The sequence below is a fragment of the Hydrogenophaga taeniospiralis genome, from assembly GCF_020510445.1.
Taxonomy (GTDB): domain Bacteria; phylum Pseudomonadota; class Gammaproteobacteria; order Burkholderiales; family Burkholderiaceae_C; genus Hydrogenophaga.
On record NZ_JAHBAG010000001.1, the window covers coordinates 721,786 to 776,338 of the forward strand.

The following is a 54,553-nucleotide window of genomic DNA, read 5'->3' on the forward strand; positions in this document are numbered from 1 at the left end:
TGGGAAAAGATCGGGTGGCGCGTCGATGTGCGTTTTGTCGAACTGAAAAATGTCATTCGACCCATGAATGAGATGGATCGGCTTCGCCCATATCTACCGGTCAGGTACTCACCGCTGCGCCCCAATGGTCATGGTCAGCAAAATATCTACTTGACTGAAGTTCCTGAGCTCTTGGCATCACGACTTGTTGATCTGATTGGCGGTGAAGCAAGGGGGATCATTCAAGCTTGGAGCGCATCAGAGCAGGGGCTCAATGAGCTGTACAGCGGACAGTTGGCTTGGGAAGAACATCAAGTTAAAAATATCTTGACTGATGTCAAGATCGCCGAAACAGAAAAACACGCCATTGTCATGGCGCGCCGAGGGCAAGGACTGTTCCGATCGAGAGTCGCTCAAATTGAGAGGCGCTGTCGGCTGACGGGCGTTTCAAATCCCGAGTATCTGCGGGCAAGCCATACAAAGCCTTGGCGAGATGCAAGCAACGAGGAGAGGCTTGACGGCGAAAACGGTTTCTTGCTCACGCCAGATGCGGATTTACTCTTTGACCGGGGATTTCTCTCGTTCAAGAGCAACGGGGATGTTATGGTGTCCCCCGTGGCCGATCGCAGTGCGATGGCCAAGATGGGAATCTCGTCGAACATGCTCGAGAACGTTGGGCAATTTTCAACAGGCCAAGGTCAATACCTAGAGTTCCACCGAGACATGGTTTTCCTCAAGGCAAACGTGAAGCGGTAGTTTCGGACTCTTTGTCGCCGTTGCGGCGGAACGCCTTTTCCCGCCCTACAACGTCTCCCGCTGCTCAAACCCAGCGGCTCCCTTGATGGGTTCCGCATGCGTTACCACCACCCCATCCACCCGAGCCCCCACCGGCCCACTCTGCGCCCAATCGACAAGCGCCTGCACAGCGTCAACAGGCCCGCAGGCCACGGCTTCCACGCTGCCGTCGCGCCGGTTGCGCACCCAGCCCGTGAGGCCCAGGCGCTGGGCTTCCTCGGTCATGCTCCAGCGGTAACCCACGCCCTGCACGCGGCCGGTGATGCGCAGGTGGCGGGTGAGGGTGGTGTCGGGTGGGTTGGGGCTCATGTTCGCATCGGGGGGCACGCCGGGCGCGGGCCGGCTGCCCGCTGGTGTGGGTGATTGTCCCCCGGGGCCGGGCCCCCATGCTGCATCAAGACTGGAGCACCCACTGGGCCTGGCCTTGGCCGTCGAGCGTGCCGACGGCGGTGCAGGTCTGCAGTGGTACGCCCAGCGGGACTTTGCCCTGGGCGAGTGGACCCAGCAGTTTGCAGGGGTCGTGCTGAAAGTGCACGGTCTGCGGGGGTGGCTCGTCGGTTCGTGCGCGCTGGAGTTCGAGGTGAGCGCGCTCGAAGCCGACCACCTCGTGCAGGTACTTCGAATGCGTGGGCTGCGCCAGGAGGAAGTCGCAGAACTCGATCGCTTCGGGCAGGAAATAGAAGCTGCGCGGCGGATGCAACGCCCAGAACCGGGCGACGGCGGTGTGGAGCCGGGGGCCCTGCAGCAAGGCGCAGGTCAGCGGCAGCAAGGCCCGCAGCTTGCCAAACCGGAACCCCTTGTGGAGCGTGTGATTGATGTCCAGGCCGGGGCTGGCCGCGATGTGCCACAGGCGCTGGCGCTCGCGCGCGTCAAGGTCCGCATCGACGGGAAAGCCGCTGGCTTGCACACGTTGGCAGAACGCGGGGTCGATGACGAGCTGGGCCATGAGGCTCTGGAAGGTGGCGGCGCTCACTGGACGACCCCCTCCGTGCTGCGCACCGCGGGGCTGAGCGCCTTCGGAACGGCCGGTCGGCGGGCGGCCATGGGCTTGGCCGCGGCGCGAGGGGGACGCGGGCTCTGGCATTGTTGCCACAGCTGTCTGAGGCGGCGCAGATCGGCGCGCACGCGCTGTTCACCCACCACCTCGAACCAGGAGCCGAAGAGCTCGAAGACCACGGCGCCGACGTTCGGGCAGCGGGGAAGCACGTGTTCGAGCAGGGCCCACACCGGGTCGGCCACGGCGCCGCTGTGGGCGTCGAGGTAGAAGCCGTCGAGCACCATGCCGTCGGCCACGTGGATCTCGCCCACCTGGCGCAGGTCGAGTTCGTCGACGAACGCGACGGCGTCGAAGCCGTGGTTGACGGCGTTGGTGTAGACGTTGTGCAGGTCGAGCAGCAGGCCGCAGCCGCACTGGTGGCACAGCGCGTTGAGGAAACGGGCTTCGTCCATCTCGGCATCCGGGATGTCGAAGTAATAGACGTTGTTTTCCAGCAGGAAGGGGGTGGGCACAGCGGCCTTGACCCGTGCGACGCGTGGCTTGAGCCGATCGAGCGTGGCCTGGTCGCGCGGCAGGGGCAGGGTGATCCCGACATTGACGGCATCGCCGCCGTGGTCAGCGATGTGGAAAGCCAGGTGGTCGCTGTGCCAGGGGAAGCGCATGCGCTGGTACCAGCGCTGCAGCTGGGCCAGGTGCTGCGCGTCGAAATGGGTGGCGCTTCCGATGGACATGCCGATGCCATGTGGGATCACGGGCAGGGTGCGGGCCACGCCATCGAGCCAGGCGAGGTGTTCGGTGTCGTCGAGGTAGCGCGGGCACTGGCCCGGGCCGAGGTCGGTCCAGAGGATGTCCGGAACGACCTCGACCATGTCGAAGTCGCCGCCAGGCTGTTCGATCAGGCCTTTGAGCGGGGCCTGGAAGGCCACGCCCACGCCGAGCTTGGGCAAGGCTTGCATGGCAGCTCCCCGGCGCTCAGCGGAAACGGCCGTTGACGATGTCTTCGAAGACAAACCGGTCCAGCCCCGAGAGGCAGGGCCGGCAACCCTTGATGCCCGGGAGTTCGGGGATGGTGAGGGTCTGCTTGAGCACATCGACGATCTTGTCGAAGGGCATGTCGCTGGGCAGCGCGACGCGCAGCTCGCGCACCTGGGGGACTTTCTTGCTGGGACGGACGGCAGTCTGTGTGACCATGGGGTTCTCCTGCGGGTTGAGGTCGGGCCGCTCCGGGCTGGGGCGGCTGGTGCATGCTGGAGCCGCCACCGGGCAACGTCATCCCTTGCCTTGATGAACGCGGGCCGTTTGCGCCCCTCCCATGGGGGACGCCGCACGGCGCTCCCTCCACCGGCAGCCGAGTCCGCTTTCCATGTCGCCGGCGCACCGTCCCGGCGCACGCAGCCCCGCGCTGGTGGCGGCGATGGCGAACAGCTCGTACAGGCCGACGTCGACGATCCGGCGGCGGATGCCTTGCAGGCCCAGGCACGCCGTCATGCCCGCACCCGCGCCGGGTGACCCTCGGCCCGCAGCGCCGTGGCCCTGTTTTCGGGCGCGATCATGCGGGCGCGGCCAACCTGGAGATAGCGGTGTGTCATGCGGTCAGGCCCAGGAAGCTGTCGAGGATGTGGAAGTGGTCGTCGTGGAAGCGGTCTTCCATCGCGGCGAGCTCGCCGATGGGCACCCAGGCGGCGGACAACGCGTCGTCACTGCCGCTCACCTCGGGCAGGCGGCGCGCGCCCAGATCGAAGTGGTGGGCGTGGGTGATGACGCGGCCGCGCTGGCTGCGGTCCGGGTGGTCGAACACCTGCACGCCTTTGAGCGCGTGGGCGATGTCGCCGGGCAGCAGGTGCAAGCCGGTTTCTTCCTGCAGTTCGCGCAGGGCCGACTGGTAGACCGTCTCGCGCTGTTCCAGAAAGCCGCCGGGCAGCGCGTACAGGCCCTTGCCGGGCGCGCGGCCGCGCACGATGAGCAGCACGTGGCCCGCGCATTCGATCAGCGCGTCCACGGTGACGAAAACGGGCGGGTAGGGCGCGCGGGCCCAGAGGGCGCGTTCGCTGCGCAGGCTGGCCCACTCGGCCGCGAGCTCGCGGTAGCAGGGCAGCTGTGCCCAGGCGCGCAGGAAGCCGAGCGTGGACGGCGGCGCCTGGCTGACCAGGGCCGCGAGCGCGGGCTCCAGCGGCTGGCCGGCGGCGCCGAAGAAGGCGTCGCGCAAGGTGCTGGAGTGCATGTCGCCCTGGCTGCCCACGTCGTCGAGCAGCCAGCCGGGGAAATCGCTCAGGTACTCGCTGGTGGCGTCCTTGCGGTGGCCCACGAGCACGGTCTGGCCCGCGGGCAAGTCGCCCAGTTGCGCCCGCACGCCCTGGCGCACCGCGGCGACCCAGCGCCGTCCATCGAAGTAATCGCGCACGGGAACGAAGCCCACGCGCTCGGCCTCGTCGTTCGACAAGGCCAGCCGGATCATCTCGACGCGCTCTTGCCAGGTGAACGGGTTCTTGGGCGTGCGCGCCTGGAACGCGGAGCCGATGACGATGACCACGCGCGGCGCGAGCAACAAGGCGCGGTGGATGACGGCGAGCTGGCCGTGGTGCAGGCCCTGGAAGCGGCCGATGCAGACGGCGCCGGTGAATTTGTGTTCGGTGGCGTTCATGGTGTTCAGAAGTGTTGTGCGGCGATGGGCATCTGACGGCCCGAGCCAAAGGCGCGGGCCCGCACGCGGATGACGGGCGGGGCCTGGCGGCGTTTGTACTCGCTGCGCGCAACCATTCGGCGGATGCGGTCCACCAGCGCGGCGCCGTCGGGCCGGTGCACGAGCCGAGCCACAAAGGCCTCGACCTGTTCGCGTTCCTCGTGGACCAGGCCGTGGCCTTCGATCAGGTGTTTGAGCACTTCGTCGAGCACCTCGTAGGGCGGCAGGCTGTCGGTGTCGCGCTGGTCGGGCGCGAGCTCGGCCGAAGGGGGCTTCTCGATGATGGCGCGCGGGATGATCTCGCGGCCCGCGGCCTCATTCAGGTGGCGCGCGAGCGCGAACACCTCGGTCTTGTAGAGGTCGCCGATGAGGCCGAGGCCGCCGTTGGTGTCGCCATACAGCGTGCAGTAACCGACCGACATCTCCGACTTGTTGCCGGTGGTGAGCAGCAGGTGGCCCCAGGTGTTGGAATATTCCATGAGGATGGTGCCGCGGATGCGGGCCTGCAGGTTCTCCAGCGCCAGGCCTTGCAGCGGCGCGCCGAAGGCGGCTTCAAAACCGGCGCTGTAGCCCTGCACCAGATCGGCGATCGGGTGGCGAAACAGGCGCACGCCGAGGCCGTCGCACAGGGTCTGCGAGTCGTCCACCGAACCGGCCGACGAGAACACCGAGGGCATGGTGATGGCGGTCACGCGCTCGGGGCCAAAGGCTTGCGCCGCCAGCGCAAGAGTGATGGCCGAGTCGATGCCGCCGGAGGAGCCGACCACCGCCTGCGTGAAGCCGCAGCGGCGCGCGTAGTCGCGCAGGCCGAGCACGATCTGCTGGCGGTAGAAGGCCATGGTGGGCAGGCCGTCGGCGGGCACGGCGGGCAGGGGTTCGCCGTCGGCGGCCTTGAAGCCGTGGGCGTCGATGCGCAGCGTGGTCACGTCTTCCTCAAAGCGGCGCGCTTCGAACACCACGCCCGCCTTCGGATCCACGGCGAAGGACGCGCCGTCATACACCAGCTGGTCGTGGCCACCGACCTGGTTCACGTACAGGATGGGCAGGTGGTTGCGGTGGCTGGCCGCGGCGAAGATCTGGTGGCGCTGCTCGCGCTTGCCGATGTGGGAGGGGCTGGCGTTGATGGAGATCACCACGTCGGGCGCGGCATCGCGCAGGCGGTCGAACGGGTTGACGGCGTAGGCGCTGCCGTCGTCGTTCCAGCCGTCTTCGCAGATCAGGAAGCCCACCTGCGCGGTACCGATGCGCAGCACCTTGGCCACGTCGGGGCCGGGCTCGAAGTGGCGGCGCTCGTTGAAGATGTTGTAGGTGGGCAGCAGCTGCTTGGCGTATTCGAGCAGCACCTCGCCGCCGCGCAACACGCGCAAGACGTTGCGCAGCGGCTTGCCCGGGCCGGCGTGCGCCGCGGGCAGACCCACCACCCAGTGCAGCGCGGGCATCTGGCGCGAGGCCTGGAGCAGGGCCGCGAAGCCGGCGGCCACTCGGGCCATGAAGTGAGGTTCGTCGAGCAGGTCGCCGGGGTAGTAGCCAGTGAGCGAGAGCTCGGAGAACACGACCAGGTCGGCCGCATCGTCACGCGCGCGTTGTGCGGCAGCGATCATCTTGCGCACGTTGCCGTCCATGTCGCCGATGGTGACGTTGAGCTGGGCGAGGGTGATTTTGATCATGCGGCCTCCTGGAGGGTGGGCACCTTGAACACCTGGCGCAGGTAGGCGAGAAAGGTCTGGTCGTCGCACAGGGTCTTGCCCGGCGAGTCGGAGAGCTTGGCCACCGGCTGGCCGTTGGCGCTGGTGAGCTTCATCACGATGTTGAGCGGCGTGAGGCCGACGTCGTTGCTCAGGTGGGTGCCGATGCCGAAGCCGAGCTGCGTGCGGTTGCCCAGCGCGTGGTAGAGCGCGAGCGCGCTGTCGATGGTGAGGCCGTCGGAGAACACGAGGCGCTTGGTATGCGGATCGATGCGCAGCTTCTGGTAGTGGTCCAGCGCCTTGTTCGCCCACACCAGCGGGTCGCCCGAGTCGTGGCGCAGGCCGTCGAAGAGCTTGGCGAAATAGAGGTCGAAGTCCGCGAGAAAGGCGTCCATGCCGACCACGTCGGTCAGCGCGATGCCGAGGTCGCCCCGGTATTCCTGGACCCAGTCTTCGAGCGCGGCTTTCTGGAAGTCGCGCAGGCGCACGCCCAGCGCCTGGTAGGTCTGCAGGTACTCGTGGGCCATGGTGCCGATGGGCACCAGGCCCAGATCGCGCGCCAGCAAGACGTTGGACGTGCCCTTGAAGAACTGCGGCACCTGGGCCTGGAACGCGGCCACGACCTCGCGCTGCCAGCGGCGCGAGAAGCGGCGGCGCACGCCGAAATCGAACAGCTCGAAGGGGTGGCGCAACGCGGGCTCGTTCCCCAGGTCTTTGAGCCGCTGGATCTTGGCCTGCAGGCGCAAACGCCCTTCGGCTTCGGCCGCGGCACGGTCGAAGCGGCGGAAGTAGAGCTCGTTGACGATGGCAAGCACGAAGATCTCGAACGCCATGACGTGCACCTGCGGGCCGCGCGCCACGATGCGCAGGGCATCGCCTTCGGCGCGCGCGTCGATGAAGTTGCGCTGGAAACGGAAGATGCGCAGGAAGTCGACGAAGTCGCTCTTGATGTAGCGCAGGCCGCCGATGTAGGCCAGCTCGTCTTCGCGGAAGCCGAGCGCGCACAGGGCGTCGAGCTCGGCGTTCACTTGGGGCAGCAGCTCGGCCAGCGGGTAGGTGGGCGGGTTGCGGCAGACGAAGCTGTATTCGGCCTGCGTCTGCGGGAAGCGGTGCAGCATGGTCTGCCACATCGTGAACTTGTAGAGGTCGGTGTCCAGCAGGCTGGTGATGACGGGTTCCATGAAGGCTCCTGATGCGGTGCCTGTCAGGCGTTGGCCTGAAGCAGGGGAAGGACTTGGGCGCAGGTGGCCAGGCGCGCGCCCTGGCGCTGCATGTCGTCGAGAAAGGCCTGGGCCTGTGTCTCGAAACCGGTCACCGGGCTCATGGCGTCGGTGAGCAGCAGCAGCTTGCCCAGCTGGCGCGAGGGCAGGTGCAACGCGATGTGCTCGGTGGTGGCCTTGACGCAGTGGCTGCTGGCTTCGCCCGCGATGACGATGAGGTCGGCCTCGTCCAGCTGCGCGATGAGGTCGCGGTTGAGCTGCGTGTCGGGGTCGGCAGCGTCGGGCACCTCGGCCTGCAGGGCGCTGTAGTGCTCGGTCCAGGGGTTCGTTCCCTTGGTGACCTTCTGCACCACGCCCAGGCGCTGGTCCTCCCAGCGGTTGTAGGCGGCCTTGACGGCAGGGTGCACGTTGTGGCCCCAGCTGCCGATCTCGCAGTGCACCGGCCACACCATGAGCGTGTAGCGGCCGGCCTGCTCCAGCGCGTCGAGGTAGGCGAGCGTGCGGGGCAGCGCAGCGGGGTTCCGCGGCGCATAGTTGCCAGCGCGCACCTGCGCGGCGGTGATGGCGGTGAAGGGGCTCACAGCCTCGCCCGCGCCGGTCTGCCAGAAAGTGGGGTGGGCGATGTCGTAGCGCTGGTGCGAATCGAACGTGACCACGATGCTGGAGAGGCCGGCGCCACCCGCGTCGATGAGCTCGGCCAGGCGTTGCATGTCGGCGTGGGCGCCGCTGACCGGGAGCGCGGGCGCGGCGGCGACGTTGCGCACTGGGTCAATACCGCGCCAGGCTTCGGGCAGGTCGCAGAAGTCGTTTTGCGGGTCGATGATCAGCAGGGCGATCTGGCGGTTCATGGGGTCCTCCTGGGTCGATGGTAGGGGAAATGGAAGGTTCTGGACTTTGAGTTGTACTGTACAACTTATATGGGTTGTATAGTACAACTCCATCAAACGGTGTCAAGACATGTCCAACCCGCGTGTGGTTTTCAAGGCAACGGACTTCGAGCGGCCTCTGGTCACGGTCGACGTGGTCATCTTCACGGTGATCGCCGATCAACTCAGCGTGTTGCTGGTGCGCCGCCCCGAGGGCGATGGCGAGCCCTTCCCGGCGCGCTGGGCGCTGCCTGGCGGCTTCGTGGATGTGGACCGCGACGCCTCGCTGCTGGCCTGCGCCGAGCGCAAGCTGCGCGACAAGACCGGCGTGGCCACGCCCTACCTGGAGCAGCTGGGCAGTTGGGGCGACGCGCGGCGCGACCCGCGCGGCTGGTCCACCACGCACGCGTATTTCGCGCTGATCGCACAGCCGGACACCGACCACGGTGGGCCCCTCACCACCGAGTGGCTGCCCTGCGACCCCGCCGCGCGCAGACGCCTGGCCTTTGACCACAACACCATCCTGAACACCGCCATCGAGCGCCTGCGCAGCAAGGTGGAATACACCTCGCTGCCCGCCTTCCTGCTGCCCGAGCCGTTCACGCTGCCGCAGCTGCAACGGGTGTACGAGGTGGTGCTGGGCCGGCCGCTGGACAAGAGCGCGTTCCGCAAACGCATGCTGGATGCGGACTACCTGGAAGAAGCCGGCATGGTCACCGGCGACCACGGCCGCCCGGCCATGGGCTACCGCCTGCGCGAGCGCGACCACGCCACGGTGTTCCCGCGCACGTTCAAGTCGGGGGAGTGAGTCAGCCTCAGGCGCTGACCGCCCGCGCCAGCGCCTGGTCGATGTCCCAAAGGATGTCGTCGATGTGCTCCAGCCCCACCGAGATGCGCACCATGTCGGGCGGCACGCCGGCCGCCAGCTGCTGGGCCGCGTCGAGCTGGCGGTGGGTGGTGCTGGCGGGGTGGCTGATGAGGGTGCGGGTGTCGCCGATGTTGACGAGGTGGCTCATGAACTGCGCGCTCTCGATGAACTTCACGCCCTGCTCCAGCCCGCCTTTCACACCAAAAGCGAGCAGGCCGGAGGCGCCGCGCATCTGCCTTTTCATGAGGTCGTGCTGCGGGTGGTCGCTCAGGCCGGGGTAGTTGACCCAGCCCACGCGTGGGTCGTCTTTCAGGTACTGCGCCACGGCGAGCGCGTTGCTGCAATGGCGCTCCATGCGCAGCGGCAGCGTCTCCACGCCCTGCAGGATCTGCCAGGCGCTGGTGGGTGAGAGCGCTGCGCCGAAGACACGCAGGCCTTCCATGCGGCAGCGCATGGTGAAGCCGAAGTCGCCAAAGGTCTCGTAGAACCTCACGCCGTGGTAGCCCGGGCTGGGCTCGGTCATGCCGGGGAACTTGCCGTTGTCCCAGGGGAAGCGGCCGCTTTCGACCACCACGCCGCCGAGCGTGGTGCCGTGGCCAGCGAGGTATTTGGTGGCGCTGTGCACCACGATGTCGGCGCCGTGTTTCAGCGGGTTGCACAGGAAGGGGCTGGGCACGGTGTTGTCCACGATCAGCGGCAGACCGTGGGCGTGGGCGATGTCGGCCACGGCCGCGATGTCAAGCACGACCATGCTCGGGTTGCCCAGCGTTTCGGCGAACACGGCGCGCGTGTTGGGGCGGATGGCGGCGGCGAACGCGTCGGGGCTGGTCGCGTCGACGAAGCTGGTTTCGATGCCGAACTTCTTGAGGTTCACCGCGAGCATGGTCACGCTGCCGCCGTAGAGCGCGCCGGCCGCCACCACGTGGTCGCCGGCCTGCAGGATGGTCATGAGCGCGAGCGCTTCGGCCGCCATGCCGCTGGCGGTGGCCACGGCCGCGCGGCCGCCCTCCAGCGCGGCCACGCGCTCTTCGAACGCCGCCACCGTGGGGTTGGACAGGCGCGAGTAGACGTTGCCGAAGGTCTGCAGGTTGAACAGGCTGGCGGCGTGTTCGGCGCTGTCGAAGACGAAGCTGCTGGTCTGGTAGATCGGCAGGGCGCGCGCGCCGGTGGCGGCGTCGGGGATCTGGCCGGCGTGGATGGCGAGGGTTTCGGGCTGGAAGCGGCGGTCGGCCATGTCGGCAATCCTCAAACGGGGCGCTTGGCCGAAATGACCTGCGTGTTCACGCCGGCCCAGTGGAGCCCACCGAAGAGGCGCGCGTGTTCGATCTTGACGCAGCGGTCCCAGATCGAATCCATGCCCGCCGCGGTGGCGATGCGGTCGGCTTCCTCGCTCTTGAGGCCCAGCTGCTGCCACAGCGTCCTGGCGCCGATGGCGACGGCGCTGCGCGCGATCGCCGGGATCTCTTCTTCCTTACGGAACACGTCCACCATGTCCACCGGAAACGGAATGTCTTCCAGCCGCGCATAGCTCTTCTCGCCCAGGATGGCGGGATAGCGCGGGTTCACCGGCACGATGCGGTAGCCGTGTTCCTGCAGGTACTTGGCGGCGAAGTGGCTGGGCCGGTGCCATTCGGCCGAGAGGCCGACCACGGCAACGGTGTGGTCGCGCGCGAGGATGCGGCGCAGGGTGGGGATGTCGTCTTGCATGGTCACACACAATACCGGCATGGCGACCGAACGCAAGGCCCTGCCTGTCATCAACAAGACCCGCTGCACCGGCTGCGGTTGGTGCGTGGCGGTGTGCCCGCCGCATGTGCTGTCGCTGGAGGTGGAGCACTGGAAGAAGTTTTCTCAGCTGCACGACGGGCCCGGCTGCACCGGCTGCGCGAAGTGCGCGGTGAGGTGCCCGTTTGATGCGATTGAGATGGTTCGAACCAGCGCCCAGGACTAACGGGGCGTCCAGGCGACGCGCCAACAGCTCGCCCCCTGCCGCAGCACCTCGGCCGTCACCGGCAGAAAGCGCTGGATCACCTCCAGGTTGGTGCGCGTGTGCTCCGTCACCTCGCTGCAGGTGTAGGCCGCCGCCTGAGCGCTGCGGTGCACCGCCAGCGCCCAGGGCAAGGCCAGCTGATCGGCGAGGTAAGGCCCCGCCGCCGCCGTGCTGCCCTGGTAGGCCCTGATCTGCCGCAGCAGCTGGCTGGCCACCTGCTCCGAGCTCACCGACTTTTCGCCGAAGCTGGTGAACACCTCGGTCACGTGCTCAAACGCCAGCGTCGCGATCAACGCATTGCCCGGGCCCTCGTTCTGCCGCACGTTGGGCACGCGCAGCTGCTCGTCCGGCCAGCCCAGCGCGTCCTTCAACAAGGACAGTTCGCGCTCGGCCACGCGGCGCGGCACCGCCGCCACCAGCGACTCGGCCAGGGGCTCGCCCACCGCACCGCGCTCCAGCAGGTCGAACGGCCGCAACCCACCGGCCGCAGGCTCAATGGCCGCCAGCATCTCGCCGCCGCCAGCGGGGTAGAAGCCGTGGCGGCGCAGCGTTGCCCCCACCTTCACGCCCAGACGCGCGAGTTGCGGCAGAAACGCCCGCTCAATGAAATGAAAGTTGGGCGCCAGCGGGTTGTGCGTGCCACCCGAGAGCTTGAGCTGGCTCGGCGCGCCGGCCAGCATCAGCGCGGGCAAGACCGTCTGCAACACCAGCAGGCAACTGCCGGCCGAGCCGATGGCAAACGCGTGTTCGCCGGGGCGCAGCGCGCCCGGTTCGAACACCAGCGCCTGCGAACCCAGCTCGGCGCCGCTCACCTGTGCGCCACACACCGCCTGCGCCGCCAGCACGCAGGCCAGGTGCTGGCGCATCAAACCGGGCTTGGGGCGCCTGGCGCGGATGTGCTCGATGCGCACCGGCTGGCCGGTGATCATGGAGAGCGACAGGCTGGTGCGCAGGATTTGGCCACCGCCTTCGCCGGTGGAGCCGTCGATGGTCAACATGCCACGCCCTCCCGCGCCTCGGGGTCGCACCGCAGCACGGTGTCGAACAACAGCCCGTCCAGCGGCGCATGGCCCGGCACGGGCAGCGCCTGCACCGGTTCCACGGCATTGCGCTCCAGCTCGGCCTCGATGAAAGCGTGGATGCCCGGCCAGCGCGGGCTGGTCGCGGACTCGCCGGCACGCATCTTCACCTCCAGCAGCGCGTTGATCTCGGCGATCAGCGCGGCGTCTGCGGTGGCATGCAAGGTGCGCTGCGCCAGTTCGGCAAAGCGCATGGGCGGCACGCCGGGCTGCTCACGAATCCAGCGCGCGGCCAGCAGCGGGCGCAGCACGTAGAGGTATTTCTTGTAGCGCACCTCGTCGGCCTGCAGGTGTTCACGGAAGTTCTTCTTCGCCATCGAGCTGTAGTGGTGCCAGCCCTTGGCGTTGGAGAACACCCGCTCGGCCAGCGCGCGAAAGCGGCTCATCGGCTCACCCTCTTCGCGGTACACGATGGGCGAACGCAGCCACTCCAGCAGCGTGGGGTTGGACTCGCGCATCAGCCCCAGCGCCTTGCGCAGGTCCCAGCCGTTGATGTCCAGGTCGCCACTGATCGGCAGCTCAATCACATCGCGCCCCGGCGCCACCGTGAGGTACCACGGCAGGCGGTTCACGTAGATGAAACGCACGTCGTAGTCGCTGTCGGGCGACGCAAAACCCCAGCCCCGGCTGCCCGACTCGCAGGCGAACAGGATGGTGACGTTGTGCTGCGCTTCGATGGCGCGCAGGTGCGCCATGACCTGCTCGCGCATGTGTGGCTCAACCGGATGGGTTGAACGCAAGAACTCTTCAAAAACCAATTCTTTGTCTTTCATCATTTGACGCCCCGTTCCACATCGATTCCCAAGCTTCTCAAAGCTACTGCCGCCTCGTCCGAAGCCACGCGCTCCCAAGAGCGATAGTGACACCCCTCGGTGTGGCGCAACGCGGCCAACGTCCGCAGTTGCGCGATTTCTTCTGCACCGCCCCAGCGACCCAGAACCTGAATCGCGACCACGCGGTGCCCCCACCACTTGCTCTGCAGCGCATTGGCCACCTGTTCAAGCGCTGCTGCGTCAGGCGGCTTGGCCCCAAGCGCGCGCAGCGCCTCGACCTCTTGCGCGAGACGGTTGGCACCCGGCACCGCCAGCGCCTCTTTGATTCGCGAACGGCGCGCACGACGGCATACCAGGCAGCGTTTGGCTTGGCTGTCTATTGGAGCCTGTACCTCTTCGTACCACCACTTCTGCTGCTTCGCCGTCCATACCTCTTCGGTGGAGCAATCGACGCAAACGAAAGCCTTGTCCACATAGAACGCGGGGAAAACACAGCTGTTGTTCAGGACACTCAAAAGCTGTGTATCGGCCATCACCAGGCCAGGCACATGCCCCTCTCGGCCCAAAGACATTGATTTCAACTGCGTCTGAGCACGCTGCGCGCGTGCCAGTCGAAGTTGCTTGATTTCCACACGTCGCTGTTTGCTGCTCTTCATCTCACATCCCCTCAAGATGGCGTCCCTGCGGCACCACCTACCCTTCCACACACAGCACCTGCTCGAGAACATACACACCCTCACCAAGTCCTCCTGCGCCTCCATCCACCCAGCGCTTGGTTTTCACTCGATGCCAAACGTCTTCAGGTGGAAGTCCATGGTTTGCCGCAATGAAGCATCCAACTGCGTGCGCTGGGCTGACCACAGCGCCGCCAGAAGCGTCGTTTGCGCGGCGTTGGGGCCGTGGCGACACGCACAGCTCTCAACTGGCCATGCCTTCAGTGCGCCGACCAGCGCCGGCCCCATGCCCAGTTGAATGCCCAGGGGCCACACCAGGAGCAAGCACTGCAGGCTGTCCCATGCAGCGTACAAGCGCCGCATGGACAGCAAGGCACGCACCGCTTCAGGGGTTTGTTCATGCTGTACAGACGCCACCAGTTCGTCCACCGTGGGCGCCCAGACACCGCGATGGGCCTTGGCGAATAACAGCCTGCGCACCTTGGGCGATGGGTCGGCATACGCCTGCTTCAACCAGCGGGTTTTCTCGTCATGCGAGCCGTTCGCCAAGCGAACAGACAGCGCGTCGCGTCGCAACCGTGCCGACTCGGTGGTGAGCCAAGGCTCGCTGACGGCAAGAGCGCTGCTGACATCCGCTTCCGCAAGGAACTGCATGGCCGTGCTGCGCTTGCGCGCAGGCAACAGCGCATCACCGGCCACGGCCACCGCATTGGCCACCTCACGCTCTGTACCTCCGTTCGAACGCAACCAGCGCAAGCACCACCAACGCACATGGGGGCTCACATCCAGACAGGCGCGACGAACCACGAGGTCGGTTGCCTCGTCGGGCTGCTCCACCGCCCAGCGCACACCCTCGCAGCGCACAGGTGCACAAGGGGACTGGCAGGCGGCTTCGTACAGACGCCGCCGCGCCGCCGGCGAGGTCAACCCCTCTACCCGCGACAACGCCTGCGTCGCCAGGACCACGTCGTCACCGAACAAGGCCTGTTCGAGCAACCTGACGCGCTCGCTCTCGTCCTGCGCAGCCCGCCATGCCAGGTCAAGCACATACCGCCGCCCGTGAAGCCCTGCGGATCGCGACGCCTCGATCACCTGTGAAAGGTGCTCGCTGCGGCTCAGGAAACCCGCGATCTCGTTGAGCATGGCTGTGTGGTTGGTCCGACGCGTGCGCTCAAGCGCCACCACCGCGTCGATGGAGGCCATCCAGTCCGGCAGGAACTCAGGGCGCATCAGGGAGCGCACCGCCTCTCCGGCGGCAATGCGCACCTGGGGCACCCAGTCGTTGAGCCGCACCAGCAGTACCGGCAAGGTGCCGCGCTGCGGCCGAGACGCCAGGGCCTTGACCGCAGACTCGCGCACAAACCCACTGTCGGAGCACACCCCCAAAGGGTCTTCAAGGTCGTCGTAGACCTCACCGAACAGTTGCTTCAAAAATTCGTCCATGCTCCGCCCCCTGATCTACCTTCCATGCGTCACCCCTTCACACACAACACCTGCTTGAGCGTGTACACCACCTCCACCAGGTCCTTCTGCGCTTCCATCACCGCGTCGATGTTCTTGTAGGCCATCGGGATCTCGTCGATCACGGCTTCGTCCTTGCGGCACTCCACGCCCTCGGTGGCCTTGATCTGGTCTTCCACCGTGAACAGCTTCTTGGCCTTGGTGCGGCTCATCACGCGGCCCGCGCCGTGGCTGCAGCTCTCGAAGCTCTCCGGGTTTCCAAGCCCGCGCACGATGTAGCTGCGCGCACCCATGCTCCCCGGGATGATGCCCAGCTCGCCCTTCTTCGCGCTCACCGCGCCCTTGCGCGTCACGAACACCTCTTCACCGAAGTGCGTTTCCTTCTGCACGTAGTTGTGGTGGCAGTTCACCGCCTCGACGTGCGTCTCGAAAGGCTTGGTGATGACTTGACGCACGGTGGCGACCAGGTTCTTCATCATCACCTCGCGGTTCAGGCGCGCGAACTTCTGCGCCCAGCCCACGCCACGCACGTAGTCGCCGAAGTACTGCGAGCCTTCCTCGAAGTACGCCAGATCCTGGTCCGGCAGGTGGACGTTGTTGCGCTCGGCGTCCTTCTTCGCCAGCTCGATGAAGGTGGTGCCGATGGCATTCCCCACGCCACGCGAACCCGAGTGCAGCATGAACCACACAGCGCCCGACTCGTCGAGGCAGACCTCGATGAAGTGGTTGCCCGTCCCGAGGGTTCCCAGGTGCTTGTGGTTGTTGGTGTTCTTCAGGCGCGGGTACTGCTCGCAGATCGCGTCGAACTCGTCCTTGAGCGTCGCCCAGGCCTGGTCCACCAGCGAAGGCGGATTTTCCCAAGCGCCTTCGTCACGGGTCCACCCCTTGGGGGAACGTCCGTGCGGCACGGCCTTCTCGATCGCGGCGCGCAACGGCCCCAGGTTGTCGGGCAGGTCTTCCGCGCGCAGCGTGGTCTTGCAGGCCATCATTCCACAGCCGATGTCCACACCGACCGCAGCCGGGATGATGGCCTTGAAGGTCGGCACCACCGAGCCCACGGTCGCGCCGATGCCCAGGTGCACGTCGGGCATCGCCGCGATGTGCTTGAACACGATGGGCAGGCGCGCGGTATTGGCCAGTTGCTTTTTCGCTTCGTCTTCGACCGGAACGCCGCGGGTCCACATCTTGATGGGCACGCCGCCTTCGGGTTGTTCGGTGTTGTAGTTCACTTCGTTTCTCTCTCTGTCTATTTGTCTGTTTGATGGATCGTTGCAGCTTGTGCGTTCATGCTTGCTGCATGAAGTGCGAAGGTCCTCAGCTCCTCGTCACCTCGCAGGTTTCGCAGAAACGCTTCTATCAAGGCTTGAACCTGCTCGGGACGCTCCAAGTAACAGCCATCGTCAGCAAGGCTGTCCAGAGCGGCCATCTGCACGTCGCGCCAAGGCGAACTCAGCATGTCGCAAAGCACATTCCACATGGCATCGCGCCACTCAGGGAGGTGTTTGGCGCTCCAAAAGCTGGGCCAAGCGTCAAACCAGTTGAAGCAAGCAAACCCGAGCCTCTTCTTGCCACTTTCAGTTTGTTGCGCATCACCCATCCGCGGTCCGATGCAGTCCCGCCAAAGAGCGGGCAGCGCCTTCATCATCCGCATCGCTTCCGCAAGCGGTACTGACCGGTCGTTCACCATGTGTGAAACATCGCTGACACCGTTGCTCATCACGTAGTTCAGCCCCAACCCCACCTGTTCGTCGCTGTACGGCTCCAGGTCGGTAGCCGAATTGGCAAACAGCACGGTCTGGATGTGAACCCATTGCAATGGCATTGCTTCGAAATTGGGCTCGTCCATATTCCAGAACCACTCCGCTTCGTTGTCTGCGGGTACCGGACGGTCGAACAGGTAGCGCAGGGCACTCGCATAGAGCGCCGGGTCCAGGCCCACGGACTCGCAGGTCACGGCGCCGGTCTTGCGAGCCGGGCTTCTTTCGCGAGCTGTGGGCTTCTTCTTCGTGGTGTTCATCACATTCTTCTTTTCTTCAATGGTGGACGCGACGGGATTCGAACCCGCATCAATGTGGCAACCATGGTTTTGAGTCCGATGGCCTCGTTGGCGATTGGAAACGCGCGCCAGTGACAGACCCGTCATCGGAGCCAGCACCTGCATCCTCAACCTTGCTCGCCAACCAGCTTGCCTGCCACACCTGGTGTTACCCAGCCTGCCGGCATGTTCAATCATTTTTGGCAGTGGCGCTCCCTTCTGTGCCAGCGCGCCCTTGATCCTTCTTCGTTGTTTCAACGCAGTTTCACGAGACCGTTCAACACCTGGTCCAGGCCGCCGAACACCGAGATCTTGTCGATGCGTTCGGCCACACGTTCCAGCGTTTCCAGCTCCTTCATGCGCAGCGCCACGGGGTTGTCTTCCATCACCTTCGCGGTGTTGAGCAGCGAGCGGGTCGCAGCCGTTTCTTCTCGGCGGCGGATCACGTTGGCCTGGGCCAGTTTCTCTGCCTGCACCACCTGGGTCAGGATGGTCTTCATCTCGCCGGGCAACACGATGTCTTTCACACCCACGCTCTCCAGGGCGATACCGTACGGCATCAACTTGGGCAGCACGTAGGCGCTCACCACGTCGTCGATCACTGTCTTGTTCTCCAGCAGCTCATCGAGCGTGCGGGTGCCCACGGCGGCGCGCAGCGCAAACTGCAGCTCGCGGTACAGATGTTCCGCGGGCTTTTGCAACTGGGCAAAGGCGCGCTGCACGTCGGTGTAGCGGTAGGTGGCGCTCAGGTTCAGGCGCAGGCTCACCTTGTCGCGGGTCATGATGTCCTGGCCCGACACTTCCACCGCCTGCAGCCGCAGGTCCACCAGTTCCACCGCGATGCTGCGGCCGTACTTCCAGAAGGCGTACGCGCCCGCTGCCAGCAGCCTGTCAACCTTGCCGTCGATGCTCAGCAACGCGCTCATGCCCTCGGGCACCTGCACCTGCAATACACCCTCCAGGCCCGTCACGGCGCGTTGGCGCAGCTGGGTCTGGGTCAGGCGCGCCACCAGGGCGGCCGGCAGCTCGGCACCGGCTTGCAGATCGATCACCTGCACGGTCACATCCACCAGGCCTTTCCAGAACAGGCGGCGCGTACCGGGCGGCAGGATTTCCACCAGCACACCGTTGTCGCTGCGCAGGCCAACTTCTTGCTCAGACAGTTCCACACGCACGAACTCGGCCGCCACCACCTCAGGTTCCTGGGCCATCAGGTAGTCGGCCATGGCGTGGCGAAAGGCGGGCTGGTCCAGTGCAAAGGTTTCAACGCGCAACCGATCCAGGCCGGTGAACAGCCAGTGGGTGCCGCTGCGCAGCACGCGCTCGAAGTCGCCGTTGCGCAGCAGCAAGGCGCGTTCGTTTTTCTTCACCGTGATGCGTTCGATCTTCATCATTTTGTTTTCCTCACTTCACTTCGGTTCGCCGTTTCGGCTTCTTGCAATAGGGGTGCCGTTACAGCGATGACGGGGCACCAGGGGGCACAACCGCGGGCCTTGCAGTGCGCCTTGGTTGCTGCCACTTGCTGGGCGGCAGCGGGCTGGCTGCGGGCGCGGGCTGTGCCCGGGTCTGGCACATACCGCCACCGACTGACGGGGTGTGGGCTTGGGGTTGCAGCGCAACCGGTGGTCCCTCGCCCCGCGTTCGGCGGGTGGTCTTTCGACCGCTTCTTCTTTACAGGCTCCAGCCTTTCGACCGGAGCAAATGGACAGGAGTCGAACCTGCGACACGTCTTTTTCAAGACTGCTCTACCAAACTGAGCTACCAGTGGTGGCAAGCCGGGAGTCGAACCCGACACGCCCTTGCGGGTTGGTCACCACGACCTTGCCGAACCAGACGTTCGCGCCGTGCGGCATGCAGGGCATCGACAGAACCTCCACGGTTCCGGACTTCCTGCACCGGCAGGGCGGACCTTCGTCCCAACCCTGGCCTGTAAGCGTTCGACACTGCCGTCCGGTGCTTTCCTTATTGCCAGATGCATGCCAACCTGGGCCTACTCAATGAAATTTCAAACAATCCTTTGATTTCAAAAGACTTTTTTTCATATTGTTCTATCGTCATTCGTTTGAACACCTAGTAAGTTATATTTTTGGCTAGCAAACTAGATTCATAGCCATGCTCCAAAAAACCGTCGTCATCGGATTCCTCGGCACCCAGCTCGACAGCGGGCGCGGCGCGGGTCGCTGGGAGAAGTGGCGCCCCACGGTCTCGCTGGTCCAGCACGAGGACATGCAGGTGCACCGGCTGGAGCTGCTCTACACCCGGCAGCACGAAGCCTTGGCGCAGCTGATCCAACAGGACATCGGTACCGCCTCGCCCGACACGGCGGTGCGCCTCGTGCCGCTGGCGATGGCCGACCCCTGGGACTTCGGTGAGGTCTATGGCGCGCTCTACGACTGGGTGAAGCAGTACCCCTTCCAGCCCGAGAAGGAGCGCTACTGGACGCACATCACCACCGGCACGCACGTGGCGCAGATCTGCATGTTTCTGCTGACCGAATCGCGGCTGATTCCGGGCGTCCTGCTGCAGACCTCACCGCCCAGGAAGCAGACGAGCGCCAACCCCGGCAGCTACGCGCTGATCGACCTCGACCTCTCGCGCTACGACGGGCTGGCGCAGCGTTTTGATCAGGCGCAGCGCGACGCGCTGGATTTCCTCAAGAGTGGTATCGCCACGCGCAACGCCGATTTCAACGCGCTGATCGAAGAGATCGAGCGGGTGGCCCTGCGCTCGAAGGCGCCGATCCTGCTGACCGGGCCGACGGGTGCGGGCAAGTCGCACCTGGCACGGCGCATGTTCGAGCTGAAGAAATCGCGCCACCGGGTCGCGGGCGATTTCGTGGAGGTGAACTGCGCCACGCTGCAGGGCGAGGGCGCGGCGTCCACGCTGTTTGGCCACAAGAAGGGCGCCTTCACCGGCGCGGTGAGCGAGCGCGCGGGCCTGCTGCGCACGGCGCACGAGGGCGTGCTGTTCCTCGACGAAATCGGCGAGCTGGGCCTGGACGAACAGGCCATGTTGCTCAAGGCGGTGGAAGAAAAGCGCTTCTACCCGGTGGGCAGCGACCGCGAGGTGAGCAGCGACTTCCAGCTGATCGCAGGCACCAACCGCGACCTGCGTGTGGACGTGCTCGAAGGCCGCTTTCGCGAAGACCTCTACGCGCGCATCAACCTCTGGTCGTACACGCTGCCGGGTCTGGCGCAGCGGCCCGAAGACATCGAACCCAATGTGGACCACCTGGTGACGCGCTGCGCCGCCGAGCTGGGGCGCGCGGTGCGCTTCAACGCCGAGGCCAAGGCGCTGTATCTGCGCTTCGCGCAGTCGCCCGAGGCCTTGTGGAGCGGCAACTTCCGCGACCTCGCCGCGAGCGTGACGCGGCTGTGCACGCTGGCCGAGGGCGGGCGCATCGCGGTGCCGCTGGTCGAGGCGGAGCTGCAACGCCTGCGCTGGCTCTGGCAGATGAACCAGGCGCCCGACGACGTGGCCCGCCTGGCCGACGACGCCGTCGAGCTGGCCGACCTGCTGCAGCCCGACGCGCTGGACCGGCTCGATCTGTTCGACCGGCTGCAGCTCGCGGCCGTGGTGCGCGTGTGCCGCGCCTCGCGCACGCTCTCGGAAGCCGGGCGCACGCTCTTCGACCGCTCGCGCACCCAGCGCTCGGTCGTCAACGACGCGGACCGCCTGCGCAAGTACCTGCAGAAACACGGCCTGCGCTGGGAGCGGGTGTCGCGCTGAGCCAGCGGCCTATACCCGATCCTGGCGATTCGCGCTGAGCGCCCGCCGTTCAAGGCGAAGCCGCGCCGTCTTCTGCGCGACAGGCAGCAGACATTGCTGCACTGCGACAAGATCGCCCGTCCGCCCACGCCGTGTGGGCGCCATCCCAAAACGGAAAACACCATGAGCGACCTGTCGCAACCCACCCACGCCCCCGTCCTGCTCGACAAACTGCAATGGCGCTACGCCACCAAGAAGATGGACGCGGCCAAGGCCGTGCCGCAAGACAAGGTGGACCGCATCGTCGAAGCCGCGCGCCTGGCGCCCACCTCCAGCGGCCTGCAGCCCTACGAGATCATCGTCGTCACGAGCAAGGCCGTGCGCGAACAGATCCAGCCCATCGCCTGGAACCAGGCGCAGATCACCGACGGCTCGCACCTGCTCGTGTTCGCCGCCTGGGACAACTACACGCCCGAGCGCATCAACCACATGTTCGACCTGACCAACGAACAACGGGGCTTCACCAACGAGGGCTGGGAGAACTACCGCCAGATGCTGCTCAAGACCTACCCGCAGCGCGACGCCGAAGTGAACTTCCAGCACGCCGCACGCCAGGCCTACATCGGCCTGGGCGCCGCGCTGATCGCCGCCGCCTTTGAAGAGGTGGACAGCACGCCGATGGAAGGCTTCGACCCGGCCAAGCTCGACGAGATCCTCAAGCTGCGCGAACGCGGCCTGCGCAGCGTCGCAATCCTGCCGCTGGGCTACCGCGCCGACGAAGGCGACTGGCTGGTGAACCTGAAGAAGGTGCGCCGCCCGCTGGCGCAGTTCGTGAGCGAAATGAAATGATGTGACGCGGTGGCTGGCTAGGGGCGGACGGCGCCGGACGCTGTTCCCCGATGCGGGAAACGCGCTGCCAGCCATTGGCGCCACACGAGGGAAAGCTTGTACCAAACTGCTTCAGCTGACGAGAGAGCAGGTTTGGTCAGCGAGACGCGCTTGTGTTGTGTTGATAGTGGCTTTTTTGCCCGCCTGACCCAACAAAAAAGTACACTGCGCCAAACCAGTTGACTGGACAAAGATCCAGTTGGTATAGTGCTACCAAGCTACCACCGGGAGACCCAATGCGCAGTGAACCAGCCGCACCGACGGACGCACCCAGCCCATCACGACAAATGGGTACATCAACCTCCGATGATGTTGTACAGATGAGTTTTCGTCTTCCCAGAGCCCGGTGGAAGCGCCTCAGAGAACTCAGTCTTGATGAACGCGCAAGTGTTCAATCCATCATCGTCGCAGCCCTTGAGGCAGAGTTCGCGCGACGCGGAATTACCTTCTAACCGATCAACAGAACATGAAACAAGAACAGAACGGTGTGATTGATGCCGCAGCCGACCTCACGCGATTCGTCGCGAACCGAAAATTCAAAACCATCTTGGCCGATCCACCATGGCAGTTTCAGAACAGAACGGGAAAGGTAGCGCCTGAGCACAAACGACTCAACCGCTACGGCACGATGACTCTCGAAGACATCAAGGCCTTGCCTGTTGAAAGCGCTGCAGCGGATACATCGCACCTTTACCTCTGGGTGCCGAATGCACTGCTTCCAGAAGGCCTCGCAGTCATGGCAGCTTGGGGTTTCAACTACAAATCAAACATCGTTTGGCACAAGCTGCGCAAGGATGGAGGAAGTGATGGCCGGGGCGTAGGCTTCTATTTTCGAAACGTCACTGAACTGTTGCTGTTTGGCGTTCGTGGCAAGGGTGCTAGAACACTGGCCCCGGGCCGCACCCAGGTGAATTACATGGGCACTCGCAAACGCGAGCATTCGCGCAAGCCAGACGAGCAGTACAACCTGATCACCGACTGCAGCCCCGGGCCATTTCTTGAAATGTTTGCTCGTGGAGAACGTCCCGGATGGGCAATTTGGGGAAATCAAGCGGATGAAACGTATATCCCGACTTGGGCCACCTACAGCAACCACTCTCGAAAACACCTCGAAAACTCGCTGTTTGGCTCCCTGGATTGAATCTAAGGGAAAGTAGCGGCGTCAGTATCAGGGGCCTCAAGCGGGCCTGCATCATCCAGTTGATCGACAGGCGCCGCATCGAACTGCACAATAGAAGCGGGCAACCCAATCAGCAAGAGCGGACATGGGTTGCCCACGCCGCGCTCGACACGGTGCATCAACTTTGCCCAGTGCGTAGTAGCCGCTCCATACTTATTTGAAACGAAGTTGTCGACCCAGGCGCTGGCGAAGTCGATGGGGTCTCGAAGGCGATTGACTCTTCGTTCGATGTTTCCGCGTTGTTTCGGTGTCGGAATGACGCCAGCTTCTGCGAGGGTTTCAAAGTCCTTGATTCCCCTTTCAATTGCGAACCGCATCACCAGTTCATACATCTGATCCTGAAGAGTGGAGCCGCGGGTGATCAGCATGCCGACCGATATCGCACCCTCGGCATGCAGCCGTTTGAAATTCTCCAGATCGCGGTCGAAGAATGGATCCTTATTGTTCCATTCAATTTCGCCTGCGATCACGCCTGCCTGATATCTCTTGACATGGTCCACTTCGTGAGAAGTGGATTCTTTCGGGACACCGTCGATAGTTTTTCCAATTTGGAAATTGTGCTTGCGCCAATTCAGAGCTGCGAGGCCTTTGCGCAGCCGCTGAGTAAATCTGGTTTCGCCGCCACCTGAGCCAATGATTTCTGTGATGGGCAGGTCCATCTCGCTCAGCACCTGCTCAATCTCCGCACTCGCATCCGGAAAGTCATGAGCCAGTATGGCTGCGGCATGAGACACGTACATTACTTCAAAGCCTCGATCAATCAGCGATTGAAATGGCTTGGCGGTGGTCTTGCGACTTGGAGCTTTTGGCATGGACTGTTCGGGAGTGGGGCGGTACTCAAGCATACAAGAGTCATTTTCTGACTCTGCCGCGATCTTGGTGAACCAGATCGTATGGGGGCAACAAGTTGCTTTTCCATACGGCCCAAGTGCTGGCATTGCCTTTTACCTGAAGAACATTCAGATGTCGTCCCGCTACGTGGGTGGAGTTTCAAGCCTATAGGGTGCAGGATAGCCGCTTACACGACCACGATGATCGCCATGAAGCCATGGCAGCAGGACCACCACCGGACGGTGGCCCGAAGCGATCAAGGCCACGCGCAACCTGTTCGAATTGCGCACGGATGGCGCCAAATGGAAGGACTCGAGACTTATCACCGCCATCGGGCACCTCCGCCGTAAACGAAGGCGCACCCTTCCAGGCCCTCGCCCGATCTGCGATCTGAATACCGCCTCACCAGCCCCGCCACCGCTCAAACCCCAAGGTAACGCCCCGGCCGGTGGTTGAGCGCGAGGATGGCGCCGATGGCGACGGCGCCCACCACCGATTGCGCCACGCGCACGGGCGGCACCACCATCAGGGCCGCGAGCACGACCACCAGATCCACCCCCATCTGCACCTTGCCTGCGCTCAGGCCTTTGGCCTGTTGCAGCCATTGCGCCAGGATGTTGACGCCGCCCACGCTGGCCTGGTGGCGCAGCAGGGCGAGCAGGCCGAAGCCGATCAGGAAGCCGCCGAGCACCGAGGCGACCCAGGGGTTGAGCAGCTCGAAGCGCACCACTTTGGGCGCCAGCGTGGTGCAGGCGGACACCAGCGCGACGGCGCCGAAGCTTTTGAAGGTGAACGCCGGGCCGAGCCGGTACCACGAGAGCACGAAGAACGGCAGGCTGAACAGGAAGAAGAACAGGCCGAAGGCGAGACCGCTGGCGTAGCTGGCCAGGAAGGCCACGCCCGCCACGCCGCCGGTGAGCAGGCCGGCGTGGCCGAACATGGTCATGCCCAGGGCGACGAACAGCGAGCCGGCGACGAGGGCGTGGGCGTCGTCAAGCCAGGAGTGGGTGTGGGGGGCGGGAGCGGAAACGGGTTGGGGGGTGGGAGCGGTGGGGTCCATGGCGGGGGAACAAGCACGAGGCGTGCCGTACCAACGGGGTTCGAAAGCGCGGAGGCCCAAGGCGTTCCGCCCCCGGCCGACTCCCCCAGGTTGGGGATGTTGGGGGCCCCTCGCGCGCCTACAGTTCCACAGCGGCTTCCCCGCCGGGGAAGGCTTTCACGGCGGAGGGACCATGGACATCACCGACATGATTCGTGCCATCCAGCAAGCTCTGGGGGTGCAGGCGGACGGCCGGGCGGGGCCGGAAACCTGGGGCGCCATTTACGCGGCGCTGGTCAAGAAGAAGGTCGACGGCCAAGCCCCGCAAGCGGCCATTTCCCCGGTAGACGCGCGCAGCGAATCGCAGATCGCCACGCTGCTGCCCGAGGTGCAGCCGATGGCGCGGGCGCTGGTGCAGAAGGCCGCGGCCAGCGGCATCCAGATCAAGGTGATCAGCGGCACGCGCTCGTTTGCCGAGCAGGACGCCCTGTTCGCCAAGGGCCGCACGGCGCCGGGCCCCAAGGTGACCAACGCGCGCGGCGGCCACTCGAACCACAACTTCGGCATCGCGTTCGACATCGGGGTGTTCAGCGGCAACAAGTACCTGCCCGAGTCGCCCAAGTACAAGGCGGTCGGCGTGCTGGGCATGGAGCTGGGCCTGGAGTGGGGCGGCAACTGGAGCACCATCGTCGACCAGCCCCACTACCAGCTGCGCCCGGCGTGGGCGCAGGGCTTGTCGGAACGCGAGATGCTCGCAAGCCTGCGCGACCACCTGGCCCGGGGCACGGCCGTGTTCGCATAAGGCGGGGCGCGCCAGCGGCGCGGCACGCGCCTCCCAGGGTGATCGCACGCACGTTCTAAGATACCGGGCTTTACCCAACCGCCAGAGCCCGGGCTCCGGCGCGACAACACCATGCCCCACACCGCCCCCGCCTGCCCGCAATGCGGCCTTGAAAACACCTACACCGACGGCGAGAACTTCGTCTGCCCCGACTGCGCCTTTGAATGGCCGGTGGCCGAGGCCGCCGCCAGCGACGACGAGGCCGGTGGCGGCGTGGTGAAAGACGCCAACGGCAACCCGCTGGCCGATGGCGACTCGGTGATCCTGATCAAGGACCTGAAAGTCAAGGGCTCGTCGAGCGTGCTCAAGAAAGGCAGCAAGATCAAGGGCATCCGCCTGGTGGATGGCGCCGACGGCCACAACGTGGACTGCAAGACCGAACTGGGCAGCATGCTGCTGAAGTCGGAGTTCCTGAAGAAGGCCTGAGCGGCTTTCGCCACGCTCGCCCATGTCCCGCATCGCCGTCATCGACTTCGAGACCACCGGCATCTCGCCCGGCATGGGCGACCGCGCCACCGAGGTGGCCATCGTGCTCACCGAGCGCGGCCGGGTGGTGGACCGGTTCCAGAGCCTGATGAACGCGGGCGTGCGCATTCCGTCCTTCATCACCCAGCTCACCGGCATCACCAACGCCATGGTGGCCAGCGCGCCGCCGGCCGAGCGTGTGATGGCCGAGGCGGCGCGGTTCGTCGGCGAAGTGCCCATGGTGGCGCACAACGCCTCGTTCGACCGCCGCTACTGGGTGGCCGAGCTCGCGCGCGCCGGGCTGCCCGCGCGCCAGCCCTTTGCCTGCACGGTGCTGCTCTCGCGCCGGCTCTACCCCGAGGCGCCGAGCCACAAGCTGGGCACGCTGGTGGACCATTTCCAGCTGCCGCGCACCGGACAGGCACACCGCGCCCTGGCCGACGCCGAAATGGCCCACGAACTGCTGGGCCGCATCCAGCACGATCTGCGCGCGCGCCACGGCGTGGCCGAGCCCGACCACGCGTTCCTGATGGCGCTGCAGGCCTGCACGCGCGCGGCCTTGCCGAAGTTTTTTCGGGCGCGTGCAACCTGAATTGAACACCCCCGCCGCGCTTCGCGCGTCCCCCTCAAGGGGGCGGCACTGGCCGTCCGGCATAGCCGGCCCGGCTGTGCCCTGGGCTAGACTGTTTCATGCGCCTCGTCCTGCCCTGCCTCGCCCTGACCGCCACCTTGTTGATCGCCGGCTGCGGCAGCGCGCCGCCGACCCGCGGGCCGGTCTACCGCTCGCTCTCGGACGAGCAGTCGAGCGACATCGCCATCCACGCGCTGGGCCTGGTGGGCACGCCCTACCGCTACGGCGGCAACACGCCGGAGGGCGGCTTCGACTGCAGCGGCCTGATCGGCTATGTGTACAAGAGCCGCGCCGGCGTCGCCCCGCCGCGCACGGTGGCCCAGCTGTCGGGCTTCGGCCAGCCGGTGGACGCGGATGAGCTGCGCACCGGCGACCTGGTGATCTTTGGCAGCGGCCGGCCGTTCCACGCCGGCATCTACGTGGGCGAGGACCGCTTCGTGCACGCGCCGTCCACCGGCGGTACGGTGCGGCTGGACCACCTGAACAGCCGCTACTGGGCGCGCCAGAGCACCGCCTTCCGCCGCCCCTGAAACCGGTCGCGCGACAATACCGGGCTATGACCCACGCCCACCGCACCTCCGCCCCGCTGTCCACCCACGACACCACCCGCATCGACGACCTGCGCATCGGCGCGGTGCGCCCGCTCATCACGCCCGCGCTGCTGCAAGAGTGGCTGCCCACGCCGCCCGAGGCGCTGGCGCTGGTGGAGCGCAGCCGCTCCGCGCTCTCGCGCGTGCTGCACGGGCAGGACGGCCGGCTCATCGTGGTGGTGGGGCCGTGCTCCATCCACGACCACGACCAGGCGCTGGCCTATGCGCGCCTGCTCAAGGCCCAGGCCGACGCGCTGGCCGACGACCTGCTGGTGGTCATGCGGGTGTATTTCGAGAAGCCGCGCACCACCGTGGGCTGGAAAGGCTACATCAACGACCCGCACCTGGACGGCAGCTTCGCCATCAACGAAGGGCTGGAGCTGGCGCGCCAGCTGCTGCTGGACGTGCTGGCCATCGGTCTGCCCGTGGGCACCGAGTTCCTCGATCTGCTCTCGCCGCAGTTCATCTCCGATCTGGTGAGCTGGGGCGCCATCGGCGCGCGCACCACCGAAAGCCAGAGCCACCGCCAGCTCGCCAGCGGCCTGTCGTGTCCGGTGGGTTTCAAGAACGGCACCGACGGCGGCATCAAGGTGGCGAGCGACGCCATCCAGGCGGCGCAGGCATCACACGCCTTCATGGGCATGACCAAGATGGGCCAGGCGGCGATCTTCGAGACGCGCGGCAACGCCGACTGCCACGTGATCCTGCGCGGTGGCAAGGCGCCCAACTACAGCGCGGCCGACGTGGACGCCGCCTGCGCCCTGCTCAAGGCCGCCGGCCTGCGCGAGCAGGTGATGACCGACGTGTCGCACGCCAACAGCAGCAAGCAACACCGCAAGCAGATCGAGGTGGCGGCCGACGTGGCGCGGCAGATCGCGGCTGGCGACGCGCGCATCACCGGCGTGATGATCGAGAGCCACCTGCACGAAGGCCGGCAGGACATCGTGCCCGGCCAGCCGCTGCAGCACGGCGTGAGCGTGACCGACGCCTGCATCAGCTTCGAGCAGACCGTGCCGGTGCTGCAGGGCCTGGCCGAAGCGGTACGGGCGCGGCGGGCGCTGCACCAGGGCTCATGAGGGGCTGAAGCCGCCGGGGCGGGCCGGTGCCGCCCGGTGTCAAGCTCGACAGGGGATGGCGCAGCGCTCACGGGCGAGGTGGATAGAGTGGCGGCGGGCCCGGCCGGGCCGCTATCTATCCACCTGACAGGAGCGTTGAATGTCCCAGTTCGATTTGAAGGGCCGCAAGGCCCTGGTCACCGGCGGTGCCCGGGGCCTGGGCGCCGGCATGGCGCAGGCCCTGGCCGAGGCGGGCGCCGCGGTGATGATCGGCGACGTGCTGGAAGCGCAGGGCCGGGAGACCGCCCGCGCCATCCAAGCCACCGGTGCCCAGGCCGCGTTCATTCATCTGGACGTGAGCGACGAGGCCCACTGGCTGGCCGCCGTGAGCGCCACGCACGCGGCGTTCGGGGGCTTTGACATCCTGGTCAACAACGCTGGCGTCGAGGTCACCGCCCTGGTGAGCGAGATCGACCCCGATGCGCTGCGCCGCATGCTCGACGTGAACATCGTCGGCACCGCGCTCGGCATGAAACACGCGTTTCGCGCCATGCGCCCGGGTGGCCTGGTCGGGCAGGGCGGCGTGGTGGTCAACGTGTCGTCGGTGGCGGCCACCATCGCGTTCCCCGCCATCGCGGGCTATTCGGCCACCAAGTCCGCCGTGGACCGGCTCACTCGGGTGGGCGCCATGGAGGCCGGAAAACTGGGCTATGGGGTGCGCGTGAACTGCATCTACCCCGGCCTCGTGCCCACCGACATGGGCATGAAGCTCGCGAGCGACGTGGTGAGCGCCGGGCTGTTCGAATCGCCCGATGCGGCCGTGCTGGCCATCGTGGCGCAGACCCCGCTGGGCCGCCTGGGCACGGTGAGCGACATGGCCGACGCGGTGGTCTTCCTGTGCTCCGATGCCTCGCGCTTCATCACGGGCGCGGGTCTGCCGGTGGACGGCGGCATGGGCATGTGAGGCCGGGCCGGGCGCGGGCCCGGCCGGTGGCCCCGGTGCTCAGCGAGGCTTGCGCGGCACCATCGGGCCGCGGCCCTCGATGTGGCGGAAATTGATCCGGCCCTTGGTCAGGTCGTAGGGCGAGAGTTCCAGAGAAACCCGGTCACCCGCGAGGATGCGGATGTGGTTCTTCTTCATCTTGCCGGCGGAGTAGGCAATCAGCTGGTGACCGTTGTCCAGCGTCACGCGAAAGCGCGTGTCGGGCAGCACCTCGTTGACGATGCCCATCATGTCGATCAGTTCTTCCTTGGCCATGTGAGGCTCCTTTGCTTCAAATACAGATCTGGGGAGACGGCAGCATCGTGGCCGAGGCGACCGGGCGCACGCCAGCGCGCAACGCGTCGTTCACCCAGTCGATGCCTTGCGCCACGGCGTAGTGCGCCGCTGCGTCGTGTGTGGGGAAATCATCGTGGAAGCGCATGACACGGTCGGTACAGGCGCTGCCCGAGCCGCTGGCGATGGACACCTGGGCGGCGAAACGGCCGCACGGCAGCGGCCGGGGGCAAGCCGCGATGCGGTACTTGCCCAGAGTCAGAGGAGACAGTCTCTTCGTTGTTGTGGTCGTGGAAATCGTATGAATCATCAAAAACATCAAAGGGCGAAACGCCGCAGCCTCATGGACCGCACAGCAGGAAAACGCCCGAAATACACATTGGCAGCCCCAAGCGCCGGGGTGCCCGACTGAATCACCCGGCGCCGGCCCGGTGTCGGGAACACCAGCCAGAACCGGAGCACGAGCCACGGCAGGGGCATCGGCAACAGCAGGGAGAACATTTGCGGCAGCGCCGACCCAGGAGGGGGCGGAGGCTGACGCGGCTCGCGATGGAGGGGCTGGACCGACAACCCCTCTGCCGGGGGTGGTGCATCCGGGCAACAAAGCCAGAACGCGGTCGGTCGCCTAAGGCGAACCCGTTAATGTACCACGATGTGGAAAAACGTGCGCGCGGGAAGCATCGCCAGCGCGTCCCCGCCGGACCGCCTGCTCGCCTCAATCATCCCCCACATCCCGCCCCTTGCTGCTGCGCCAGATCGCGCGCACCAGCCACAGGCCGCCCACGAAGGCGCTGGCGAAGCCGATGAAGCCGAAGGCGGGCAGGCCGAACAGGGTGGGGCCGCCTTTGACGGTCATGACGATGGACGAGCCGATGATGAGCGCGGCGATCACCAGGGCCATGGTGAGGCGGTTGGCGGCGCGGTCGATCTGGTCGCCCACGCGCTTGAGGTGCGCGAGTTCGATGCCCACGTGCACCCGGCCGCGGCGCGCGTTGCGCAGCAGGCGCGAGACGTCGTGCGGCAGCTGTTCGGCCACCGCGAGCGCGCGGCGCAGGGTCTGCCAGGCGCGGTTGGCCACCACCTTGGGCTGGTAGCGCGCGCGCAGCACCTGGCGCAGCATGGGCAGGGCTTCGGTGGTCATGTGAAAGGCCGGGTCGAGGCTGCGGCCCATGCCCTCGAGCGTGATGAAGGCCTTGATGAGCAGGGCCATGTCGGTGGGCAGGCCCAGGTGGTGTTCGCGCAGGATGGTGGTGACGTCGGCCAGCATCTGGCCCAGGTTGAGCTGGGCCAGCGGGGTGCCGTGGTACTGGTCGACGAAGGTTTCGATCTCGGTTTCGAGCAGCGAGAGGTTGACGCCGTGTTCGTCGCCGGTCCAGTCGAGCAGCACGTCGGCCACGGTCTGGGGGTTGCGCTCGACCAGGCCGAGCAGCAGGTTGAGCAGTTCCTCGCGGCGGCGCTGCGAGAGGCGCCCGACCATGCCGAAGTCGATGAAGGCGATGCGGTTGCCTTCCAGGTAGAACACGTTGCCGGGGTGCGGGTCGGCGTGGAAGAAGCCGTCCTGCACGATCATCTTGAGCACGGCCTGTGCGCCGCGCCGGGCCAGCAGGTTGCGGTCGTAGCCGTTGCTGTCGAGCAAGGCGACCTGGTTGCCGGGCACGCCGCCCACGTGGTCCTGCACGTTGACCCGCTCTTTGGTGTGGGCCCAGTGCACCCTGGGCACCACGATCCAGGGCAGGCTGGCCAGGTTGGTGGCGATGCGTTCGGCGCTGCGGCACTCGCTGGCCAGGTCCAGCTCGCGCCTGAGCGAGCGCGCGAGCTCGCGCACCAGCTGCTGCGGGCGGTAGGGTTTGAGCGCGGGCAGCTCGGCCTCGGCCAGCACGGCCAGGCGCGCGAGCAGGCGCAGGTCGGCCTCGATGGTGTCGGTGATGCCGGGGCGGCGGATCTTGACGACGACTTCGGTGCCATCGTGCAGCTGGGCGCGGTGCACCTGCGCGATCGACGCGGCGGCCAGCGGCTCCACGTCGAAGCGGGCAAAAACCACCTCGGGCTCGTCGCCCAGGTCTTCGCGCAGCTGGGGGCGCAGATCGTCCAGCGGCACGGCCGGCACCTGGCTGTGCAGCTTTTCGAATTCGGCGATCCAGTCCGGGCCGAACAGGTCGGCGCGGCCGGCCAGGATCTGGCCGAGCTTGACGAAGGTGGGGCCGAGTTCTTCCAGCGCCAGGCGCACCTGCACCGGGGGCTCCAGCCGCGCGAGGTCGGCGGCGTGGTTCCATTTCAGGGCGTGGCCGGCGCGCTCCAGCCGGTCGGCCAGGCCGAGGCGGCGCACGCTGTCGCCAAAGCCATGGCGGATGAGCACGCCCAGGATGGTGTTGAGGCGGCCCATGTCGCGGGCGGCGCCCAGGGTTTCGATCAGCATGGGGCCATCATAGACAGGCCGGGGCCTGCCGGGCTGACAGGCGTGACACGGCAGCGGGCGCCACGGCCCATGGCGGGCCGTTCAGGCCGCGTGGCGGAACTGGCGCATCAGGGCGGCGATGCCGAAGGTCCAGGGGGCCACGTCGCAGCTGTGGCGCACCCGGTTGACCAGGGTGCCCAGGGCGGGCGTGGAGACGCAGACGCGGTCGCCCACCTCGTGGGTGAAGCCCTGCCCGGCGCCGCGCCGGTCCTGGGTGGGGGCGAGCATGGTGCCCAGGAAGAGCATGAAGCCGTCGGGGTACTGGTGGTTGGCGTTGATGGTCTGGGCCACCAGGTCGAGCGGGTCGCGGCTGATGCCGCGCATGCTGCCTTCACCCTGCCAGGCAAAGCCGTCGGGGCCGTCGACTTCCAGCCGCAGACCGCAGGCGCGCAGCTCGTCGATGCCGAAATGCGCGTCGAACAGGCGGATGAAGGGCCCGATGGCGCAGGAGCCGTTGTTGTCCTTGGCCTTGCCCAGCAGCAGGGCGCTGCGGCCCTCGAAGTCGCGCAGGTTGACGTCGTTGCCCAGGGCCGCGCCCAGGGTGTGGCCCTGGCTGTTGACGGTGAGCACGATCTCCGGCTCGGGGTTGTTCCATTCGGAACGCGGGTGGATGCCCACGTGCGCGCCGCAACCCACCGCCGACAGCACCGGGGCCTTGGTGAAGATTTCGGCGTCGGGGCCGATGCCGACCTCCAGGTACTGCGACCAGGCACCGCGCGCCAGCGGCCACCGCCTGCGCGATGGCCTGGGCCGGCTGCGGCCGTTCCAGCAGCTCGCTGCAGGTGGGGGCCAGCGGCGTGAGATCGAGCAGGCGGCCCTGGTGCGGGGTGACGGGCAGGGCGCCGCTGCCGGGCAGCCAGAGCCGGCCCAGCAGGGTGGCGTGTTCGTGGTCCTGGGGCAGGGCCTGCCGCAGGCGGTCGAGCAGGTCGGGAAACAACGCGGGGGTGGGGGTCATGGCTGGGCGTCTGGACGGCTGAACGGTTGGGGGGCTTGAAAGGCTGGAAGGGCCGGCGGGATTTCAGGGTTTCCACCAGTGAACGGTCAATCATTGTCGAACTAACATGTCAGTCAGCAACCAGCAAAAACCCTCAGCATGACCCCGCACCTGCCCCCACCGCCCGCAGCCCCCGTGCGCGCGCCCAACCTGCGGGCCCAGGCCTATGAAAACTTCCGCCAGCAGATCGTGCAGGCGCACATCCGGCCCGGCCAGTTCATCTCGCAGCGCGAGCTGATGCAGCTGCTGGCCATGCCGCTGGGCGCGGTGCGCGAACTGATCCCGCGCCTGGAGGCCGAGGGCCTGCTGCGCACCGTGCCGCAGCGCGGGCTGCAGATCGCCAACGTGGACCTGAAACTGATCAAGAACGCCTTCGAGCTGCGCCTGCTGCTGGAGCGCGAGGCCGCGGTGCGGTTCGCCACCAGCGCGAGCGACGCCGAGCTGGAGCGCATCGAGGCCGATCACCGCTCCATCGTGCACCGCGCGCGCCGCGGCCCGATCGACGAGGCCCTGCTGGCCGAAGCCACCCAGGTGGACTGGGGCCTGCACGAGCACATGATCGACGCGATGGGCAACGAGCTCATCTCCGAGGCCTACCGCATCAACAGCCTGCGGGTGCGCCTGATCAAGTTCGAGAACTCCAGCCTGGCGGCCGACATCCTGCTGGCCGCGATGGAGGAACACCTGTGGTTCATCGAGGCTCTGCGCCGGCGCGACACCGCCGCCGTCGCCGAGCGGCTGACGCACCACATCGAAAGCGCGCGCCGGCGCGTGCTGGGGCTGCCGCGCCCCGCGCTGCCCTGGTCTTCGGAGCCACTGGACCCACCCACATGACCCCTGCCCACACCCACGCTTTTCGCGGCATCTGGCCCGCGATGCTGACCCCGCTGACCGAGTCGCTGGAGATCGACCACGACGCCTTTGCCACGCACGCCCTGGCGCTGCTGGACGCGGGCTGCGGCGGCGTGACCGCCTTTGGCACCACCGGCGAAGGCCCTTCGTTTTCGGTGGCCGAGCGCATGGCCGCTGTCGACGCGCTGGTGGCGCGCGGCGTGCCGGCGCAGCGGCTGATGGTGTCCACCAGCTGTGCGGCCGTCACCGACACGGTGGCGCTGACCAAGCACGCCGTGAACCTGGGCGTGCACGGCTGCCTGGTGCTGCCGCCGTTCTTCTTCAAGGGCGTGTCGGACCAGGGCGTGATCGACGCCTACCGCTGGGTGATCGACCGCGTGGCCGACCCGCGCCTGCGGCTGTACCTGTACCACATCCCCCAGGTGGCCGGCGTGGGCCTCTCGCACGGCGTCATCCGCAGCCTGCTGGCGCAGTACCCCGACACCATCGCCGGCATCAAGGACAGCGGTTGCGATCAAGCGCATTCGGTGGGTCTGGCCCAGGCCTTCATGCCGCCGCTCACGGTCTACGTGGGCTTCGAGCCCGACCTGCCCGCGCTGGGCCGCCTGGGCAGCACGGGCGCGATCAGCGGCCTGGCCAACTTCGCGCCGCGCCTGGTGCACCGGCTGGTGACGCAGCCCGACGGGCCCGACGCCGCGCGCGACCTGGCGCGGGTCAAGGCCCTGCTCACCGTGTTCGACGGTTTTTCGCTCATGCCCGCGCTCAAGGGCGTGATGGCCGAACGCGGTGGCGACGCGCGCTGGCTGCGGGTGCGCCCGCCGCTGGTGGCCCTGCCGGCCGGCGAACAGGCCGAGCTGCGCCGCCGCCTGCAGGCCTTTGGCCTGGACGCGGCCCGCGACTGAGCCCCTCCGAGCCCCTTTTTCCTTCCACCTGCACAACGAGGAGACAGCCATGACCCCTTCCCCCCTGCGCCGCGGCCTGCTGGCCGCCACCGCCAGCGCCCTGCTGCTGGGCGGCGCCGCACTGAGCGCACAGGCCCAGACCAAGGTTCCGATGCGCATCTCCACCCCCGCCGTGGCCGACGACTGGCACGCCAAGATGTGGACCGTGTTCAAGGAGTCGCTGGACAAGAGCGCGCCCGGCGAGTTCGACGTGCAGATCAACCTCAACGCCTCGCTCTTCAAGCAGGGCGCCGAGCCGGCCGCCATGGCGCGCGGCAACCTCGAACTGGCCACCATCTCGGCCTTCGACATCGCCAAGCTGGTGCCCGAGTTCTCCGTCTTCACCGCCGGCTACGTGATCCGCGACCCGGCGCACCAGCAGAAGGTGTTCGGCGGCCCCATCGGCACCGAGCTGTTCAAGCGGGTGTCCGAGAAGATGGACGTGACCGTGTTGTCCACCATCTACCTGGGCACGCGCCAGCTCAACCTGCGCGAGCCGCGCGCGGTGAAGACACCGGCCGACCTCAAGGGCGTGAAGCTGCGCATGCCCGGCTCCAAGGAATGGCTGTTCCTGGGTGAGGCCCTGGGCGCCACCGCCACCCCGCTGGCCTTCGGCGAGGTCTACCTGGGCCTGAAGACCGGCACCATCGACGGCCAGGACAACCCGCTGCCCACCGTGCGCGCGGCCAAGTTCTACGAAGTCACCAAACAGCTGGTGCTGACCAGCCACCTGGTGGACGGCATCTTCCTGTCGCTGTCGAACAAGACCTGGAACGCGCTCAGCCCCACCCAGCAGCAGAAGGTCAGGGACGCGGCCGCCGCCGCCGCCGCGTACAACAACGAGAACCGCCTGAAGGAAGAGGCGCAGATCGTGGACTTCTTCAAGCAGCAGGGCCTGCAGGTGGTCACGCCGGATGTGGCCGCCTTCCGCAGCCACGTGCAGCAGACCTACCTGAAGTCCGACCTGGCCAAGACCTGGCCGGCCGGTCTGCTCGACCGCATCAACGCCACGCAGTAAGCGCACATGCGACGCTGGCCGCAACGCGCCGCCGACATCGTCGGTGGCGCGCTCTTCACCGCGCTGTTCGGGGTGTTCCTGGTGCAGATCACGGCGCGCTTCGGCTTCAATCGCCCGCTGCCCTGGACCGACGAACTCGCCGTGATCCTCTACGTGTGGGTGATCCTGTGGGCCAGCGCCTTCATGGTCAAAGCCCGGGAGCACGTGGTGTTCGACCTGGCCTACAACAGCGTGGGGCCGCGCCAGCGCCGCGCCATGCGGGTGCTGGGCAGCGCGATGCTGGCGGTGCTGGCCGCCGTGGCCATTCCGGGCAGTTGGGACTACATCCGCTTCATGGACCGCGAGGGCACACCCGTGCTGGGCCTGTCCTTCATGTGGGTGTTCATGCCCTTTGTGCTGATGCTGGCGGCGGTGGTGGTGCGCTACGGCTGGCTGGCCTGGCAGGCCCTGCGCGGCGATGGAGACGACGCATGACCCCGGGGCTCTGGACGCTGCTGCTCGTGCTGTCCCTGGGCATGGTGCTGCGCGCGCCGATCGGTTTCACCATGCTGCTCAGCGGCGTGGCCTACCTGGCCACCACCCGGCAGGACATGGGCCTGATGGCCGAACAGGTGCTCAACGGCATGTACAACAGCTACGTGCTGCTGGCGGTGCCGCTGTTCATCCTGGCGGCCAACCTGATGAACGCCGGCACCGTGAGCGAGCGCATCTTCGACTTCTGCCGCATCCTGGTCGGGCGCATGCGCGGCGGCCTGGCGCAGGTGGACATCCTGGTCAGCGTGGTGTTCTCGGGCATGAGCGGCAGCGCCATCGCCGACGCGGCCGGCCCCGGCCTGGTGACCATCAAGCAGATGCTCAAGAAGCCCGAGTACTCGCCCGGTTTTGCCGGCGCCGTGGTGGTGGCCAGCGCCACCATCGGGCCCATCATTCCGCCCTCGATCCCGCTGGTGATCTACGCGCTGGTTTCGGGCACCTCGGTCGGGGCGCTGTTCCTGGGCGGTCTGCTGCCGGGCCTGCTGATGGCCGTGGTGCTGATGATCGCGGTGCACATCATCGCCACCCGCCGCCACATGCCACGCGACGAACCCGTGCCGCTGAAGGACTGGCCTTCGGTGCTGTGGCGCGGCGCGCTGCCGCTGTCGCTGCCGGTGGTGCTGCTGGGCGGCATCTACAGCGGTGCCTTCACCCCCACCGAAGCCGCGGCCGTGGCGGCCCTGCACGCGCTGGTGCTCGCCGGCCTGGTCTACCGCGCCCTGAGCTGGCGCAGCCTGGGCGGCGTGGTGCTGGAGTCCACCCGCTCCAGCGCCGTCATCACGCTGATCATCGCCGGCGCCTTCATGCTGAACTACGCCTTCACCGCCGAGGGCGTGCCGCAGGCGCTGGCGCAGTGGGTGGCTGGCCAGTCGCTCAGCCAGGTGGCCTTTTTGCTGATGGTCAACGTGGTGTTCCTGGTCCTGGGTTGTTTCCTGGACACCGCCGTCATGCTGCTGGTGTTCGTGCCCATGCTGCTGCCGGCGGTCAAGGCCGTGGGGGTGGACCTGGTGCACTTCGGGGTGCTGATCGTCGTCAACATGATGGTGGGCCTCATCACGCCGCCGTTCGGCATGCTGCTGTTCGTGACCAACGCGCTGACGCAGATCCCCATCAAGGACATGCTGCGCGAAGGCTGGCCCTTCCTGCTCATGCTGCTGGGTCTGTTGCTGCTGCTGACGCTGTTTCCGCAGATCGTGCTGTGGCTGCCGCAATCCATGGGGTACGGACTGCCATGAGCGCCGCGCCGGGCCGTTCCCAAGCAAGCTCGCACCGCAGCCCGGAGGGCGAAGGTACTCCAGTGAGCGGCCAGGTCGTGGTGATCGCCAGCTGGAACGCCGACCTGACTTCACACGCCGGGCGCCCGCCCGCGCGCGGCGAAACCCTGATGGGCCACGGCTTTTCCATCGGCCCCGGCGGCAAGGGCAGCAACGCCGCGGTGGCGGCGGCGCGCCAGGGCGCGGAGGTGCACATCGTGGCCCGCACCGGGCAGGACGCCTTTGGCGACATGGCCATGCAGCTGTGGCGGCGCGAAGGCATTCACACCGCCCACGTGCGGCGGGTGGCCGGCGAGAGCAGCGGTGTCGCGCAGATCCTGGTCTACCCCAACGGGGACAACAGCATCGTGGTCAGCCCCGGGGCCAACGCGGGCCTGGACGCCGACCAGATTCGCGGCGCCGCGGCCCGCATCGCGGCCAGCCGGGTGGTGGTGGCCTCGTTTGAGGCGCCGCTGGCCGCCACGCTGGAGGCCTTCCGCCTGGCGCGGGCCAACGGGGTCACCACGGTGCTCAACCCCGCGCCGGCGCGTGCCCTGCCGGAGGAACTGGCGGCGCTGGTGGACCTGCTCACGCCCAATGAAACCGAACTCGCCACCCTCAGCGGCATCGAGGGCGACCGCGAGCGAGCCGCCCAGGCGCTGCTGGCGCAAGGCGTGGGCGCGGTGCTGGTGACCCTGGGCGCGCAGGGCGCGGCGCTCCACCGCGCGGGTCGGCCGATGCACCGCGTGGCCGGCCATTCGATGACGGTGAAAGACACGATCGGCGCCGGCGACACCTTCAACGGCGCGCTGGCTGCCGCGTTCGCGCGCGGCGAACCGCTGGAAGCGGCGCTGCGCTGGGCCAATGCGGCCGCGGCGCTGTCGGTGCGCGCCAGCGGCGCCATCGCGGGCATGCCTTCGCTGGCCGAGACCGCCGCCGTGCTTCAGGAAGCGGCCGGTTGAACAACGTTGTCCGGGTGGGTCCGGTTCAGGACCCTGGAGCCAGGACGGCCAGCGCCTGCGACAGCTGCTGCACCACCTGCCTCACCGGTTGGCGCGAGCCTGCCACCTGGAACACCCACATCTCATAGAGCGGCAAGGCCTCGCGCAGACGCAGCGGGACCAGCAACTGCCGCGCATCCCCCGTCAGCAGCACAGGGTGCGGGACGACCCCGAGCAGGTCCGAGTGCGACATCAGGTTCAGCATGCTGGCGTAGTCCGGGCAACTCACAGCCACACAGGGTGGCGTCATGCGGCGCACGGCAAAAGCCTCTGTCAGAACGTCCACGGGACCACGGACACTCGGTCCCACCGAAACCCATGCCGCGCCCTGCAGGTCGGCCAGCGTCCGCGCCTTCGACAGCGGATGTGCTTTGCGGGCATAGACCACCGGCTGGAGCTGATAGAGCGCCTGGCACGTCAGTCCCCTGGGGTTGAACCCACGGGGGCGTGGCGACACCACCATGTCGTACCCGTGCCTTTTCAGACCCGCCAGCAGGTGGCCCTCGTCCGCGGTTGACAGCTCCAGGCGGCGGCGCGCACGCCCCTGGCACCAGGCGCTGTACAAGGCGGGCCCGCACACCAGCGCGGCCGACGGCGTGAGGCCCACACGCAGGACGCTGGCGGCGCTCCGGTGGGGCGTCGCCGCGACCAGTGCATCCATCCGCTCGGTCAAGGCCATGCCATCCGACGCCACCCGAAGGGCCAACTCGGTGGGCATGCTGCGGCGCCCGGACCGTACCAGCAACGGAGACGCAAAATGCCGCTGCAGCTGCCGGATGCCGTGGCTGATGGCGGGTTGCGACACCCCCACCGCCTGGGCCGCAGCGGCAAAGGAGCCATGTTCCACAACCCGCCTGAGGTATTCGAGGTAACGGATATACATAAACACCATTTATGGATTGGCGTCCATTGTGGCTTGTCTTCGGCGGCGGTGGATGCAAAGCTCTGGCCTCTTCCACCCGAAAGGAGCCCCCCATGACGCAACAACCCCTAGAAACCGTTCGCACCTACCTGAAGCATCTGCACGCCGGCGACACCGCCGGGCTGATTGCCGCGTTTGAAGACGACGGCGTGGTCCACTCCCCGTTTCTGGGCACCATGGTCGCTCGCGAATTCTTCGGAAAGCTGCAACAGGCGTCGAGTCGCAGCGTGATCACGCTGATCGATCTCTTTGCCCCGGTCGAGCCCGACACAAGCACCGTGCGTGTCGCGGCCTATTTCCGCTACGACTGGACACTCAACGACGGCCGGCAGGTGAACTTCACATGCGTGGATGTGTTCGGGTTCCGGCCGGGCAGCGCTCGAATCCAGAGCATGCACATCGTTTACGACACGCATCCGCTGCGCGAACAGGTGGGCGACAAATACGCACCCACGCCGCAGAAGCCGGGGTGAGCCCCCGACCCGGTCTGACACCGCCCCCTCGGGGGCACGGCACCGGCCACTCTACTTGCGGTCGGGCAGTTCGATCTTGACTTCGAGCACGTCCAGGTTGTCCTGGCGCTCCAGCATGACCTTGATGTCGTCCGGATTGATCTTGATGTATTTGCCGATCACAGCCACCAGCTCGCGCTGCAGCGCGGGCAGGTAATCGGGCTCGGAGGCGTTGCGCCCGCTGCGCTCGTGCGCCAGGATGATCTGCAGCCGCTCCTTGGCGACGCTGGCGGTCTTCTTTTTCTCGCCCAGAAAGAAGGAAAGAAAGGACATGCTCACTTCCTTCCGAACACGCGCTTGAAGAAGCCCGCCTTCTCGGCCTCGATGAAGCGCAGGGGTTTTTCGGCGCCCAGGAAGCGGTCGATCACGTCGCTGTAGGCCTCGGCCACGTCGGTGCCCTTGAGGTGGATCGCGGGCGTGCCCTGGTTGGACGCGGTGAGCACGTTTTCGCTCTCGGGGATGACGCCGATGAGCTGGATGCGCAGGATGTCCTGGATGTCTTCCAGGCTGAGCATCTGGCCGTCGGCCACGCGGCCGGGGTTGTAGCGGGTGATCAGCAGGTGTTCCTTGACCGGGTCCTTGCCGTCGATGGCGCGCTGCGTCTTGCTGCCCAGCATGCCCAGTATGCGGTCGGAGTCGCGCACGCTGGAGACTTCGGGGTTGGTCACGATCAGCGCTTCGTCGGCGTAGTGCATGGCCATCAGGGCCCCGGTCTCGATGCCAGCCGGCGAGTCGCAGACGATGTACTCAAAGCCCATGGCGGCCAGATCGGTCAGCACCTTGTGCACGCCTTCCTGGCTCAGCGCATCCTTGTCGCGCGTCTGGCTGGCGGCCAGCACGTACAGGTTGTCGCACTGCTTGTCCTTGATCAGCGCCTGGTTCAGGTTGGCCTCGCCCTGGATGACGTTGATCAGGTCGTACACCACGCGGCGCTCGCAGCCCATGATCAGGTCAAGGTTGCGCAAGCCGACGTCGAAGTCGATCACGGCGGTCTTGTGGCCGCGCAGGGCCAGACCGGTGGAGAAACTGGCGCTGGTGGTGGTCTTGCCAACCCCGCCTTTGCCGGAGGTGACGACAACGATTTTGGTCATGGTGAGGGGTCTTTCAGGATCGGGGTGGGAACGGGATGCGCGGGCATCAGACGGACAAGGGGTCGATCACGAGCTTGTCGCCATCGGGGCCAGGCAGCAGGCGCACCTGGGCCGGCTTGCCCTGGATGGCCTCGGGCAGGGCGACTTCGCTGGTGCGGTAGATGCCAGCGATGGAGATCAGCTCGGGCGCCATGGCCAGGGCGAAGATGCGGGCGTCGACGTTGCCACGCGCGCCGGCGATGGCCTTGCCACGCAGCGGCGCGTACACGTGGATGTGGCCGTCGGCGATCACCTCGGCGCCCGGGTTGACCATGGCCATGACCACCAGGTCGCGGCCACGCGCGTACACCTGCTGGCCCGAGCGCAGGGGTTTGTCGATGACCAGGGCGCCGGGTGCCGGCTGCGGCTGGGCGACGGGTTCGGGGATCGGTGCCGCGGCCGTGATGGGGGCGGCCGGCGCCGGGCGCTGCACGGCGGCGTCGGGCGCGGGCGTGAGGCCGGCGGCCAGGGCCAGGGCCATCTGTTCGTCGTTGCCGCCGCGCACCGCCAGCGGGTTCAGGCGGTACTGGCGCAGCAGCGCACACAGGGCACCCACATCCAGCGCGGCACCGGGCTCGAACACCTGCAGGGGAAACAGATCGACCACGAGGGGGTCGTGGTCGAAGAAATCGGGCACGTCGCCAAAGCGCTGGGCGAACTCCGCGCTCAGGCGGGTGAGGTCGGCGGATTTGAGCAGCAGGGCCACCAGCGGCAGGTTGGCGCTCTTGATCTCGAAGGTGGAGGGGGCGCTGGCGCTGAGGGTGGTGGACATGGGGCAGTACGGGGGCCGATCGGGGCCAGCCGCTGCCAGGCCCTATGAAGCGGGCAGTTTACCAGCCACCCCGCAGGGCCCCAAGGGCGGCGCGTGACCTCCTGTGAGAGCTGTCAGCACACGTGTTTTTGCGCCACACGACCCGGGCGCCCGGGCCATGGTCACGACCTCAAAAACGCGGTCGGCAGTGCATACTGACCCCTGTATGAGCGATGCACCCACCCCAACCCCGACCCGGCTGGCGCGCCTGGGCCTGCTGGTGCGCATGACGCGCCCGGCTTTCCTGCTGCTCACGGTGGTGGCCTGTGCCCTGGGCACGGCCACGGCGGCGGCCTGCGGTTGCGGGTTCGACGCGCCGCTGGCGCTGGGTGCCACCGCGCTGGCGGTGCTGGCCCACGCCGCCGGCAACGTGCTCAACGACCTGCACGACGCGCGCAACGGCGCGGACGCGGCCAACACCCAGGGCATCTTTCCCTTCACCGGCGGCTCGCGGCTGATCCAGAGCGGCGTGGTGAGCGAAACCGAAACCGCCGATCTGGCCAAGGCCCTGCTGCTGTTTCTGGTACCGGCCGGCCTGCTGCTGGCGGTGAAGGCCGGGGGCGGGGTCTTGCTGCTGGGCATGGCCGGTCTGCTGCTGGCCTGGGCCTACTCCGCGCCGCCGCTCAAGCTGATGTCGCGCGGGCTGGGTGAGCTCACGGTGGCGCTGACCTGGTTTCTGGTCGTGGTCGGCGCCGACTACGTGCAGCGGCGCCAGTTCTTCGTGATCCCGGCCAGCGCGGCCGCGGGGTTTGCGCTGATGGTGGCCGCGCTGCTGGTGATCAACGGCATCCCCGACGCGGCGGCCGATGCCCAGGTGGGCAAACGCACCCTGGTGGTGCGGCTCGGGCCGTTGGGCGCCAGTGCCCTCTACGGGGGTCTGGTGCTGGGCGCCCACCTGTGGCTGGTGCTCAGTGTCTGGCTGCTGATCCCGCCCACCCAGGCGCTCTGGGGCCTGGTGTCGCTGCCTTTTTCGCTGGCGGCGCTGGCCTGGCTGCTGTGGCACGCCCGGCAGCCCCAGCGGCTGAAGCCGGCGCTCGCGCTCACCGTGGCGGCCACGCTGCTGCACGGCCTGGGCATGACCTGGGGCTTTGGCTTGAGATAACCCCCCGCCGCGCTGCGCGCGACCCCCCAGGGGGCAACGCCTGCGGCCTGGCAGAGCCAGTTCCGCGGCGTTCTGGGCTGGGGTACCCGCGCTCCGGAGAAGGTTCACGTCGGTCGCGCTGAGCCTGTCCTTTTCAAGGGGCGATGCGAGTGGCCCGGCGGTGCCCTGGGTTGCGCCGCCTGCCCAAGCTCAAGGTTAGTAACAACCCTGTGGATATTTTTATAACAAGCCATATGTTATCCACAGAATCCGTGGAAAACGCCAGGTTGTCCCCGTTTCGGGATTTGTGCAGCGGGGCGGTTTGCACACGCTTGTACGGTCATCAAGTCTTTGTCGCGCTAGGAAAAACCTGCCTTGTCCACAGAAAACAGGGCCTTCTACTACTGCTACTAATTTAAATAATTGGAAATAAGAGATAAGAGAACAGCCGCAGAAACCGGACTCCCCCTCGTTTTGGAAACCTGAGATGTCGGCTCGACCGAGCCATGGCCTCACGGTCATCGGCCAAGGTGGTTTTCCTGGGGGTTGCGGATGTTTCGGTCGCAATCAGGGTCGTCAACGGATTCCGGAAGCTGTTTCCGTGGTCCAAACGGACCGGGCCAGCGGCTGGAAGCCTCCAGGCGGTCTTCCCGGGTTCTCTGTGGGGGTGGGGGCCTTCTTTGGACCTGCCGGCCGTCCTGACCATGGCCCAAGAGGTTCGGCCCTGTGCTGGCCGCAGAGCGCGGCAGCCGGGTGCTTAAGGTCGACGGTGGGGCACCTCGGACAGGCCTTCGCCCGGAGCTTGATCACAACCCTGTGATTAACTTTTGAACAAGCCTTGTGTTGTCCACAGAAGAGGTGCCGCAAGCCGGGTTGTCCCCGTTTCGGGATTTGGGCAGCGGGGCGGTTTGCACACGCTTGTACGGTCGCCAAGTGCTTGTCGCGCTATGGGAAAAGCGCCTTGTCCACAGAAAACGAGCCCTTCTACTACTGCTACTAATTTGAATTAAAGAAGATAGAGAGATAGCAAGGGACAAAGAAAAACCGCCCGGGTGGGCGGTTGCAAGGCTGGGTTCCGGCGCGGTCACCCGGCCGGCCGGGCTTCACAGGCTGTGCGTGACCAGTTTGAAGTCGGCGTCTTCGGGGAAGGTCTTGACCGTGAAGCCCAGGCCCTTCATGAGTTTGAGCATGCCGGGGTTGTTGGCCAGCACCAGGCCCTCGATCTCGGCCAGGCCCTTGTCGCGGGCTTCTTCCATGATGCTCAACATCAGGCGCGAGCCCAGGCCTTTGCCGTTGAAGTCGTCGGCCACCACCAGCGAGAACTCGCAGCTCGATTTGTCGGGGTTGGTGATGTAGCGCGACACACCGACGACGCGCTCGGTTTCCACGGTTTCGCCTTCGGCGTCGGTCTGGCGGCTGCGGTGGATGGCCACCAGCGCCATTTCGCGGTCGTAGTCGATCAGGGTCAGGCGCGAGAGCATGGAGGCGGGCAGTTCCTTGAGCGAGGACACGAAGCGGAAATAGCGGCTCTCGGGCGACAGGTTCTGCACCAGGTCCTGCAGCATCTGGGCGTCGTCGGGGTGGATCGGGCGGATGGTGTATTCGCCACCGCCGCGCAGCGGCCAGATCTGCTCGTAGCGCGCCGGGTAGGGCAGGATGGCCAGGTGGGCGTAGTTGCGCGCCGTGGCCGGCGCGCTGTCGATCACGATGCGCGCATCCACCGCCACCGCACCCGATTCGTCCACGATGATGGGGTTGATGTCCATCTCGCGCAGCTGGGGCAGTTCGCAGACCATTTCCGAGACGCGCAGCAGCACGTGTTCCAGCGCGTCCATGTCCACCGCGCTGGCGCCGCGCCACTCGCCCAGGGTTTCGGCCACGCGCGAGCGGTCGATCAGGCGGCGCGCCAGGAACTGGTTGAGCGGGGGCAGCTCCATGGCACGGTCGTTGATGAGCTCGATCATGGTGCCGCCGGCGCCAAACGCGATCACCGGGCCGAAGGGATCGTCGGTGACCAGACCCACGTTGAGTTCGCGCCCGCGCTTGTTGCGCGCCATCTTCTGGATCGTCACGCCGTTGATGCGGGCGCCGGGCTGCACCTTGGCCACGGCCTGGATCATGGTGTTGTAGATGTCGCGCACGCCGACGGCGTTCATGACGTTGAGCGCCACGCCGTTGACGTCGCTCTTGTGGCTGATGTCGGGCGAGTCGATCTTGAGCGCCACCGGGTAGCCCAGCTGGGTGGCGATCATCATGGCCTCGTTGGCGCTGCGCGCCAGGATGGTCTGGGTGACCGGGATGTGGAAGGCCGAGAGCAGGGCCTTGGACTCCATTTCGGTGAGCACCTTGCGCCGTTCGGTGAGCACGTTTTCGATCAGCAGGCGCGCGCCCTCGATGTCGGGCTTGGCCAGGGCGGACAGGGGCGGCGGGGTCTGCTGCAGCAGTTGCTGGTTCTGGTAGAAGCTGGCGATGTTGCCGAAGGCGCCCACGGCGGCCTCGGGCGTGCGAAAGCTGGGGATGGCGGCGTTGGCCAGCACCTCGCGCGCGGCGGCCACCGACGCGCTGCCCATCCAGCAGCACAGCAGCGGCTTGCCCAGGCGTTTTTTCAGCTCGGCCATGGCCTGGGCCACCGCTGTGGGGTCGATGCCGGCCTTGGGCGAATGCACCACCAGGATGCCGTCCACCGTCTTTTCGTGGCCGGCGGCGTCGATCGCGGCGCGGTAGTGCTCCGCGTTGGCCTCTTCCGACAGGTCGATCAGGTCGCTGAGCGAGGCCAGCGGGGGCAGCTGGGGCTTGAGGGCGTGGGCGGTTTCGGGGGAAAGCTTGCCCAGCTCCAGCTGGATTTCGTTGGCCCAGTCGGCGGCGAGCACACCGGGGCCGCCGCCGTTGGTGACGATGGCCAGGCGTTTGCCCACCGGGCGGTAGCGCGAGGCCAGGCACTTGGAGGCCGAAAACAGCTCGACGAAGGAACGCACGCGCACCGCGCCGGCGCGGCGCAGGGCGGCGTCGAACACGTCGTCGGCGCCGACGATGGCGCCGCTGTGGGTCTGCGCGGCCAGGTTGCCGGCGGGTTTGCGGCCGGCCTTGAGCACGATCACCGGTTTGGCGTTGGCGGCGGCGCGCAGCGCGCTCATGAAACGGCGGGCGCTGGAGATGCCTTCCAGATAGACGACGATGCTGTGCGTTTGGGCGTCGGAGGCGAGAAAATCGAGCACCTGGGCGATGTCCACCGAGGTGTTGGGGCCGAGCGAGACCACGGTGGAGAAGCCCACCGCATTTTCGGTGGCCCAGTCGAGGATGGAGGCGGTGAGCGCACCGGACTGCGACACCAGGGCCAGCGGCCCGGGCGCGGCCAGCGGCCCGGCCACGCTGGCGTTGAGCAGGCAGCGCGTGCGCTGCAGGCCCAGGCTGTTGGGCCCGAGCAGGTGCATGCCGTGGCGGCGCGCCACGCGGTGCATTTCAGCGGCCTCCAGGGCCGGCGTGCCACTGCCGATGACCAGCGCGGCACGGCACTTGATGCGCCCGGCCACCTCCAGCGCGGCGATGGCCTCCAGCGGTGGCAGGGCGATGATGGCCAGGTCGGCGCGGGTCTGCGCCAGATCGGCCAGGGTGCCGGTGGTGTGGATGTCCAGGAACACCAGCGTGCCCTTGAAGCGCTGCGCGCGCAGCGCGCCCAGCAGCCCCCGGGCTTGCGGGGTCTGGGTCTCGGGCTCGTCGGACTTGCCCGCGAACACCGCGATGGTGTCGGGCTGGAACAGGGGGGTGAGGTAGTGTTTGTCCATGGGGCTCTCGCGCCGGTGGTGCACGCGCCCTTGGGTCCTCAGGTGACCCGGGCGCCGGGCTGGGGCAATGGGGGGTCGTTCTGGCTGGAGATCATGCGCCCCGCGCGAAGGTTTCGTGCAGCGGGGAGTGGGGGACTGGGGTTTTCAGGTGCGCGGCGCGGATGGGGGCAAGCGGTGTCCGGGTGCTCAGGCCAGGCCGGTCAGGCTGGCGGCCATGGCGCGTTTGAACGGGGTGAAACGCTCACCGAGGCCCACCATGGCGTGGCGCAGCCAGCGCGCGGGCGTCTGTTCGCGGGTGTAGAGCGTGGCCACCGCGTGCGTGGCCAGGTACAGGCCGCGGCTGGCGCGCTGGTGGGTCTGCTGGTAGCGCTCGAGCAGGGCGGGCGAGGCGATGTCCTGGCCCTGCTGGTGCGCGGCGATCAGGGCGCTGGACAGGGTGTCGATGCTGCGCAGGCCGAGGTTGAAACCGTGCGCGGTGACCGGGTGCATGCCCACGGCGGCGTCGCCCACGGCGGCGAAACGCTGCGCCACCAGGCGGCGCGCCCACACGCCCACCAGCGGGTAGGCGTGGCGCGTGCTGGCCAGCCGCATGGCGCCGAGCTGCTGGCCGAAGCGCCGCGTCATGGCCTGGCCGAAGGCCGTTTCGTCCAGCTCCAGCAGGGGCTGCAATTCGTGGCTGGCCAGGGTCAGCACCACCGAGGAGCGGTGCTGACCGGTCCGGGGGCAGGGGTTCATGGGCAGCAGCGCCAGCGTCTGGCCGTGGTCGAACCACTCCCAGGCGGTGGCGTGGTGGGGCTGCTCGTGCGTCATGTTGCAGACCAGCATGGTGCGACCGTAGTCGTGCATGTCGGCCGGGATGCCCATGGCGCGGCGGGTGCTGGAGTGGCGGCTGTCGGCGGCCACGGCGAGCCGGGCGCTGAGCGTCTGGCCGCTGCCGAGGGTGACCTGGGCGGCGCGCGCGTCGGTGTGGATGCGCACGACCTGTTCGCAGCAGCGCAGCTCGGGTGGCTGGCCGTCGCCGGCGCCGTCGGCCAGCGCGGCGGCGAAGGCGGCGCGGCGGATGTGGTGGTTGGCCACCAGGTGGCCGAGCTCGGAGCGTGGGCTCAGGCGGTGGCTGATCAACATGCGCGCCTGGTTCGGGCCACAGCCGCCGTTGAGCACCAGGGCGTCCTTGAGCGGCGCGACGTGGGCCTCGCCCAGCAGCGGCCAGATGCCGAGCTGTCGCAGCAGCTCGGCGCTGTGCTGGGTCAGGGCGATTTCCCGGCCGTCGAAAGCGGGGTCCTGCAGCGACTCGCGGGGCTGCTGTTCGATGAGGCAGCTGCGCAGACCGCTGCCGCGCAGCGCACGCGCCAGGCACAGGCCGGCGGGGCCCGCGCCGATGATGATGAGGTCGAAGTCCATGGCGGGGCAGCTTATCGGCTGGCCGCGCGGTGCGGATTGACTCAGGTCAAGTGAAACAGCCCCGGCGTGCCGGGGCTGTGGTGGCAACGGGGCGCGCGAAGGCGATCAGCTGCGCGGTTGTGCCGGGCTGTCGCAGCCCATGCCCCCACCGTGGCGGCCCATGCCGCGCTCACCCTTCATGCCGGCGTGGCGAAAGCCGCCATGGGCCTGGGCGTCGAACACCTTTTGCTGCTCGGGCGTGAGGGCCGCGTAGAAGCTCTTGGTGGCGTCGATGCGCTTGGCCATCTGCGCGTCGCGTTCGGCCCTGAGCGCCTGCATCTTGTCCAGGCGCTGCGGCGTGGTCAGCTTGGACCAGTCTTCACGCGCGCCGGCCATGGGCCCCCGGGGCTCGGGGGCGGTGCGCGCCACGAAGGCGCTCCAGGCGGCTTCCTGCTCCGGGCTGAGCTTGAGTTCGGCCTTGAGCTGGGCCTGGCGCTCGGCCATGCGTTTGTGCATGCGCTCCATGCGCTGGGCGTGGCGCTGGTCGGCTTGTTGTGCGTCGGGGGTGCCGGCTTCGACGCGCTGCGCCATGTGCTGGGCACGCATGTCGCTGGGCACGCCAGCCGCGCCCTGGGCGATGGCGGTGGCCGAGATGCCGACAAAGGCGGTGGCGAGGGCGGCGGCGATGAGGGCGCGTTTCGGGGACAGTTTCATGATCACTCCTGGAGACGTTGATGGACCTGGGCTTCCACAAGCGAGGGTTGCCGTGGAGTGATGCCAGTGTGGTCGCCGCGTGTTTCTGCCTTGTGCGGCTGTGCTGCCGCTCTGTAAAGATTTGTTCCGTTTCCCTTGGGAAAAATATGTGTTTACTTTTCTACAAAAATGAAGAATAGTAAACATCATGTTTTGGATATCCCTCATCACCAGCCTACCCACCGAGAACACCACCGTGCGCATGCGGGCCTGGCGGGCGCTCAAGGCCTCGGGCGCGGCGGTGCTGCGCGACGGTGTGTATGTGCTGCCCGAAACCGGGACCTGCCGCGCCACGCTCGACGGCCTGGCGGCCGATGTGCGCGACGCCGGCGGGACCGCCCTGGTGCTGCGCATGGAGGAACCGCCGCAGGCGAATTTCCGGGGTCTGTTCGACCGCAGCGTGGACTACGCCGCCCTGCTCGCCGAGGTGGCCCGGGTGCGCCAGGCGCTGGGCGTGGACAAGCCGCTCGATGCGCTCAAGCAGGCACGCAAGCTGCGCAAGGCCCTGGGGAGCCTGGGCGAGATCGACTTTTTCCCCGGCGAGGCCCGCCGCCAGGCCGAGGCCGCCGTGGTGGAGCTGGAGCTGGCCTGCGCCCGCGCGGCGGCCCCCGACGAGCCGCGGGCCGTCGAAGGCCCCATTGCCCGCCTGGCGCTGGCCGACCACCAGGGCCGCAGCTGGGCCACCCGGCAACGGCCCTGGGTGGACCGGCTGGCCAGCGCCTGGCTGATCCAGCGCTTCATCGACCGGCAGGCCCGCCTGCACTGGCTGGCCGACCCGCGCGACTGCCCCGCCGATGCGCTGGGCTTCGACTTCGACGGCGCCCGGTTCAGCCACGTCGGCGCCCGCGTCACGTTCGAGGTGCTGCTGGCCAGCTTCGGGCTGGAGCAGCCGGCGCTGGTGCGCCTGGGCCAGCTGGTGCATTTCCTCGACGTCGGCGGCGTGCAGCCGCCCGAGGCGGCGGGCGTGGAAAGCGTGCTGGCCGGGCTGCGCGACGCCATCACCGACGACGACCAATTGCTGGCCACGGCCCACGCCGTGTTCGACGGCCTGCTGGCCAGTTTCACCCCAGGCGACCCCCCACCATGAACCCCACGCCCACCCCTACCGCCGAAGCCGGCCTGGCGCCCCCCGAGGCGGCCGGCTTCTGGCAGGCCTTTGCCTTCTGGCTCAAGCTCGGCTTCATCAGCTTCGGGGGGCCGGCCGGGCAGATCGCCGTGATGCACCAGGAGCTGGTGGAGCGCCGGCGCTGGATCTCGGAGCGGCGCTTTCTGCACGCATTGAACTACTGCATGCTGCTGCCCGGCCCGGAGGCGCAGCAGCTGGCGACCTACATCGGCTGGATGCTGCACCGCACCTGGGGCGGCATCGTCGCCGGGGTGTTGTTCGTGCTGCCCTCGCTGTTCATCCTGATCGGTCTGTCGTGGGTCTACATCGCGTACGGCGATGTGCCCTGGGTGGCCGGGCTGTTCTACGGCATCAAGCCCGCGGTGACGGCGATCGTGTTGCAGGCGGCCTACCGCATCGGCTCGCGGGCGCTGAAAAACCGCTGGCTCTGGGGCATCGCGGCGGCCTCGCTGGTGGCGATCTTCGCGCTCAACGTGCCGTTTCCGGCCATCGTCGCGGCCGCCGCCCTGGTCGGCCACGTCGGGGGCCGGATGGCGCCCCGGCACTTCGCCACCGGTGGCGGCCATGGGCAGAGCGGCGCCTCGTACGGCCCGGCGCTGATCGACGACCACACCCCGCCACCGGCGCACGCCCGGTTCCGCTGGAGTCGGCTGGCGGGGGTGGTGGTGGTGGGCGCGGTGCTCTGGGCCGTGCCCATGGCCCTGTTGACGGTGCTGCTGGGCTGGCAGCACACGTTCACCCAGATGGGCTGGTTCTTCACCAAGGCGGCGCTGCTCACCTTTGGCGGGGCCTACGCCGTGCTGCCCTACGTGGTCCAGGGCGCGGTGGGGCACTACGGCTGGCTCACGCCGGTGCAGATGATCGATGGCCTGGCCCTGGGCGAGACCACGCCGGGCCCGCTGATCATGGTGGTGGCCTTCGTGGGCTTTGTCGGCGCCTACGTGAAGGCGGTCCTGGGCCCCGAGGCCCTGTTCCTGGCCGGCGCGCTGGCGGCGGCGCTGGTGACCTGGTTCACCTTCCTGCCGTCGTTCCTGTTCATCTTCGCGGGCGGGCCGCTGGTGGAGTCCACCCACGGCGACCTCAAGTTCACCGCGCCGCTGACGGCCATCACCGCCGCGGTGGTGGGCGTGATCGCGAACCTGACGCTGTTCTTCGGTTACCACGTGTTGTGGCCCCAGGGTTTCGCCGGGCCGTTCGACGCGGTCTCGGCCCTGATCGCGCTGGGCGCGGCGCTGGCGCTGCTGCGGTTCAAGCGCGGGGTGATGGAGGTGATCGCGGCTTGCGCGGTGTTGGGCTTGTTGTGGCGCTTGTGGGGATGAGCGCGTCTGTCCGTTTCAAGGAGTGAACCATGGATGCCATCTCGGTGGAAGAACTGTCCCGGCTGCTGCGCGGCAACCCCGCGCCCGTGCTGCTGGATGTGCGGCGGGAAGCGGCCCGTGTGGAGGCGGGTGCCCAGATCGCGGGAGCGATCTGGCACGACCCGGCGCACTGGCTGGACTGGAAAGACAGCCTGGTGCCGTCGCCCGGGCCGGTGGTGGTGTACTGCGCACACGGCATGGAGATCGGCCAGGGCCTGGCCGCGGCCCTGCGCGCCATGGGCGTGTCGGCTTTCTTCCTGCAGGGTGGTTTCGCCGGCTGGCAAGCGGCGGGGTGCCCGGTGCAGGCGCTGGCCGAGGCCACGCCCTCGGGCTCACAGTGGGTGACGCGCGAGCGCCCCAAGATCGACCGCATCGCCTGCCCCTGGCTGGTGGCGCGTTTCATCGACCCGCGGGCGCGGTTTCTTTTTGTGCCCGCGGCCGAGGTGCTGCGGGTGGCCGAGCAGACCGGGGCCACGCCGTTCGACATCCCCGGGGTGGCGCTGAGCCACGTGGGGCCGCTGTGCAGTTTTGATGCCTTCCTGGAGCGCTACGACCTGCAGACGCCGGCCCTGCGGCAGCTCGCCGACATCGTGCGCGGCGCCGACACCGAGCGGCTGGACCTCACGCCGCAGTCGGCGGGGCTGTATGCGCTCTCGCTCGGGCTGTCGAAGCGCTTCGCCGACGACCAGGAGATGCTCGGCCATGGGATGGTGATGTACGACGCGCTGCACGCCTGGTGCGAACAAGGGCAGGGCGAAACCCACCGCTGGCCACCGGCGATGTGAGCCCGCCGGGGCCGGGATCGCGCACCCCCTCAGAGCTGGGCCAGATCGTCCAGGATGGGGCAGTCGGGCCGCTCGTTGCCGGGGCAGTGGCACAGCAGATCGCCCAGCGTGCGCTGCATGGCCTGCAGCGCCTCGATGCGCTGGGCCAGCTCGTCGTGGTGCTTCTGCGCGATGCGCTTGACGCTGGCGCTGCTGCGCCGGCGGTTGTGCCACAGGCCCACGAGCTCGGCGATGGCGTCCAGGCTGAAGCCCATGTCGCGTGCGCGCCGGACGAAGCGCAGCGTGTGCACGTCGGCCAGGCTGTATTGGCGGTAGTTGCTGTCGGTGCGGGTCACCGCAGCCAGCAGGCCGAGCGACTCGTAGTGGCGCAGCATCTTGGGCGAGATGCCGCTGAGCCGCGCGGCGGTGCCGATGTTGACCGGCCAGGCGCTCACCGCCGACAGCGCGGCGTCGCCCGCGTCGGCGGGTTCGAGGGCACCGGCGTCGGTTTTCATGCCGCCACCGTGTAGCCCTCTTCGCGGATCGCTTCGGCCACCGCCTCGCGCGGCCGATCGGTCTGCACCTCCACCCGGTTCTGGCCCCGGTCGATGCGCACCTCGGCCTGGGGGTCGAGGCTGCGGATGGCGGTGGTCACGGCCTTTTCGCAGTGGCCGCAGGTCATGCCCTGCACGGAAAAGATCTGGTTCATGGGGTGCTCCTGGTTGGGGGAACGGTATCTTCAGGCTTGACACCGTGTCAAGGTCAAGCCCCCGACGATACACCTCGCGATACACCTTGCCGCTTGACCTTCCCACGGGGGGAAAGCTTATGCTGCGGCTTTGGCGTTACCCCCTGCGCCGCTGCGCGTCTCCCCCCAGGGGACCACGCCAATGGCCCGTCCCGAGCTTGTCCAAGGGCGGTTCCACGGCGTGTGCTTGAACAGATCCCATGAACACAGCAACCCTAGAAGCCCCGAACCTTTCTTCCTCGTACCAGCTCGATCTGGGGGTGGGCGGCATGACCTGCGCCTCCTGCGTGTCCCGGGTCGAACGGGTGCTGAAGAAGCAGCCGGGCGTGAGCGCGGCCAGCGTGAACCTGGCCACCGAATCGGCGCGCGTCACCCTGAGCGGCGCGCAGGACGCCGAGACCGTGGCGCGCATCCGCCGCGCGGTGCGCGACGCGGGCTACGAGCCGCGCGCCCTGGAGGCCATGGACGCCGACGTCGGCGAACACTGGATGGGCGTTCCGCTGGACCTGCTGCCGGTGCTCGCGGGCCTGCTGCTCTCGGCGCCGCTGGCCCTGCCCATGGTGGGCGACCTGTTTGGCCAACACTGGATGCTGCCGTCGTGGCTGCAGTTCGCGTTGGCCACGCCGGTGCAGTTCTGGCTCGGTGCGCGTTTCTACAAGGCCGGCTGGCACGCGCTCAAGGCGCTCACCGGCAACATGGAATTGCTGGTGGCCATCGGCACCACGGCGGGCTGGGCGCTGTCGACCTGGCTGTGGTGGCGCGCCGAGCCCGGCGAGATGGTGCACCTGTATTACGAGGGCTCGGCGGTGGTGATCACCCTGGTGCTGCTGGGCAAGTGGCTCGAAGCGCGCGCCAAGCGCCAGACCACCAGCGCTATCCGCGCGCTGCACGCGCTGCGCCCGGAGCGCGCTCATTTGTTGCCCGACGGGATCCAGCGCAGCGAGCCGACCGACGTGCCGGTGGAAGAGCTGCTGCCGGGCGATCGGATCCGCGTGTTGCCGGGCGAACGTTTCGCCGCCGATGGCGAGGTGCTGCTGGGCCATTCGCAGGCCGACGAGTCCATGTTGACCGGCGAGCCCATGCCGGTGACCAAGGACGTGGGCGATTTCGTCACCGGCGGTTCGCTCAATGGCGAGGGCTCGCTGGAGCTGCGGGTGCGCGCCGTGGGGGCGCAGAGCGTGCTGGCGCAGATCATCGCGCTGGTGCAGGACGCGCAGGCCGCCAAGGCGCCGGTGCAGCGCCTGGTGGACCAGGTGGCGGCGGTGTTCGTGCCGGTGGTGCTGGTGATCGCGCTGGTCACGCTGGGGGCCTGGCTCTACACAGGCGCGCCGATGGAAGAAGCGCTGCTGCACGCGGTGGCGGTGCTGGTGATCGCCTGCCCCTGCGCGCTGGGGCTGGCCACGCCTGCGGCCATTATGGCCGGCACCGGTGTGGCGGCGCAGCACGGCATCCTGATCAAGGACGCGCAGGCGCTGGAGATCGCGCACCGTGTGGACACCGTGGCCTTCGACAAGACCGGCACGCTGACGGTC

General features: G+C 67.5%; 56 protein-coding genes, 1 tRNA gene and 2 pseudogenes (2 of these 59 running past the window's edge). 25 read left to right on the forward strand and 34 right to left on the reverse strand.

Annotation, left to right across the window (positions count from 1 at the left end; genetic code table 11):
* Positions 1-735, forward strand: the 3' portion of a protein-coding gene (locus KIH07_RS03470; RefSeq protein WP_226490638.1) for an HNH endonuclease. Its footprint begins 243 nt before the window's first position; the window shows 735 of its 978 coding nt (coding positions 244-978); its start codon lies beyond the left edge, outside the window; its stop codon occupies positions 733-735.
* Between the two features lie 45 nt (positions 736-780).
* Here KIH07_RS03470 and KIH07_RS03475 read toward each other — a convergent pair whose 3' ends face one another.
* From KIH07_RS03475 to KIH07_RS03510, 8 genes are all read right to left on the reverse strand, one after another.
* Complete coding sequence (locus KIH07_RS03475) at positions 781-1,083, reverse strand: acylphosphatase (protein WP_226490639.1); 303 nt, start codon at positions 1,081-1,083, stop codon at positions 781-783.
* An 85-nt stretch (positions 1,084-1,168) separates the two neighbouring features.
* Positions 1,169-1,747, reverse strand: a complete 579-nt coding sequence (locus KIH07_RS03480; protein ID WP_226490640.1) for a hypothetical protein — start codon at positions 1,745-1,747, stop codon at positions 1,169-1,171.
* Positions 1,744-2,727 carry a DUF692 domain-containing protein gene (locus KIH07_RS03485; protein WP_226490641.1) on the reverse strand — a complete coding sequence of 328 codons (984 nt, stop codon included), beginning with the start codon at positions 2,725-2,727 and terminating at the stop codon, positions 1,744-1,746. Before KIH07_RS03485 ends, KIH07_RS03480 begins: the two co-directional genes overlap by 4 nt.
* Before the next feature lie 16 nt (positions 2,728-2,743).
* The gene (locus tag KIH07_RS03490; protein WP_226490642.1) at positions 2,744-2,962 is read right to left on the reverse strand and encodes a hypothetical protein; all 219 of its coding nucleotides are present in this window, start codon (positions 2,960-2,962) and stop codon (positions 2,744-2,746) included.
* A gap of 394 nt (positions 2,963-3,356) precedes the next feature.
* Positions 3,357-4,412 carry a bifunctional nicotinamide-nucleotide adenylyltransferase/Nudix hydroxylase gene (locus KIH07_RS03495; protein ID WP_226490643.1) on the reverse strand — a complete coding sequence of 352 codons (1,056 nt, stop codon included), beginning with the start codon at positions 4,410-4,412 and terminating at the stop codon, positions 3,357-3,359.
* Between the two features lie 5 nt (positions 4,413-4,417).
* Complete coding sequence (locus KIH07_RS03500) at positions 4,418-6,118, reverse strand: NAD+ synthase (RefSeq protein ID WP_226490644.1); 1,701 nt, start codon at positions 6,116-6,118, stop codon at positions 4,418-4,420.
* Entirely contained in the window at positions 6,115-7,317 is a 1,203-nt protein-coding gene (gene pncB, locus KIH07_RS03505) for a nicotinate phosphoribosyltransferase (RefSeq protein WP_226490645.1), read from the reverse strand. The genes KIH07_RS03500 and pncB overlap by 4 nt, the downstream gene beginning before the upstream one ends.
* A 23-nt stretch (positions 7,318-7,340) precedes the next feature.
* Complete coding sequence (locus KIH07_RS03510) at positions 7,341-8,204, reverse strand: cysteine hydrolase (protein ID WP_226490646.1); 864 nt, start codon at positions 8,202-8,204, stop codon at positions 7,341-7,343.
* A gap of 109 nt (positions 8,205-8,313) precedes the next feature.
* Between KIH07_RS03510 and KIH07_RS03515 the strand changes: the two genes are divergently transcribed.
* Complete coding sequence (locus KIH07_RS03515; protein WP_226490647.1) at positions 8,314-9,030, forward strand: NUDIX hydrolase; 717 nt, start codon at positions 8,314-8,316, stop codon at positions 9,028-9,030.
* A 7-nt stretch (positions 9,031-9,037) separates the two neighbouring features.
* On the opposite strand, the gene KIH07_RS03520 is transcribed toward KIH07_RS03515, so the two are convergent.
* Positions 9,038-10,324, reverse strand: a complete 1,287-nt coding sequence (locus KIH07_RS03520) for an O-acetylhomoserine aminocarboxypropyltransferase/cysteine synthase family protein (protein WP_226490648.1) — start codon at positions 10,322-10,324, stop codon at positions 9,038-9,040.
* 11 nt (positions 10,325-10,335) lie between these two features.
* Complete coding sequence (locus KIH07_RS03525; protein WP_226490649.1) at positions 10,336-10,797, reverse strand: CoA-binding protein; 462 nt, start codon at positions 10,795-10,797, stop codon at positions 10,336-10,338.
* A gap of 19 nt (positions 10,798-10,816) precedes the next feature.
* Here KIH07_RS03525 and KIH07_RS03530 point away from each other — a divergent pair, with 19 nt between their 5' ends.
* Entirely contained in the window at positions 10,817-11,041 is a 225-nt protein-coding gene (locus tag KIH07_RS03530) for a 4Fe-4S binding protein (RefSeq protein ID WP_226494613.1), read from the forward strand.
* Here the strand turns inward: KIH07_RS03530 and rtcA are convergent.
* The 8 genes from rtcA to KIH07_RS03570 all read right to left on the reverse strand — a co-directional run bounded on the left by rtcA (position 11,038) and on the right by KIH07_RS03570 (position 18,865).
* On the reverse strand, positions 11,038-12,078 hold the full coding sequence (gene rtcA / locus KIH07_RS03535) for an RNA 3'-terminal phosphate cyclase (protein ID WP_226490650.1): 1,041 nt from the start codon (positions 12,076-12,078) through the stop codon (positions 11,038-11,040). The two genes, KIH07_RS03530 and rtcA, sit on opposite strands and share 4 nt — an antisense overlap.
* A complete protein-coding gene (locus KIH07_RS03540; protein WP_413465696.1) occupies positions 12,072-12,869 on the reverse strand; it encodes a nucleotidyltransferase domain-containing protein in 798 nt (265 codons plus the stop codon). The genes rtcA and KIH07_RS03540 overlap by 7 nt, the downstream gene beginning before the upstream one ends.
* Before the next feature lie 62 nt (positions 12,870-12,931).
* Positions 12,932-13,588, reverse strand: a complete 657-nt coding sequence (locus KIH07_RS03545) for a zinc-ribbon domain-containing protein (RefSeq protein ID WP_226490652.1) — start codon at positions 13,586-13,588, stop codon at positions 12,932-12,934.
* 123 nt (positions 13,589-13,711) lie between these two features.
* Complete coding sequence (locus KIH07_RS03550) at positions 13,712-15,049, reverse strand: hypothetical protein (protein WP_226490653.1); 1,338 nt, start codon at positions 15,047-15,049, stop codon at positions 13,712-13,714.
* Between the two features lie 29 nt (positions 15,050-15,078).
* Positions 15,079-16,251, reverse strand: a complete 1,173-nt coding sequence (locus KIH07_RS03555) for an RtcB family protein (RefSeq protein ID WP_226494614.1) — start codon at positions 16,249-16,251, stop codon at positions 15,079-15,081.
* A 62-nt stretch (positions 16,252-16,313) separates the two neighbouring features.
* On the reverse strand, positions 16,314-17,084 hold the full coding sequence (locus tag KIH07_RS03560; RefSeq protein ID WP_226490654.1) for a hypothetical protein: 771 nt from the start codon (positions 17,082-17,084) through the stop codon (positions 16,314-16,316).
* Positions 17,085-17,356: 272 nt separating this feature from the next.
* Positions 17,357-18,496 carry a slipin family protein gene (locus KIH07_RS03565; protein WP_226490655.1) on the reverse strand — a complete coding sequence of 380 codons (1,140 nt, stop codon included), beginning with the start codon at positions 18,494-18,496 and terminating at the stop codon, positions 17,357-17,359.
* Positions 18,497-18,801: 305 nt separating this feature from the next.
* Positions 18,802-18,865 (reverse strand) — tRNA-OTHER (locus tag KIH07_RS03570).
* Positions 18,866-19,214: 349 nt separating this feature from the next.
* Here KIH07_RS03570 and rtcR point away from each other — a divergent pair.
* From rtcR to KIH07_RS03585, 3 genes are all read left to right on the forward strand, one after another.
* On the forward strand, positions 19,215-20,831 hold the full coding sequence (gene rtcR, locus KIH07_RS03575) for an RNA repair transcriptional activator RtcR (protein ID WP_226490656.1): 1,617 nt from the start codon (positions 19,215-19,217) through the stop codon (positions 20,829-20,831).
* A 162-nt stretch (positions 20,832-20,993) separates the two neighbouring features.
* Positions 20,994-21,659: a nitroreductase family protein gene (locus KIH07_RS03580; protein ID WP_226490657.1), complete on the forward strand. Its 666-nt coding sequence runs from the start codon at positions 20,994-20,996 to the stop codon at positions 21,657-21,659.
* Between the two features lie 505 nt (positions 21,660-22,164).
* Positions 22,165-22,839, forward strand: coding sequence for an MT-A70 family methyltransferase (locus KIH07_RS03585; RefSeq protein ID WP_226490658.1), 675 nt, complete (start codon positions 22,165-22,167; stop codon positions 22,837-22,839).
* A 2-nt stretch (positions 22,840-22,841) separates the two neighbouring features.
* Here the strand turns inward: KIH07_RS03585 and KIH07_RS03590 are convergent, their stop codons facing one another.
* Both KIH07_RS03590 and KIH07_RS03595 read right to left on the reverse strand, forming a co-directional pair.
* Positions 22,842-23,723: a BglII/BstYI family type II restriction endonuclease gene (locus KIH07_RS03590; RefSeq protein WP_226490659.1), complete on the reverse strand. Its 882-nt coding sequence runs from the start codon at positions 23,721-23,723 to the stop codon at positions 22,842-22,844.
* 407 nt (positions 23,724-24,130) lie between these two features.
* Entirely contained in the window at positions 24,131-24,769 is a 639-nt protein-coding gene (locus KIH07_RS03595) for a YitT family protein (RefSeq protein WP_226490660.1), read from the reverse strand.
* A gap of 172 nt (positions 24,770-24,941) precedes the next feature.
* On the opposite strand from KIH07_RS03595, the gene KIH07_RS03600 reads away from it, so the two are divergent.
* The 6 genes from KIH07_RS03600 (at position 24,942) to KIH07_RS03625 (ending at position 29,294) form a co-directional block, all read left to right on the forward strand.
* Positions 24,942-25,550, forward strand: a complete 609-nt coding sequence (locus KIH07_RS03600; RefSeq protein WP_226490661.1) for a D-alanyl-D-alanine carboxypeptidase family protein — start codon at positions 24,942-24,944, stop codon at positions 25,548-25,550.
* Between the two features lie 111 nt (positions 25,551-25,661).
* Positions 25,662-26,015, forward strand: coding sequence for a zinc ribbon domain-containing protein YjdM (locus KIH07_RS03605; RefSeq protein ID WP_226490662.1), 354 nt, complete (start codon positions 25,662-25,664; stop codon positions 26,013-26,015).
* A 22-nt stretch (positions 26,016-26,037) separates the two neighbouring features.
* Positions 26,038-26,646 (forward strand): PolC-type DNA polymerase III, encoded by a 609-nt coding sequence (locus tag KIH07_RS03610; protein ID WP_226490663.1) that lies wholly within the window; start codon positions 26,038-26,040, stop codon positions 26,644-26,646.
* Positions 26,647-26,744: 98 nt separating this feature from the next.
* The gene (locus KIH07_RS03615; protein ID WP_226490664.1) at positions 26,745-27,215 is read left to right on the forward strand and encodes a C40 family peptidase; all 471 of its coding nucleotides are present in this window, start codon (positions 26,745-26,747) and stop codon (positions 27,213-27,215) included.
* A gap of 26 nt (positions 27,216-27,241) precedes the next feature.
* A complete protein-coding gene (locus KIH07_RS03620) occupies positions 27,242-28,351 on the forward strand; it encodes a 3-deoxy-7-phosphoheptulonate synthase (protein WP_226490665.1) in 1,110 nt (369 codons plus the stop codon).
* A 139-nt stretch (positions 28,352-28,490) separates the two neighbouring features.
* Positions 28,491-29,294, forward strand: coding sequence for an SDR family NAD(P)-dependent oxidoreductase (locus KIH07_RS03625; protein WP_226490666.1), 804 nt, complete (start codon positions 28,491-28,493; stop codon positions 29,292-29,294).
* A gap of 39 nt (positions 29,295-29,333) precedes the next feature.
* Here the strand turns inward: KIH07_RS03625 and infA are convergent, their stop codons facing one another.
* From infA to KIH07_RS03650, 5 genes and pseudogenes are all read right to left on the reverse strand, one after another.
* Positions 29,334-29,588 carry a translation initiation factor IF-1 gene (gene infA / locus KIH07_RS03630; protein WP_056265133.1) on the reverse strand — a complete coding sequence of 85 codons (255 nt, stop codon included), beginning with the start codon at positions 29,586-29,588 and terminating at the stop codon, positions 29,334-29,336.
* Between the two features lie 16 nt (positions 29,589-29,604).
* The gene (locus KIH07_RS03635) at positions 29,605-29,916 is read right to left on the reverse strand and encodes a hypothetical protein (RefSeq protein WP_226490667.1); all 312 of its coding nucleotides are present in this window, start codon (positions 29,914-29,916) and stop codon (positions 29,605-29,607) included.
* A gap of 8 nt (positions 29,917-29,924) precedes the next feature.
* Positions 29,925-30,107 (reverse strand): hypothetical protein, encoded by a 183-nt coding sequence (locus KIH07_RS03640; RefSeq protein ID WP_226490668.1) that lies wholly within the window; start codon positions 30,105-30,107, stop codon positions 29,925-29,927.
* 214 nt (positions 30,108-30,321) lie between these two features.
* Positions 30,322-32,022, reverse strand: coding sequence for an ABC1 kinase family protein (locus KIH07_RS03645; RefSeq protein ID WP_226490669.1), 1,701 nt, complete (start codon positions 32,020-32,022; stop codon positions 30,322-30,324).
* Positions 32,023-32,103: 81 nt separating this feature from the next.
* A pseudogene (locus KIH07_RS03650) lies at positions 32,104-33,016 on the reverse strand (fumarylacetoacetate hydrolase family protein).
* Between the two features lie 138 nt (positions 33,017-33,154).
* On the opposite strand from KIH07_RS03650, the gene KIH07_RS03655 reads away from it, so the two are divergent.
* The 6 genes from KIH07_RS03655 (at position 33,155) to KIH07_RS03680 (ending at position 38,615) form a co-directional block, all read left to right on the forward strand.
* A complete protein-coding gene (locus KIH07_RS03655) occupies positions 33,155-33,889 on the forward strand; it encodes a GntR family transcriptional regulator (RefSeq protein ID WP_226490670.1) in 735 nt (244 codons plus the stop codon).
* Positions 33,886-34,809, forward strand: coding sequence for a dihydrodipicolinate synthase family protein (locus KIH07_RS03660; protein WP_226490671.1), 924 nt, complete (start codon positions 33,886-33,888; stop codon positions 34,807-34,809). Before KIH07_RS03655 ends, KIH07_RS03660 begins: the two co-directional genes overlap by 4 nt.
* 49 nt (positions 34,810-34,858) lie before the next feature.
* Positions 34,859-35,866: a sialic acid TRAP transporter substrate-binding protein SiaP gene (locus KIH07_RS03665; protein ID WP_226490672.1), complete on the forward strand. Its 1,008-nt coding sequence runs from the start codon at positions 34,859-34,861 to the stop codon at positions 35,864-35,866.
* A gap of 6 nt (positions 35,867-35,872) precedes the next feature.
* On the forward strand, positions 35,873-36,340 hold the full coding sequence (locus tag KIH07_RS03670) for a TRAP transporter small permease (RefSeq protein WP_226490673.1): 468 nt from the start codon (positions 35,873-35,875) through the stop codon (positions 36,338-36,340).
* Positions 36,337-37,635, forward strand: coding sequence for a TRAP transporter large permease (locus KIH07_RS03675; RefSeq protein ID WP_226490674.1), 1,299 nt, complete (start codon positions 36,337-36,339; stop codon positions 37,633-37,635). Before KIH07_RS03670 ends, KIH07_RS03675 begins: the two co-directional genes overlap by 4 nt.
* A gap of 62 nt (positions 37,636-37,697) precedes the next feature.
* Positions 37,698-38,615 carry a ribokinase gene (locus KIH07_RS03680; RefSeq protein WP_226490675.1) on the forward strand — a complete coding sequence of 306 codons (918 nt, stop codon included), beginning with the start codon at positions 37,698-37,700 and terminating at the stop codon, positions 38,613-38,615.
* 25 nt (positions 38,616-38,640) lie between these two features.
* Here KIH07_RS03680 and KIH07_RS03685 read toward each other — a convergent pair whose 3' ends face one another.
* Complete coding sequence (locus KIH07_RS03685) at positions 38,641-39,537, reverse strand: LysR family transcriptional regulator (RefSeq protein WP_226490676.1); 897 nt, start codon at positions 39,535-39,537, stop codon at positions 38,641-38,643.
* A gap of 92 nt (positions 39,538-39,629) precedes the next feature.
* Between KIH07_RS03685 and KIH07_RS03690 the strand changes: the two genes are divergently transcribed.
* Entirely contained in the window at positions 39,630-40,049 is a 420-nt protein-coding gene (locus KIH07_RS03690) for a nuclear transport factor 2 family protein (RefSeq protein WP_226490677.1), read from the forward strand.
* A 51-nt stretch (positions 40,050-40,100) separates the two neighbouring features.
* Here KIH07_RS03690 and minE read toward each other — a convergent pair whose 3' ends face one another.
* From minE to minC, 3 genes are read right to left on the reverse strand one after another with little or no spacing between them, the layout of a single operon-like run.
* Positions 40,101-40,361 (reverse strand): cell division topological specificity factor MinE, encoded by a 261-nt coding sequence (minE, locus tag KIH07_RS03695; RefSeq protein WP_068170598.1) that lies wholly within the window; start codon positions 40,359-40,361, stop codon positions 40,101-40,103.
* A 2-nt stretch (positions 40,362-40,363) separates the two neighbouring features.
* Positions 40,364-41,179 (reverse strand): septum site-determining protein MinD, encoded by an 816-nt coding sequence (gene minD, locus KIH07_RS03700; protein WP_226490678.1) that lies wholly within the window; start codon positions 41,177-41,179, stop codon positions 40,364-40,366.
* 46 nt (positions 41,180-41,225) lie between these two features.
* Positions 41,226-41,990: a septum site-determining protein MinC gene (minC, locus tag KIH07_RS03705; protein WP_226490679.1), complete on the reverse strand. Its 765-nt coding sequence runs from the start codon at positions 41,988-41,990 to the stop codon at positions 41,226-41,228.
* 205 nt (positions 41,991-42,195) lie between these two features.
* On the opposite strand from minC, the gene KIH07_RS03710 reads away from it, so the two are divergent.
* On the forward strand, positions 42,196-43,131 hold the full coding sequence (locus tag KIH07_RS03710; RefSeq protein ID WP_226490680.1) for a prenyltransferase: 936 nt from the start codon (positions 42,196-42,198) through the stop codon (positions 43,129-43,131).
* A gap of 1,082 nt (positions 43,132-44,213) precedes the next feature.
* Here KIH07_RS03710 and KIH07_RS03715 read toward each other — a convergent pair.
* The 3 genes from KIH07_RS03715 to KIH07_RS03725 form a co-directional block, all read right to left on the reverse strand.
* Positions 44,214-46,892: a bifunctional acetate--CoA ligase family protein/GNAT family N-acetyltransferase gene (locus tag KIH07_RS03715; RefSeq protein WP_226490681.1), complete on the reverse strand. Its 2,679-nt coding sequence runs from the start codon at positions 46,890-46,892 to the stop codon at positions 44,214-44,216.
* 186 nt (positions 46,893-47,078) lie between these two features.
* Positions 47,079-48,293 (reverse strand): 5-demethoxyubiquinol-8 5-hydroxylase UbiM, encoded by a 1,215-nt coding sequence (gene ubiM / locus KIH07_RS03720; protein ID WP_226490682.1) that lies wholly within the window; start codon positions 48,291-48,293, stop codon positions 47,079-47,081.
* Between the two features lie 105 nt (positions 48,294-48,398).
* Positions 48,399-48,986: a Spy/CpxP family protein refolding chaperone gene (locus KIH07_RS03725; RefSeq protein ID WP_226490683.1), complete on the reverse strand. Its 588-nt coding sequence runs from the start codon at positions 48,984-48,986 to the stop codon at positions 48,399-48,401.
* A 187-nt stretch (positions 48,987-49,173) separates the two neighbouring features.
* On the opposite strand from KIH07_RS03725, the gene KIH07_RS03730 reads away from it, so the two are divergent.
* The 4 genes and pseudogenes from KIH07_RS03730 (at position 49,174) to KIH07_RS03745 (ending at position 52,294) form a co-directional block, all read left to right on the forward strand.
* Positions 49,174-50,112: a chromate resistance protein ChrB domain-containing protein gene (locus KIH07_RS03730; RefSeq protein ID WP_226490684.1), complete on the forward strand. Its 939-nt coding sequence runs from the start codon at positions 49,174-49,176 to the stop codon at positions 50,110-50,112.
* Positions 50,109-51,470 carry a chromate efflux transporter gene (gene chrA / locus KIH07_RS03735; protein WP_226490685.1) on the forward strand — a complete coding sequence of 454 codons (1,362 nt, stop codon included), beginning with the start codon at positions 50,109-50,111 and terminating at the stop codon, positions 51,468-51,470. The genes KIH07_RS03730 and chrA overlap by 4 nt, the downstream gene beginning before the upstream one ends.
* Positions 51,471-51,499: 29 nt before the next feature.
* Positions 51,500-51,787, forward strand: a pseudogene (locus tag KIH07_RS03740) (rhodanese-like domain-containing protein); the annotation flags it as partial.
* Between the two features lie 30 nt (positions 51,788-51,817).
* Positions 51,818-52,294: a chromate resistance protein ChrB domain-containing protein gene (locus KIH07_RS03745; protein ID WP_226494615.1), complete on the forward strand. Its 477-nt coding sequence runs from the start codon at positions 51,818-51,820 to the stop codon at positions 52,292-52,294.
* Between the two features lie 29 nt (positions 52,295-52,323).
* On the opposite strand, the gene cueR is transcribed toward KIH07_RS03745, so the two are convergent.
* Together cueR and KIH07_RS03755 are read right to left on the reverse strand one after the other, a co-directional pair.
* Entirely contained in the window at positions 52,324-52,788 is a 465-nt protein-coding gene (cueR, locus tag KIH07_RS03750; RefSeq protein WP_226490686.1) for a Cu(I)-responsive transcriptional regulator, read from the reverse strand.
* Positions 52,785-52,982, reverse strand: coding sequence for a heavy-metal-associated domain-containing protein (locus KIH07_RS03755; RefSeq protein ID WP_226490687.1), 198 nt, complete (start codon positions 52,980-52,982; stop codon positions 52,785-52,787). The genes cueR and KIH07_RS03755 overlap by 4 nt, the downstream gene beginning before the upstream one ends.
* A gap of 239 nt (positions 52,983-53,221) precedes the next feature.
* Between KIH07_RS03755 and KIH07_RS03760 the strand changes: the two genes are divergently transcribed.
* A protein-coding gene (locus KIH07_RS03760) for a heavy metal translocating P-type ATPase (RefSeq protein WP_226490688.1) crosses the window boundary here: on the forward strand, positions 53,222-54,553 show its 5' portion. It continues 1,068 nt past the right edge of the window; the window shows 1,332 of its 2,400 coding nt (coding positions 1-1,332); its start codon is at positions 53,222-53,224; its stop codon lies off the right edge, out of view.

Coding starts and splice junctions, on each gene's coding strand:
- KIH07_RS03475 (WP_226490639.1), bottom strand. CDS start 1,083: ATGAGCCCCAACCCACCCGACACCACCCTCACCCGCCACCTGCGCATC.
- KIH07_RS03485 (WP_226490641.1), bottom strand. CDS start 2,727: ATGCAAGCCTTGCCCAAGCTCGGCGTGGGCGTGGCCTTCCAGGCCCCG.
- KIH07_RS03490 (WP_226490642.1), bottom strand. CDS start 2,962: ATGGTCACACAGACTGCCGTCCGTCCCAGCAAGAAAGTCCCCCAGGTG.
- KIH07_RS03495 (WP_226490643.1), bottom strand. CDS start 4,412: ATGAACGCCACCGAACACAAATTCACCGGCGCCGTCTGCATCGGCCGC.
- KIH07_RS03500 (WP_226490644.1), bottom strand. CDS start 6,118: ATGATCAAAATCACCCTCGCCCAGCTCAACGTCACCATCGGCGACATG.
- pncB (WP_226490645.1), bottom strand. CDS start 7,317: ATGGAACCCGTCATCACCAGCCTGCTGGACACCGACCTCTACAAGTTC.
- KIH07_RS03510 (WP_226490646.1), bottom strand. CDS start 8,204: ATGAACCGCCAGATCGCCCTGCTGATCATCGACCCGCAAAACGACTTC.
- KIH07_RS03515 (WP_226490647.1), top strand. CDS start 8,314: ATGTCCAACCCGCGTGTGGTTTTCAAGGCAACGGACTTCGAGCGGCCT.
- KIH07_RS03520 (WP_226490648.1), bottom strand. CDS start 10,324: ATGGCCGACCGCCGCTTCCAGCCCGAAACCCTCGCCATCCACGCCGGC.
- KIH07_RS03525 (WP_226490649.1), bottom strand. CDS start 10,797: ATGCAAGACGACATCCCCACCCTGCGCCGCATCCTCGCGCGCGACCAC.
- KIH07_RS03530 (WP_226494613.1), top strand. CDS start 10,817: ATGGCGACCGAACGCAAGGCCCTGCCTGTCATCAACAAGACCCGCTGC.
- rtcA (WP_226490650.1), bottom strand. CDS start 12,078: ATGTTGACCATCGACGGCTCCACCGGCGAAGGCGGTGGCCAAATCCTG.
- KIH07_RS03540 (WP_413465696.1), bottom strand. CDS start 12,869: ATGCGCGAGCAGGTCATGGCGCACCTGCGCGCCATCGAAGCGCAGCAC.
- KIH07_RS03545 (WP_226490652.1), bottom strand. CDS start 13,588: ATGAAGAGCAGCAAACAGCGACGTGTGGAAATCAAGCAACTTCGACTG.
- KIH07_RS03550 (WP_226490653.1), bottom strand. CDS start 15,049: ATGGACGAATTTTTGAAGCAACTGTTCGGTGAGGTCTACGACGACCTT.
- KIH07_RS03555 (WP_226494614.1), bottom strand. CDS start 16,251: ATGTGGACCCGCGGCGTTCCGGTCGAAGACGAAGCGAAAAAGCAACTG.
- KIH07_RS03560 (WP_226490654.1), bottom strand. CDS start 17,084: ATGAACACCACGAAGAAGAAGCCCACAGCTCGCGAAAGAAGCCCGGCT.
- KIH07_RS03565 (WP_226490655.1), bottom strand. CDS start 18,496: ATGATGAAGATCGAACGCATCACGGTGAAGAAAAACGAACGCGCCTTG.
- rtcR (WP_226490656.1), top strand. CDS start 19,215: ATGCTCCAAAAAACCGTCGTCATCGGATTCCTCGGCACCCAGCTCGAC.
- KIH07_RS03580 (WP_226490657.1), top strand. CDS start 20,994: ATGAGCGACCTGTCGCAACCCACCCACGCCCCCGTCCTGCTCGACAAA.
- KIH07_RS03585 (WP_226490658.1), top strand. CDS start 22,165: ATGAAACAAGAACAGAACGGTGTGATTGATGCCGCAGCCGACCTCACG.
- KIH07_RS03590 (WP_226490659.1), bottom strand. CDS start 23,723: ATGCTTGAGTACCGCCCCACTCCCGAACAGTCCATGCCAAAAGCTCCA.
- KIH07_RS03595 (WP_226490660.1), bottom strand. CDS start 24,769: ATGGACCCCACCGCTCCCACCCCCCAACCCGTTTCCGCTCCCGCCCCC.
- KIH07_RS03600 (WP_226490661.1), top strand. CDS start 24,942: ATGGACATCACCGACATGATTCGTGCCATCCAGCAAGCTCTGGGGGTG.
- KIH07_RS03605 (WP_226490662.1), top strand. CDS start 25,662: ATGCCCCACACCGCCCCCGCCTGCCCGCAATGCGGCCTTGAAAACACC.
- KIH07_RS03610 (WP_226490663.1), top strand. CDS start 26,038: ATGTCCCGCATCGCCGTCATCGACTTCGAGACCACCGGCATCTCGCCC.
- KIH07_RS03615 (WP_226490664.1), top strand. CDS start 26,745: ATGCGCCTCGTCCTGCCCTGCCTCGCCCTGACCGCCACCTTGTTGATC.
- KIH07_RS03620 (WP_226490665.1), top strand. CDS start 27,242: ATGACCCACGCCCACCGCACCTCCGCCCCGCTGTCCACCCACGACACC.
- KIH07_RS03625 (WP_226490666.1), top strand. CDS start 28,491: ATGTCCCAGTTCGATTTGAAGGGCCGCAAGGCCCTGGTCACCGGCGGT.
- infA (WP_056265133.1), bottom strand. CDS start 29,588: ATGGCCAAGGAAGAACTGATCGACATGATGGGCATCGTCAACGAGGTG.
- KIH07_RS03635 (WP_226490667.1), bottom strand. CDS start 29,916: ATGATTCATACGATTTCCACGACCACAACAACGAAGAGACTGTCTCCT.
- KIH07_RS03640 (WP_226490668.1), bottom strand. CDS start 30,107: ATGTTCTCCCTGCTGTTGCCGATGCCCCTGCCGTGGCTCGTGCTCCGG.
- KIH07_RS03645 (WP_226490669.1), bottom strand. CDS start 32,022: ATGCTGATCGAAACCCTGGGCGCCGCCCGCGACATGGGCCGCCTCAAC.
- KIH07_RS03655 (WP_226490670.1), top strand. CDS start 33,155: ATGACCCCGCACCTGCCCCCACCGCCCGCAGCCCCCGTGCGCGCGCCC.
- KIH07_RS03660 (WP_226490671.1), top strand. CDS start 33,886: ATGACCCCTGCCCACACCCACGCTTTTCGCGGCATCTGGCCCGCGATG.
- KIH07_RS03665 (WP_226490672.1), top strand. CDS start 34,859: ATGACCCCTTCCCCCCTGCGCCGCGGCCTGCTGGCCGCCACCGCCAGC.
- KIH07_RS03670 (WP_226490673.1), top strand. CDS start 35,873: ATGCGACGCTGGCCGCAACGCGCCGCCGACATCGTCGGTGGCGCGCTC.
- KIH07_RS03675 (WP_226490674.1), top strand. CDS start 36,337: ATGACCCCGGGGCTCTGGACGCTGCTGCTCGTGCTGTCCCTGGGCATG.
- KIH07_RS03685 (WP_226490676.1), bottom strand. CDS start 39,537: ATGTATATCCGTTACCTCGAATACCTCAGGCGGGTTGTGGAACATGGC.
- KIH07_RS03690 (WP_226490677.1), top strand. CDS start 39,630: ATGACGCAACAACCCCTAGAAACCGTTCGCACCTACCTGAAGCATCTG.
- minE (WP_068170598.1), bottom strand. CDS start 40,361: ATGTCCTTTCTTTCCTTCTTTCTGGGCGAGAAAAAGAAGACCGCCAGC.
- minD (WP_226490678.1), bottom strand. CDS start 41,179: ATGACCAAAATCGTTGTCGTCACCTCCGGCAAAGGCGGGGTTGGCAAG.
- minC (WP_226490679.1), bottom strand. CDS start 41,990: ATGTCCACCACCCTCAGCGCCAGCGCCCCCTCCACCTTCGAGATCAAG.
- KIH07_RS03710 (WP_226490680.1), top strand. CDS start 42,196: ATGAGCGATGCACCCACCCCAACCCCGACCCGGCTGGCGCGCCTGGGC.
- KIH07_RS03715 (WP_226490681.1), bottom strand. CDS start 46,892: ATGGACAAACACTACCTCACCCCCCTGTTCCAGCCCGACACCATCGCG.
- ubiM (WP_226490682.1), bottom strand. CDS start 48,293: ATGGACTTCGACCTCATCATCATCGGCGCGGGCCCCGCCGGCCTGTGC.
- KIH07_RS03725 (WP_226490683.1), bottom strand. CDS start 48,986: ATGAAACTGTCCCCGAAACGCGCCCTCATCGCCGCCGCCCTCGCCACC.
- KIH07_RS03730 (WP_226490684.1), top strand. CDS start 49,174: ATGTTTTGGATATCCCTCATCACCAGCCTACCCACCGAGAACACCACC.
- chrA (WP_226490685.1), top strand. CDS start 50,109: ATGAACCCCACGCCCACCCCTACCGCCGAAGCCGGCCTGGCGCCCCCC.
- cueR (WP_226490686.1), bottom strand. CDS start 52,788: ATGAAAACCGACGCCGGTGCCCTCGAACCCGCCGACGCGGGCGACGCC.
- KIH07_RS03755 (WP_226490687.1), bottom strand. CDS start 52,982: ATGAACCAGATCTTTTCCGTGCAGGGCATGACCTGCGGCCACTGCGAA.